General features: G+C 44.0%; 49 protein-coding genes and 2 tRNA genes (2 of these 51 running past the window's edge). 20 read left to right on the top strand and 31 right to left on the bottom strand.

The genetic code is table 11. From position 1 onward, the window contains the following. The 4 genes from CPIN_RS35395 to CPIN_RS35380 form a co-directional block, all read right to left on the bottom strand. Positions 1-349, bottom strand: partial view of a LytR/AlgR family response regulator transcription factor gene (locus CPIN_RS35395; RefSeq protein WP_012794715.1) — the 5' portion only. Its footprint begins 401 nt before the window's first position; 349 of the gene's 750 nt are visible here — the first part of the coding sequence; the start codon lies at positions 347-349; its stop codon lies beyond the left edge, outside the window. After that, positions 324-1,328 (bottom strand): sensor histidine kinase, encoded by a 1,005-nt coding sequence (locus CPIN_RS35390; RefSeq protein WP_245552065.1) that lies wholly within the window; start codon positions 1,326-1,328, stop codon positions 324-326. Before CPIN_RS35390 ends, CPIN_RS35395 begins: the two co-directional genes overlap by 26 nt. 45 nt (positions 1,329-1,373) lie before the next feature. After that, a complete protein-coding gene (locus tag CPIN_RS35385; protein ID WP_012794713.1) occupies positions 1,374-2,690 on the bottom strand; it encodes a cytochrome P460 family protein in 1,317 nt (438 codons plus the stop codon). A 127-nt stretch (positions 2,691-2,817) separates the two neighbouring features. After that, positions 2,818-3,771, bottom strand: coding sequence for a hypothetical protein (locus tag CPIN_RS35380; protein ID WP_012794712.1), 954 nt, complete (start codon positions 3,769-3,771; stop codon positions 2,818-2,820). Between the two features lie 163 nt (positions 3,772-3,934). On the opposite strand from CPIN_RS35380, the gene CPIN_RS35375 reads away from it, so the two are divergent. From CPIN_RS35375 to abc-f, 5 genes are all read left to right on the top strand, one after another. Beyond that, positions 3,935-4,474: a TetR/AcrR family transcriptional regulator gene (locus CPIN_RS35375; protein ID WP_012794711.1), complete on the top strand. Its 540-nt coding sequence runs from the start codon at positions 3,935-3,937 to the stop codon at positions 4,472-4,474. 10 nt (positions 4,475-4,484) lie between these two features. Further along, complete coding sequence (locus CPIN_RS35370) at positions 4,485-4,895, top strand: nuclear transport factor 2 family protein (protein WP_012794710.1); 411 nt, start codon at positions 4,485-4,487, stop codon at positions 4,893-4,895. A 195-nt stretch (positions 4,896-5,090) separates the two neighbouring features. After that, on the top strand, positions 5,091-5,507 hold the full coding sequence (locus CPIN_RS35365; RefSeq protein ID WP_012794709.1) for an OsmC family protein: 417 nt from the start codon (positions 5,091-5,093) through the stop codon (positions 5,505-5,507). Positions 5,508-5,644: 137 nt separating this feature from the next. Beyond that, a complete protein-coding gene (locus CPIN_RS35360; RefSeq protein WP_148230700.1) occupies positions 5,645-6,085 on the top strand; it encodes a hypothetical protein in 441 nt (146 codons plus the stop codon). Between the two features lie 240 nt (positions 6,086-6,325). Continuing rightward, positions 6,326-7,912 (top strand): ribosomal protection-like ABC-F family protein, encoded by a 1,587-nt coding sequence (abc-f, locus tag CPIN_RS35355; RefSeq protein ID WP_012794706.1) that lies wholly within the window; start codon positions 6,326-6,328, stop codon positions 7,910-7,912. Positions 7,913-7,931: 19 nt separating this feature from the next. Here abc-f and CPIN_RS37350 read toward each other — a convergent pair whose 3' ends face one another. Then, entirely contained in the window at positions 7,932-9,122 is a 1,191-nt protein-coding gene (locus CPIN_RS37350; protein WP_052306941.1) for a WG repeat-containing protein, read from the bottom strand. 360 nt (positions 9,123-9,482) lie between these two features. On the opposite strand from CPIN_RS37350, the gene CPIN_RS35345 reads away from it, so the two are divergent. Next, entirely contained in the window at positions 9,483-10,763 is a 1,281-nt protein-coding gene (locus CPIN_RS35345; protein ID WP_083781189.1) for an alpha/beta fold hydrolase, read from the top strand. Positions 10,764-10,770: 7 nt separating this feature from the next. Here the strand turns inward: CPIN_RS35345 and CPIN_RS35340 are convergent, their stop codons facing one another. The 3 genes from CPIN_RS35340 to CPIN_RS35330 form a co-directional block, all read right to left on the bottom strand. Continuing rightward, positions 10,771-11,097, bottom strand: a complete 327-nt coding sequence (locus tag CPIN_RS35340) for a DUF7677 family protein (RefSeq protein ID WP_012794703.1) — start codon at positions 11,095-11,097, stop codon at positions 10,771-10,773. Positions 11,098-11,206: 109 nt separating this feature from the next. Continuing rightward, positions 11,207-11,923: an outer membrane beta-barrel protein gene (locus CPIN_RS35335; protein ID WP_012794702.1), complete on the bottom strand. Its 717-nt coding sequence runs from the start codon at positions 11,921-11,923 to the stop codon at positions 11,207-11,209. Positions 11,924-12,043: 120 nt separating this feature from the next. Next, on the bottom strand, positions 12,044-12,775 hold the full coding sequence (locus CPIN_RS35330) for a porin family protein (protein WP_012794701.1): 732 nt from the start codon (positions 12,773-12,775) through the stop codon (positions 12,044-12,046). Positions 12,776-13,360: 585 nt separating this feature from the next. Here CPIN_RS35330 and CPIN_RS35325 point away from each other — a divergent pair. Further along, entirely contained in the window at positions 13,361-13,849 is a 489-nt protein-coding gene (locus tag CPIN_RS35325; RefSeq protein WP_012794700.1) for an RNA polymerase sigma factor, read from the top strand. A 5-nt stretch (positions 13,850-13,854) separates the two neighbouring features. After that, the gene (locus CPIN_RS35320) at positions 13,855-14,451 is read left to right on the top strand and encodes a hypothetical protein (RefSeq protein WP_012794699.1); all 597 of its coding nucleotides are present in this window, start codon (positions 13,855-13,857) and stop codon (positions 14,449-14,451) included. Between the two features lie 63 nt (positions 14,452-14,514). On the opposite strand, the gene CPIN_RS35315 is transcribed toward CPIN_RS35320, so the two are convergent. The 9 genes from CPIN_RS35315 to CPIN_RS35270 form a co-directional block, all read right to left on the bottom strand. Then, complete coding sequence (locus CPIN_RS35315) at positions 14,515-15,039, bottom strand: GNAT family N-acetyltransferase (RefSeq protein WP_012794698.1); 525 nt, start codon at positions 15,037-15,039, stop codon at positions 14,515-14,517. Between the two features lie 303 nt (positions 15,040-15,342). Further along, positions 15,343-15,416: transfer RNA gene (locus tag CPIN_RS35310), tRNA-Ala, on the bottom strand. 410 nt (positions 15,417-15,826) lie between these two features. After that, on the bottom strand, positions 15,827-16,678 hold the full coding sequence (locus tag CPIN_RS35300; RefSeq protein WP_012794695.1) for a helix-turn-helix domain-containing protein: 852 nt from the start codon (positions 16,676-16,678) through the stop codon (positions 15,827-15,829). A gap of 155 nt (positions 16,679-16,833) precedes the next feature. After that, positions 16,834-18,171 carry an amidohydrolase family protein gene (locus tag CPIN_RS35295; RefSeq protein ID WP_012794694.1) on the bottom strand — a complete coding sequence of 446 codons (1,338 nt, stop codon included), beginning with the start codon at positions 18,169-18,171 and terminating at the stop codon, positions 16,834-16,836. Positions 18,172-18,316: 145 nt separating this feature from the next. After that, on the bottom strand, positions 18,317-18,946 hold the full coding sequence (locus CPIN_RS35290) for a hypothetical protein (RefSeq protein WP_148230699.1): 630 nt from the start codon (positions 18,944-18,946) through the stop codon (positions 18,317-18,319). Between the two features lie 74 nt (positions 18,947-19,020). After that, the gene (locus CPIN_RS37345) at positions 19,021-20,130 is read right to left on the bottom strand and encodes a TlpA disulfide reductase family protein (RefSeq protein WP_012794692.1); all 1,110 of its coding nucleotides are present in this window, start codon (positions 20,128-20,130) and stop codon (positions 19,021-19,023) included. Between the two features lie 63 nt (positions 20,131-20,193). Further along, positions 20,194-21,405, bottom strand: coding sequence for a M57 family metalloprotease (locus tag CPIN_RS37340; RefSeq protein WP_012794691.1), 1,212 nt, complete (start codon positions 21,403-21,405; stop codon positions 20,194-20,196). Positions 21,406-21,625: 220 nt separating this feature from the next. After that, positions 21,626-22,492, bottom strand: a complete 867-nt coding sequence (locus CPIN_RS35275; protein WP_012794690.1) for a DMT family transporter — start codon at positions 22,490-22,492, stop codon at positions 21,626-21,628. A 63-nt stretch (positions 22,493-22,555) separates the two neighbouring features. Continuing rightward, a complete protein-coding gene (locus CPIN_RS35270) occupies positions 22,556-23,575 on the bottom strand; it encodes a threonine aldolase family protein (protein ID WP_012794689.1) in 1,020 nt (339 codons plus the stop codon). 182 nt (positions 23,576-23,757) lie between these two features. Here CPIN_RS35270 and lpdA point away from each other — a divergent pair, with 182 nt between their 5' ends. Continuing rightward, positions 23,758-25,161, top strand: coding sequence for a dihydrolipoyl dehydrogenase (gene lpdA / locus CPIN_RS35265; RefSeq protein WP_012794688.1), 1,404 nt, complete (start codon positions 23,758-23,760; stop codon positions 25,159-25,161). A gap of 47 nt (positions 25,162-25,208) precedes the next feature. Here lpdA and CPIN_RS35260 read toward each other — a convergent pair whose 3' ends face one another. Further along, positions 25,209-25,787 carry a redoxin domain-containing protein gene (locus CPIN_RS35260; RefSeq protein WP_012794687.1) on the bottom strand — a complete coding sequence of 193 codons (579 nt, stop codon included), beginning with the start codon at positions 25,785-25,787 and terminating at the stop codon, positions 25,209-25,211. 162 nt (positions 25,788-25,949) lie between these two features. Here CPIN_RS35260 and CPIN_RS35255 point away from each other — a divergent pair, with 162 nt between their 5' ends. Both CPIN_RS35255 and trxB read left to right on the top strand, forming a co-directional pair. Then, entirely contained in the window at positions 25,950-26,423 is a 474-nt protein-coding gene (locus CPIN_RS35255; RefSeq protein ID WP_044220460.1) for an OsmC family peroxiredoxin, read from the top strand. Next, the gene (trxB, locus tag CPIN_RS35250; RefSeq protein ID WP_012794685.1) at positions 26,413-27,396 is read left to right on the top strand and encodes a thioredoxin-disulfide reductase; all 984 of its coding nucleotides are present in this window, start codon (positions 26,413-26,415) and stop codon (positions 27,394-27,396) included. Before CPIN_RS35255 ends, trxB begins: the two co-directional genes overlap by 11 nt. 237 nt (positions 27,397-27,633) lie before the next feature. Here trxB and CPIN_RS35245 read toward each other — a convergent pair whose 3' ends face one another. The 6 genes from CPIN_RS35245 to CPIN_RS35220 all read right to left on the bottom strand — a co-directional run bounded on the left by CPIN_RS35245 (position 27,634) and on the right by CPIN_RS35220 (position 33,174). Next, positions 27,634-28,632 carry a hypothetical protein gene (locus tag CPIN_RS35245; RefSeq protein ID WP_012794684.1) on the bottom strand — a complete coding sequence of 333 codons (999 nt, stop codon included), beginning with the start codon at positions 28,630-28,632 and terminating at the stop codon, positions 27,634-27,636. A 245-nt stretch (positions 28,633-28,877) separates the two neighbouring features. After that, on the bottom strand, positions 28,878-29,468 hold the full coding sequence (locus CPIN_RS35240) for a DUF308 domain-containing protein (protein ID WP_012794683.1): 591 nt from the start codon (positions 29,466-29,468) through the stop codon (positions 28,878-28,880). A 104-nt stretch (positions 29,469-29,572) separates the two neighbouring features. Further along, the gene (msrB, locus tag CPIN_RS35235) at positions 29,573-30,088 is read right to left on the bottom strand and encodes a peptide-methionine (R)-S-oxide reductase MsrB (protein ID WP_012794682.1); all 516 of its coding nucleotides are present in this window, start codon (positions 30,086-30,088) and stop codon (positions 29,573-29,575) included. Further along, on the bottom strand, positions 30,085-30,699 hold the full coding sequence (msrA, locus tag CPIN_RS35230) for a peptide-methionine (S)-S-oxide reductase MsrA (RefSeq protein ID WP_012794681.1): 615 nt from the start codon (positions 30,697-30,699) through the stop codon (positions 30,085-30,087). Before msrA ends, msrB begins: the two co-directional genes overlap by 4 nt. Before the next feature lie 4 nt (positions 30,700-30,703). Beyond that, positions 30,704-31,189, bottom strand: coding sequence for a thioredoxin family protein (locus tag CPIN_RS35225; RefSeq protein ID WP_012794680.1), 486 nt, complete (start codon positions 31,187-31,189; stop codon positions 30,704-30,706). An 8-nt stretch (positions 31,190-31,197) separates the two neighbouring features. Beyond that, positions 31,198-33,174: a protein-disulfide reductase DsbD family protein gene (locus CPIN_RS35220; RefSeq protein WP_012794679.1), complete on the bottom strand. Its 1,977-nt coding sequence runs from the start codon at positions 33,172-33,174 to the stop codon at positions 31,198-31,200. A gap of 251 nt (positions 33,175-33,425) precedes the next feature. On the opposite strand from CPIN_RS35220, the gene CPIN_RS35215 reads away from it, so the two are divergent. Then, complete coding sequence (locus tag CPIN_RS35215) at positions 33,426-33,995, top strand: peroxiredoxin (RefSeq protein WP_012794677.1); 570 nt, start codon at positions 33,426-33,428, stop codon at positions 33,993-33,995. Between the two features lie 160 nt (positions 33,996-34,155). On the opposite strand, the gene CPIN_RS35210 is transcribed toward CPIN_RS35215, so the two are convergent. From CPIN_RS35210 to CPIN_RS35200, 3 genes are all read right to left on the bottom strand, one after another. Continuing rightward, on the bottom strand, positions 34,156-35,730 hold the full coding sequence (locus tag CPIN_RS35210) for a DUF6770 family protein (protein ID WP_012794676.1): 1,575 nt from the start codon (positions 35,728-35,730) through the stop codon (positions 34,156-34,158). A gap of 246 nt (positions 35,731-35,976) precedes the next feature. After that, complete coding sequence (locus CPIN_RS35205) at positions 35,977-37,128, bottom strand: acyltransferase family protein (RefSeq protein ID WP_012794675.1); 1,152 nt, start codon at positions 37,126-37,128, stop codon at positions 35,977-35,979. 162 nt (positions 37,129-37,290) lie between these two features. Further along, positions 37,291-37,364, bottom strand: a tRNA-Lys gene (locus CPIN_RS35200). A 115-nt stretch (positions 37,365-37,479) separates the two neighbouring features. Between CPIN_RS35200 and CPIN_RS35195 the strand changes: the two genes are divergently transcribed. The 5 genes from CPIN_RS35195 (at position 37,480) to CPIN_RS35175 (ending at position 45,183) form a co-directional block, all read left to right on the top strand. Continuing rightward, positions 37,480-38,655: a thiolase family protein gene (locus tag CPIN_RS35195; RefSeq protein ID WP_012794674.1), complete on the top strand. Its 1,176-nt coding sequence runs from the start codon at positions 37,480-37,482 to the stop codon at positions 38,653-38,655. Between the two features lie 205 nt (positions 38,656-38,860). Continuing rightward, on the top strand, positions 38,861-40,507 hold the full coding sequence (locus tag CPIN_RS35190; protein ID WP_012794673.1) for a DUF1800 domain-containing protein: 1,647 nt from the start codon (positions 38,861-38,863) through the stop codon (positions 40,505-40,507). A 21-nt stretch (positions 40,508-40,528) separates the two neighbouring features. Then, positions 40,529-42,103, top strand: a complete 1,575-nt coding sequence (locus tag CPIN_RS35185) for a DUF1501 domain-containing protein (RefSeq protein WP_012794672.1) — start codon at positions 40,529-40,531, stop codon at positions 42,101-42,103. Between the two features lie 15 nt (positions 42,104-42,118). Beyond that, on the top strand, positions 42,119-42,622 hold the full coding sequence (locus tag CPIN_RS35180; RefSeq protein ID WP_012794671.1) for a hypothetical protein: 504 nt from the start codon (positions 42,119-42,121) through the stop codon (positions 42,620-42,622). Between the two features lie 104 nt (positions 42,623-42,726). After that, on the top strand, positions 42,727-45,183 hold the full coding sequence (locus CPIN_RS35175) for a TonB-dependent receptor (RefSeq protein WP_012794670.1): 2,457 nt from the start codon (positions 42,727-42,729) through the stop codon (positions 45,181-45,183). A 184-nt stretch (positions 45,184-45,367) separates the two neighbouring features. On the opposite strand, the gene CPIN_RS35170 is transcribed toward CPIN_RS35175, so the two are convergent. The 3 genes from CPIN_RS35170 to CPIN_RS35160 all read right to left on the bottom strand — a co-directional run bounded on the left by CPIN_RS35170 (position 45,368) and on the right by CPIN_RS35160 (position 48,133). Then, positions 45,368-45,853, bottom strand: coding sequence for a hypothetical protein (locus CPIN_RS35170; RefSeq protein WP_012794669.1), 486 nt, complete (start codon positions 45,851-45,853; stop codon positions 45,368-45,370). 94 nt (positions 45,854-45,947) lie between these two features. Then, on the bottom strand, positions 45,948-46,328 hold the full coding sequence (locus tag CPIN_RS35165) for a DUF983 domain-containing protein (RefSeq protein ID WP_245552064.1): 381 nt from the start codon (positions 46,326-46,328) through the stop codon (positions 45,948-45,950). 47 nt (positions 46,329-46,375) lie between these two features. Beyond that, positions 46,376-48,133 (bottom strand): ABC transporter ATP-binding protein, encoded by a 1,758-nt coding sequence (locus CPIN_RS35160; RefSeq protein WP_012794667.1) that lies wholly within the window; start codon positions 48,131-48,133, stop codon positions 46,376-46,378. A gap of 218 nt (positions 48,134-48,351) precedes the next feature. Between CPIN_RS35160 and CPIN_RS35155 the strand changes: the two genes are divergently transcribed. Next, positions 48,352-50,484, top strand: a complete 2,133-nt coding sequence (locus tag CPIN_RS35155) for an elongation factor G (RefSeq protein WP_012794666.1) — start codon at positions 48,352-48,354, stop codon at positions 50,482-50,484. A gap of 65 nt (positions 50,485-50,549) precedes the next feature. Here CPIN_RS35155 and CPIN_RS35150 read toward each other — a convergent pair whose 3' ends face one another. Beyond that, positions 50,550-52,094, bottom strand: coding sequence for a YifB family Mg chelatase-like AAA ATPase (locus CPIN_RS35150; protein WP_012794665.1), 1,545 nt, complete (start codon positions 52,092-52,094; stop codon positions 50,550-50,552). A gap of 471 nt (positions 52,095-52,565) precedes the next feature. Here CPIN_RS35150 and CPIN_RS35145 point away from each other — a divergent pair, with 471 nt between their 5' ends. Continuing rightward, positions 52,566-55,712, top strand: a complete 3,147-nt coding sequence (locus CPIN_RS35145; protein WP_044220451.1) for an RHS repeat domain-containing protein — start codon at positions 52,566-52,568, stop codon at positions 55,710-55,712. 8 nt (positions 55,713-55,720) lie between these two features. Beyond that, positions 55,721-57,671: the 5' end (the start) of a DUF6443 domain-containing protein gene (locus CPIN_RS35140; RefSeq protein ID WP_012794663.1), read on the top strand. It continues 2,492 nt past the right edge of the window; only the first 1,951 of its 4,443 coding nucleotides appear in the window; its start codon is at positions 55,721-55,723; its stop codon lies beyond the right edge, outside the window.

The following is a 57,671-nucleotide window of genomic DNA, read 5'->3' as shown; positions in this document are numbered from 1 at the left end:
AGCCAGCCACTTTTTTAAAGGCGGCAGTAAGTGTTTCTTCTGTAAAAGGTTTGAGTATATAATCGATGCCATTGGCTTTAAAAGCTTCTATTGCATATTCATCATATGCTGTGCAGAAGATGACCGGCGCGGTGACTGTTGCTTCTTTGAAGATCTCAAAACAGGAACCATCGGCCAGCTGGATATCCATGAATATCAGGTCGGGAGAAGGAGGGGCAGACAGGTTTTCAATAGCGGCACTAACGGTTTGCAGCGGACCTGTAATCTCTGCATCCGGATCAATGGTGCTGATCAGTTTTATCAGTGCCTTTGCTGTTTTGATCTCATCTTCTATCACGAGTATCTTCATTGAGCACTGGTAGTTTAACTTTAAAGGAAGTACTGTCTTTTATGATTTCCATCTGTTGCTGTTGCAGGGACTGATAACGCTGTGCGATGTTTGTAAGACCTAAACCCGTAGACGGTTCAGGTGTACGTTTCATCTGCAGGTTGTTTGATACAACGATGAATGCATCATCTGAAAAGATGTGGATATGTAGTGGTTGTCCAAGCGAAACGATATTATGTTTGATACAGTTTTCAATTAACAACTGTAATGTAAAAGGCGGTATAAAAGATACGCGGTGTGCGTCGCTGATATTTACTGTCAATGAGATCCCGTCTTCAAAACGGGCCTTTAACAGGAAGAGGTAAGCCTCCAGTGTGGATAACTCTTCTTCCATCCTGACAAGGTGTTGTTTGCGTGTCTCCAGGGAAGATCGGTAAAAGTCAGACAACATCACTATAAACCTGGATGCTTGTTGGTCCTGCATTTCCACCATTGATTTCAGTGTATTCAGGCTGTTAAACAGGAAATGTGGATTTACCTGTTGTTTCAGCAGTTCAAACTGAGCTGACAGGTTATCTGCTTTTGTTTTTTCCAGTTCAACGCTGATCAGTTGTGTGATATGATGTTGATAAATGAGGTGCAGGAACAGGTAAATGGTCAGGTTGATGACCAGTCCTCTGAACTCGTACATCAGCATCATGGACTGAAAATGATATTGCGGCAGGATCAGCTGGTATATCAGTACTAATGCAGCCATGACCACTATGCCTAAAGCCAGGCTACCTGCAAGTCGTTTGCTGGCGAACCTGGCTGGTGCTGCCCCGGCCCGGAAGGTGGGTAGCATGTATATATTAAAGTACCAGATCAAAATGGAAAAGCTGGTGGCTACTGAGATATCCGCCAGCAATTCCCATTTCGTGATATGTATGCGTAATATTTTGGGTATTGAGGCCAGGATGCCGATGAACAGGGCGCTTGTCCATATGACGGCGTTCGACACCCGGAATGTGCGTATGTTTCTGGATATATACAACTGTCTGCTTGTTTAGTTAAAGATCACAGCGGCTTTCAGTTGCGTAATATAGCTGATTCTGTCCGGACGGAGTGTTGCAGCTGCTTTCTTCCAACCGGGCGCCAGGTATTGCTCATATGCTGCATTGGCATCTACTTTCACGACTTCCACTGACTGCAGGTGTTGAGGTACTTTCGCGCCAAACCAATGTGCGTCGTCCTGCTGTGCCCAGGTGGCCAGTGTCAGTACTGCGCCGGCAGGATAAGGACCAGGTGCGCCGCTTCTGGCATGTTGTACGGCGATCTCATTGCCATACAGGACGCTATGCGTATGCTGGTTTTTATCGATAGTAGATGTGATCAGTTGGCCTTGTGGTAGTCCGGTGATTTTTTCTGGTCTGTCGTCCTCAGTTAATGGCTCAGTGAAAACGTAGTCGTTATTTTTCATCGGCTGATGACAGTTCACACATTCCTGGGAGAAGGTGAGCGTTTTACCGTAAGGTTTCAGGTCATTGCCCTTCCATCTTGCCCAACCCCAACCGGCGGAGCTGGCAAATTTCTGGTCGTCCCGTATCATGAATTCCACCTGTTTCAGTTCTCCGGAGGTAGCTATTCTGTTGCTGTCTGTCAGTTGTTCCCAGGCTACTTTGGCGAAGATGGTACCATTGGGCCACGGATTCGTTTTGTGCGCATGGATGGCTTTCATGGCGATATCATTACCCAGGATGACCCGCATGGTACCGTTATCATATCTGTCAGATATATTCACGATCTGCCAGTTGCGGTAGCCCTGGATGTAGGCGATGCCGTTCAGTACCGGACTAACCTGCTGTACGGTAGGCAAGGCGCCTGCTGTCCACTGGGCAAACTGTTTTTCAGCTACGGCGCGTCGGCTGGTATCAGATATCTTCACCGGCGCCAGGCTATTTACATAAGTTTTGAGCGTATTGAGTGCCGCAGGCGTCAATTTTGCTTCCGGATGGAAGGTGGCATAGGAAGCCAGCGGCATTTCGCCGAACATCGCCTGATTAACGGAAAGAAACAGGTTCCCTTTCTGATCGCCCGGAGCGAGACTGTTCCAGTTAGAGAAGTTCAGGACTTTACGGCCATCGGTGATATGCTGTGCAACCAGCCAGGAGGCAGGGGCGATCTGGTCAAACCATTTTAGCTGTGTTTGATTGGAATGGCAGTCATAACAGGAGGCACGCAGGATCTGCGCCACATCATCCGGTACTTTGATCTCACCGGTTACGGGCGGATTGGAGATGCCCGGTCTGATAAACTGGATGGCTATCATTACGACTGCAAGGAAGAGTCCGATTACTGTCCATTTCTTTCTGGATACACGCATATTCCGTCAATTTGTTTGTTCGGAGCAAAGATGCCTGTACTAAAGACCAACAACAAGCGGAATTTGTTGTATGCGGCGAATAAATAGCTGAAAGTGGCAAATCGGGGGTTGGAGGATAGCCTCTTTATTAGTAATAGGCAATCTTTCGGATGATAACGCCTGTAATCGCGTCTCCTGCGCCGTGTACTGTTGCTTTGGTCCAGTTACCTGAGGCATCGTATTCATAGCTGGTCCAGGTGGCATTGGAGATGGCTCCATTGGCCGGATTGACAGTTGCCTGTCTGATAAGCGAACCTGCTGAATCGTAGGCTATCTGTTGTATATTGTCTGCTTTACCTTGCTGTTTTATGGATAAAAGAACGGGTAGGCCCTGTTGATTGAAATCGGTTTTCTTCTGGTACAACAGCTCTCCATTTACGGCATATCGTGTTTGTTCAATCATATGTCCGATGCTGTCAAACTTCCACGTGATCTTTCCGGCGGGTACTTTATTCATTAAGCCATCCTGTTCTACCAGGATACTATCATTATCATACGTGTTCAGGTATTCGACGATATTGTCGCCTGATGACTGACTAACCAAACCTCCATACAGGTCAAATATGCTGAGCACCTGTTTTGGCGTGCTACTGTCTTTATTGCGTTGTCCTTCTTCAATCAGATTCCCCTGTGCATCATATTCGTTGTATGTTCTGAAGCTGAACTTACCATCGCTACCATAATACAGTATATCTGTCAGTTTGCCGGCAGCATTGTATTTGTGCAATGCTTTTGTCGAGAATATTCCTTTATCATATACGATGCGTTCTGCCAGTTTGCCGGTACTGTCAAACGAGAGATATTCTTTTGTTTCATAACCAGGCGCGGAAGTATCCGCAGCAGCGGTGCTGTAGGTGAACTGCGCAATGCTTTTCACCTGACCTTGTAATCTGTAGGTTCTCCAGTTCCGGCGGTAAGCATTGTCTATTTCATTCCTGATAAAGGCCCGCTTTTTTGGATTCGGGGTGAATTCGGGCGCGGGGGACTGACAAGCCAAAAAGCCTGTAGCACAGGTAAGCAATAGGAGGAAGTGTTTAAACATAGTCTGGTGTTTATGCATTCAGATGTTCGCCTGATTGATGCACAAGATAATAAAAATCTATAGCCGCCTGAAAAGAAGGAATCTGTACAAATCAATATATCCATCAAAAATAAATATATACAGACTTGTCTGTTTTTAAAATAAATCCCTTTACCTTTGTATCATGAGCAAAGAAACATTACAACCCAGGGAACGGATACTGGATACTGCTTATCGCCTGTTTTTAGGACAGGGCTATAACTCTACCGGTATCAACCAGATCATTGAAGAAGCTGATGTGGCGAAGGCCAGTTTTTATCAGCATTTCAAATCAAAAGAGGATCTGTGTGTGGGAGTATTGGAGAAACGGCATCAATATATAGAAGAGCAGGCGCAGGCATTGAGTGCCCAGAAGAGGAGCGCTAAAATGAAAGTGCTGGCATCTTTTGATCTGATTGCATTGCTGAATGAGAAAGAGAGCTTCAGGGGATGTGCGTTTCTTAATATACTGTCAGAGATTCCTGCTGATAATGTGAAGGTGAGAGACGTCATTCATGACCATAAAAGCAATATCCGTCAGAACTTCAGGAATCTGCTGGATAACGCGGAACTGGCGGATCATGTCTATCTTTTGTATGAGGGCGCTTTTGTGGAAAGCCAGTTGTACAGGGACCAGTGGCCGGTGAACCGTGCAAAGAAAATAGTCAACTCATTAATCAATTAAACAATATACTATGGAAAAGAGATATCCATTGCCGCCGTTTACATTGGAGACGGCGAAGGAGAAAGTACAGCTTGCTGAAGACGCCTGGAACTCACAGGATCCGGAAAGGGTTTCACTGGCCTATAGTGTGGATACAGAATGGAGGAACAGGTCAACTTTTCTGAATGGACGTGAGGCGGCTAAAGCATTTCTTGCGGATAAATGGAAGAAAGAGCTGGATTATAAACTGAAGAAAGAACTGTGGGCATTCACAGATAACAGGATCGCTGTACGTTTTGAGTATGAGTATCATGATAAGAATGGACAGTGGTTCAGGGCATATGGTAATGAGAACTGGGAGTTTGACGAAAATGGACTGATGCAGCGCAGGTTTGCCAGTATCAATGATCTGCCGATTGAGGAGTCAGAAAGGAGACTATAATATACGATGTGGCACATGATTCTATGGTTGGATTGTGTGCCACTCCCTGGTGTTTTGCCCGGAAAAAGGGGAGGGGGGTAAAAAGTACAATAAGAGTCGCCAAATGTGCATTGCTCACCCTGTATGACCGCCGTACTTTTGTATCATCAGTTCAATGATAAACAAACAAGCAAAACACTTAAAACATTTAATAGTATGAAACGTACAGCATCTGCCATCTGGAATGGCACCATCAAAGAAGGAAGTGGTAACATATCTACCCAGAGCACTGTTTTAAACAAAACACAGTATTCTTTCAACAGCCGTTTCGCAGAAGGCGTAGGTACTAATCCGGAAGAATTGATGGCAGCAGCACACGCAGGTTGCTTTAACATGAAGCTTACCCTGGATCTGGAAGCTGCAGGTTTTAAAGCAGATACCCTGGAAACAACAGCGGCGGTTACACTGGATAACGGGACGATTACACGCTCTGATCTGGCGCTGAAAGCAAAGATACCAGGTATCTCGAATGAGCAGTTTCAGGAGATCGCTGCCGGCGCTAAAGCTGGTTGTCCTGTGAGTCGTGCTTACGCAGCTATTGAAATTTCCCTCCAGGCAGAACTGGTAGGGTAATCTAAGGGTTCAACAATCAATATATATTCCTTTTTCTGACTCCTCACTGGTCGACCAGTGAGGAATTTTTTATTACTATTTATTTGAATATCTTAGCGTTACTTTCAAATATTTTTATGGGGGATAATCCGGGAGAAATGTCAAGTATATTTGACGAAAGTTTTAATGCCGGTCTGCCGGTACGCAGACGTGATCTGTTACACACTGTATTAAGGGTATTCATTTGGATCGGTATGGTCCTCAGCGGATTGATCACACTGCTAGTGTTTCTGAATCTGTTTAATATCCCGGAAGTAATAAGCCGTGCACCAGGTTACGGTACCGGCTACGTTGTGGGTATGATGCTGGCGTGTACGATACCAGGCGCTATTTTATTCCTGATGACTTTTCCAGTGTGGATGGAAGCGAAATGGGCAATCAACCTGAATATCGTTTTCGCTGTTATGTGGGGATTCCTGCTATTGACAATGGTATTAGTTATAGGATTTGCCTCTATTTTGGTCATGCTGCCCGGTGCGATATACCTCGTACCTTACTGGATATTCCTGTTTAGTATCAGGAAGAAGTGGAATCAGTAAACTATTCTGTATAAACACCTGTTACCTATGAATGGCTATTGCACCAGTATATACTGACTTATATGACCGCATTACTCCTTCAGCTGAAATAATTTGTAATTCCGATTTTTTTGTATTTTTGCACCCATCATCAAACCCGATAGTACACTAATGTGAGATTTAATTTCTTTCAGAACAGATAAATAGGCATACCGGCTCTGCCCGGTATTTGTCATTATTCATTCTTTAGAGAAGGAAATTATGCTCATTCTTCAAGGTGTAACTTATACTCATCCCAACAGAGATATACTTTTTTCTGATATCCATCTGACTGTTAATAAACAGGATAAAATCGCTTTGATCGGCAATAACGGCGCCGGTAAGTCTACTCTTTTAAAAATCTTAGCCGGGGAATTACTCCCTTCTGCCGGGATCATCAAAAAAGAGGTAATACCCTATTACATTCCTCAGTTATTCGGCCAGTATAATGATTATACTGTGGCGCAGGCGCTTCGCGTAGAAATGAAGATCAGCGCATTGCGCGAGATACTGGCAGGTAATGTAACGGAAGCGCATATGACTTCACTGGATGATGACTGGACGATTGAAGAACGTTGTCAGGAGGCTTTTGCACACTGGCAGCTGGAAGACGTCGATCTGATGCAATCAATGCGGACATTAAGCGGCGGACAGAAAACAAAAGTCTTTCTCGCAGGCATTGCCATACATCAGCCTGCACTGGTATTGCTGGATGAACCCAGTAATCACCTGGATGTGCAGGCGAGAAGTATTTTATACGATTACATCTCTTCTACGACAGATACACTTGTTGTGGTGAGCCACGACAGGACACTGCTCAATTTTCTGGAGACTGTTTTTGAATTGACCAAACGAGGTATTACTGTTTATGGTGGTAATTATGAGTTTTATACAGAACAGAAGATGATTGCCAGTGAAGCACTGAACCAGGATGTGAAGAGCAAGGAAAAGGAATTGCGGAAAGCAAGAGAAACGGAACGGGAGTCTATGGAGCGTCAGCAAAAGCTGGATGCACGTGGTAAAAAGAAACAGGAGAAGGCAGGGCTACCAACAATCTCCATGAATACTTTCCGGAATAATGCAGAGAAGAGTAGTGCACGTATGAAAGGTGTTCATACAGAAAAGGTGGGTAACATTTCTGACGAGCTAAATCAGTTGCGTAAGGAGTTGCCCGATATGGACAAAATGAAAATGGATTTCGACAATTCATCTCTGCACAAAGGAAAGATCCTGGTAACGGCAAAGGAGGTGAACTTCAGTTACGGGGAACGTTTACTCTGGTCCATGCCGCTTAGTTTTCAGATCACCAGTGGCGAACGGATTGTGATCCGTGGACATAACGGATCCGGTAAGACGACCCTGATCAGGATGTTGCTGGGAGAGCTGACACCACAAACGGGCACTATTGACAGGGCTACGGTAAAGACCATTTATATTGACCAGGATTATTCCCTGATAGATAATAGTCTGACTGTCTATGAACAGGCATCACGGTACAACAAAACCGGTTTGCAGGAGCATGAAATAAAGACAAGACTGAACCGCTTCCTGTTTACGAAGGAGTATTGGGATAAGCCTTGTCAGGCTTTAAGTGGCGGAGAGAAAATGCGCTTAATGCTTTGCTCACTGACCATTGGTAACCAGGCGCCTGATATAATCGTGCTGGATGAACCGACTAATAACCTGGATATTCAGAATATTGAGATACTAACTGCGGCGGTCAATGAATATCAGGGTACGCTGATCGTTATCAGTCATGATGAATACTTTCTGGGTGAGATTGATATAGGGCGGGAGATATTATTGTAAAGCAATTACAGGGAAGTTATCATGGAAGGAGATAGTCAGTGGAATGAAAGTTCCGTTCAGATCGCCATAGCTGTCCCGGATTGATGCTGCCATTGAATTCATTGCTATAAATCGTGTGCGGTTCACCATAGCTGACGTAGGCAAACTGCAATCTTAGTTTTGTTTTAACCGGACCGCTGTAAGCGGGAGATACCATGTGGAGATAATGACCGGATCGTAAAGTCATGTTATCTAAGCCATTGGCGCAATCGCTGCTTATCTCTTCAATGTCCCGCCATTCACCAGTATTTGTTTTCGCCTGCATTCTCATAAGGAGTGCTGACCCATATTTCTCAAATGTAATGGCTTGTCCTGAACGATTAGCAAGAATGGTACAGTAGCCGTTGCCATTGAAAAATCCATGCTCAGTTTCGCGGATATCGGGTATCACTGTCAGACTGAATTCGCCTGGTGGTAATGGTTGTTTACAATGATAGACCGGCTTGGGATCTTCTTTTATGAGATAGTATCCGGTGGCTTTATAATCGATGTCATAGTCATGTGGAAAGTCTACTGATTTAGCGAACTGCCATAACACATATTTTCTTTCATCCATATAGAAAACGTCACCATGTTGTACGTTTAGCGTGATACCATTGCCCATATCCACAAGATAATTACCATCAATCCGCTGACCTTTGGTAGTTTCCGTGACAGGAAGTTTTTCGTAATATTCTTTTAAGGCATTGGCGTTATGGATACCTGTCGGAGGGGTAATACGTTTGCCGGCAGTGTCCAGTAGTACCATTTTGTTTCCATCCTGATCACCGGCGATGGTCAGATTATTTCTAAAGGGATAAATGCTGTGGTAGATCGTATCTATGACTAGTACTCCTTTTTTATTGATTACACCGGGTTTGTGGGAGGCGGTGGTGATTAAAGCGAGTCCCTTTGTAAAAGGACCTGCCTGCAGGAAGGGATGTTCAAAAAGTTTGTTTCCTTTCCTGTCGATAAAGATGGGGAGTCCATCTTTATATACCAATCCGGTATTGTCAGAGAACTCCGTTGCGAAATCGTATCTGGGAGGAATAACAAATTGCCCGGTCTTGTCAATGTATCCATAGTATCCACCTGCACGGGCGGCTGCGAGTCCTTCTGAGAAGTCGCCAGCAGCAACGAAAGCAGGAGGTATGACTGGATTACCCTCTCTGTCGATGTAACCTGTGCGCATTTTTTCCCTTATTCTGAAAAGCGGATAAGGATCGGGACGAGATGGCGCATCTGCGACAATTGCATGAAGAAGTGCCGGCTCAAATAGAAGTGTATATTTTCTGACATACTCCGGCTTAGTATTTTTACAGCCTGTGATGAGTAAGATAAGGGCTAATAGTTGTGGATGCCATTGAATATGCATAAACTGATACATTGCGGGTGATAGCGGAAATCAGTGCCTGAAACGTCTATACTAATATACTTTAATTTTGAAGAGACCGGATTGGGAAGATGCTATATATTTTGTTAATAAATGCAGCTATACCAGTTTGGGAATACCGCTTTTTATTTTAATTTTTACCCCTGTAAATGCTAACCCATGATGAAAATAATCCCTGCTTTTATTGTTTGTTGTATTGCGCTGGTCACTTCACTGATGGCAAATGCCCAGGATGGGCAACCCCCTGTTTTTTTCCAGAGCATAGATGTTAGTACCTATAAAGGCGCCTCCTTTACCATTGAATGCTGGATGTATGCGGAGCGTACAGAAAATAATTCGGGTACTGCATTGATGGCACTTGGTTACAATCAGCAGACGCAGGTTAGTACCGCTATCGGAAAACTGAGTATGGAGGACTTTAAGGCAGGGGAATGGAACCGGCTGACGGTATCCGGTAAAATAGACAAGCGTACACAATCGCTTTTTATTGGTGCTCTGTATTCGGGGAAGGCCCGGTTTTTTTTCGATGACATGAAATTGTTCATCAACAAAAAGGAAGTACCGGTAAAAAATGCCGGTTTTGAAGATACTGATCTGAGTGCATGGAAGTTTATTAATCAACCATCATCAGTAAAGGTGTCAGTGACGGCTCAGCTGGTACATGGTGATAAACAGGCTTTATCTATCGATGCCAGCGAAATTGTTTCCCTTGATTATGGTAACAATGAACGGACAGGAAAATATGCCACGATCAATGGTAACAGGATATACTATGAGGAGTATGGAGAAGGACAGCCGCTGTTATTGCTACATGGCGCATTGGAGTCTATCCGTCATTACGAAAAACAGATACCTGCATTAGCTCAATCATTCAGGGTAATTGCTGTTGATACACGTGGACATGGAAAGTCTACTGCCGATACAACCCGGTTGACATATGAGTTATATGCAGATGATATGTACAAGCTCCTGAATGAGTTGAAACTGGATAGCGTAGATGTATTGGGTTGGAGTGATGGCGGTATTACAGGACTGATACTCGCCATGTGTCATCCGGAGAAAGTGAAAAAACTTGCTGCAATGGGCGCTAATCTGTATCCGGATACCACTGCTTTATATGGCTGGCTGGTAGATACTATTCAACATCAGATCAAGGTAATTGAGGCAGAACATACACCTTCCAATGCCTTTGCATTACGGGTCAATCGTTGTATGCTGGAAGAACCTCATATTGATCCTTCCACATTAAGAACAATTCAATGTCCGGTGCTGGTAATGGCAGGAGAGCATGATGTCATTAAGGAAGCACATACCCGGCTCATTGCAGCAAGTATTCCTGGTGCTGAATTAGTGATCATAAAAAATGCTTCTCACTATGCACCCATTGAAGTGCCCGATGAATTTAATAAACAGGTGGAAACATTTTTGAAAAAGCCCTGATACTGTTTTATATCTGATCCTTCAACGAAGGAGGTGCATGTAAGGTAGTCTCCCATTCTTCAAATGCCGGATAGGCTTTGTAGCCGGGTATGCAATATTCTTTCAGATATTCAGCTGCACGACGTTCTGCGTATTTTGCATTCAGTACATTACCATTTTCATCCAGTTTAATTACGTTGACGTAGATGGCAAAGGTCATTTCAATGGCGCTGGGTTCATTGCCATATAAGGGAAGATAGTCTACGCCTTCCAGCGCATAGTGTGTACCGCTGGCCATGAAATAGGCAAAGGTGCGTAGTGCCCCGCTAAAGGATGTACTCAGTTGTCTGGTCATTGTTGCGTTATTTTAGGCGACAAGTATAGGTATAGGGATAAACGAAAAATAATAACAGGTATAGGGATACCAGCGATATTGCAGCAGGTAATATCGCTGGAAAAAAACATTAAGCTTTTCGGTTAATCAGATAGCTGACAGTCGCTGCAAAATATCTATCTTTTGATTTAGTGGAGACTTCCCTGGTATATGTCGGCGTTTTGTCTTTTAAACCAAGGCTATAATTCAGCTTGAAGGCGAGACCATTTTTTAGTTCATATCCGGTAACGAAATTCAGGCCCAGGTCGATCGGCCTGCTATAACCATTGTATTGGGCTTCATCTTCCTGAGATACGTCACTTTTGAACTTTAAGCCATACTTATACACCATTTCATGTCCATCACGAAAATAATATGTCACTCTCGATCGCCCTCCAAGTCCGCGGGCAATATATCCACCACCACCACCAATCAGTTTCCCTTTTCCTAATGGGTATTTGTACACCAGGTTCACAGGTAATTCCAGGGATGTGTTACGGAACCTGGTGTCCACTCTTCTTACACTAGGATCGATGTCCGTGTTTATGTATTTGGATTTTCCTTTTATAGTGACCTGCAGTTGCGGTTGCAGATATAGCCGACTTGTTAGCTGTATGTCCGCTATTATGCCAGCTTGCCATTCAGGGTAAAAGTTTTTTTTCATCGATTCTGAGGGCGCTGTACTGCCATCTTTGTAAGATACGTGTGTTGATGAATGTAAGAATCCTGCGGTAATGCCATATCGCGTTTGCGCATGAGCAGCAGAAATACCCATAGCCAATAAGGCTAACAATGTGATTTTTTTCATGATGAAGAACAATTGGATTAATAAAAAATGATAGGATGAACTGTGTCAGGCAATAATGATCCTGCCACAGTGTTGTTGTGGTAAAAGCAAGGCTTCCGTTTATAATAAGTATATAGTTGCTTAAGCTTTTGAAGTGTGTTTTTTCAGCATGTATGTTACTGATAGTCCGGCGTAAGTGTTCATCCGTCTATTATATATGATGGTAGACGGACCTATTACAATCGGTGGCGGCGCCATGTTTTTAAGTCCGGGGCTGTAAGTGAAGTTTAGTCCGAGACCATTCTTGAATTCATACCCAGCCAGAAAATTAAGTTCCAGATCTATTGGTCTGTAATAAGTGGTTTTACCGAAATCAGCTTCCGCCAGATGTGGCTCCTTTTCGAATTTTACATCGATTTTGCGTTCATAATCTGCTCCTGTAGCACGTTCTGTTCCAGTTATTTTATCTTTCCCCCCAAGTCCGTATGCAATATAGCCACCTGCGCCTGTGATGAATTTGCCGCTTCCCAGTGGAAATTTAAGTACCAGATTCACAGGCAGTTCCAGGTATGTTAAATGCGTTTTTTCATGAACATCGAATATAAAAGCAGCAGGTTGGTCTGCATTGCCAATGTAAGTATGATTGCCTTTCCTGCTGATCAGTAATTGTGGTTGCAGGTAGAATTTTCCTATCAATTTCACATCTGCCATGATACCAGCCCGCCAGGACGGATTGATCTTGTAATTTAAGCCATCATCATCCGGAAAACGCATTTTAGCATTCCCCAAACCGGCAGTAATCCCGAATGATGTTTGGGCATGGGAGTATAGGAAGCCAAGGTTAAACAAAGCCAGTAGTAGAATTTTGCGCATTGGCGGTGTGGATTTATAGCAGCAATTTATGAAGAAAATAAAGTCAACAAATACACGATAAGTTATTTAGGTTTTATTTAACGATAGCTGCTTAGGGTGTAAGCTGACATCTTGAACAAAGCAAAAATGGTACGCTGAACAAAACCGCCCAGTACTGGACGAAGGTAATATTATACATCAATTTGACGAACCTGCTACTTTAACCGGCGTGCGTATTTATTCCCTGGACCAGTTAACCGCACAGTGTTTATAGCAGCTCTGCGAGCATATGCTGCAAATTAATTTCCCTGCTGATTGAAGCTGTTTTAGTAATTTACTTTGCGCGGCGTATCGGTTATAATGTATGTAGTTAAACCCATCTGATTAGTGTTATCGGCTAAAAAGGAATCTTCAATAGAAAGTTTTTTTACAAATCCTGTAAGGTTTGGACAGGCAGGTATACTAATGAATAAAATGATTCAAAATGAAAAAATGTCTGACAACTATTGTACTGTCCCCGCTCTTGCTATCCGCAAAGCAACAGTCCGGGAGAATACGCTGCGGAATAGCTGATGTCCCGTTTGTTATCAAAATGGTGTATAAGTAATGACTAAAGCAGCATTTCTTGAACATACGATGCCGCATCAGGGGATTATCTATAAGGTAGTGAATATCTATGCTGATAATAAAGAAGATAAAGAAGATTTGTTGCAGGAGATCTGGTTACAGCTATGGTTATCTTTTCCCCGCTTCAGTTTTAAGAGTAAGACGTCTACCTGGATGTACCGGGTGGCATTAAATACCGCATTGACCTATTTAAGAAAATCTGCTGTACGCAATAAACATGTCTTTAGTACGGATATTGTACCATCTGCGCAGGGAGAAGATCATGTGCCGCGTGAACAGGAACAGCTGTTATGGGAAATGATCCGCTCTTTGCCTAAAGCAGAAAAAGCCTTGATTCTTTTATACATCGAAGGGATCAGTTATCGTGAAATTGCAGATATCACGGGTGATTCCGAAAACAATGTAGGTGTTAAGCTGAGCCGTATCAGGCAGAAACTGAAAGATGCAATCATGCGTAAAAAAACGTAATAATTATGGAACCAATGGATGATTTCGAATCCCTGCTCAAGGGAGTAGCCGGAAAAGGTAATGTAGATCCGCTGAGTGAACAGTCCGTGAGCAGGATCATCGATGAACGTTTATCAGAGAGCAAAAAGCTGCTGACATCAGAATTTATCAGGGAAGTGTTGTTAGTACTGGGGGCTTTATTTTTCAATGTGCTCTTTTTAGCATTCAATATTTTTCAAAAGGATAGTCATAAACCTGATGTAACAATGGCGCTCAATATGATCTACCTGGGAGGGATAGTATACCTGCTGACCTGCCTGTTCATGTTTGTAAGATTGATACGGTTATCACTTTTACAGAAGGATACAGATATCAGGTACTATGTCACGGCATTATATCAGCAAACACAAAAGACCTTACGACTTTATCTGTGGATATCTGCCATCACCAGCTTTGTCGCATTAGGTGGCGCCCTGATGTATACAGGAATGAACACATATTGGATAGTAGTGCTGGCTGTATTGTTGGGTGTGGGTGGTTATTATCTTAACCGGTGGTATATCAGAAAGCGTTTTGGAAAACGCGTAGATAATATGAAAGTGCTGATGATGGAATTCTGCTAAGTTGTTTTTTCTGCTTGTTTAATAAATGCAAAGACCCGGGTTACCGGGTCTTTGTTGATATTATCAGACGCGTTGTTTGTTATAGATTAACAGGTCTGCTTCCTGTCCGGCAGGCAGGAAGCCAACACGTTCCAGGAGTGTTCTGCTGGGAAGATTGTCTGTTGTTGTCTTTGCAATAATGGTGCTTACTTCCACATGGCTAAAAGCCCAGTTAGTAATGCCGGTTAGTGCTTCTTTTGCATAGCCTTTGCTATGAAAGTTCTTATCCAGCATAAATCCGGTTTCCGTTTGTCCATTTTCATCAGGATAGCCAATAAAGCCAATACCGCCGATCGCCAGCCGTTCTTCTTTTAGCACAATTTCCCAGTTGGTATACCATAGGTACCTGTCAGGATGGGCTGCGGTCATGGGTATCCAGAAATGGGTCAGTGCATCTTCCAGTTCAGTCATGTAAAGCGGATCGATGCGCATATCAGATTTATTGAGGCCGAGTTTCGCCTCCATAGCGGCGCGATCCTGTTGACAAAGCGTAAGCAAATCGTGGGTCAGGGGAATCAGCTGTAGCCGTTCCGTTTCTAAGAAAAACATGTCTGTGTTTATTTTGATTTATATACATAATGATAACAGCATCGCAGGTACTGCGATGTAAAGACGGGTCATAAGTCGCCCGTTAGTATACAAATCCAGGCAATGTGGGATGCCTGTATGGGAAGAAGAATTGCAGAGGCAATGATTTATTGCTGCTAAGGTAGTTGATTTTTCAGATACCGGTATTTTACCAGTTTACTTCAATATAGTCCTTGAAAAGTTTGCCAGCCAGCTTTTCACCCTGTATGCCCCTGTAAATGGGATCATAGATCCTGGCTGCGGCGTCATCCAGCATCAGCGGCGGTCAGGGGACAAGGAATCGAAACTGTAACCCGCTGCCTGCAGAGCAGATGCTCTTCCACTTGAGCTACCCCCAATCTCGGCGAAGGTGTGACGCATTAGTTTATTTTTTCACATAAAGTTTTGAGGGTACTGTTTGTTAGTCATTGGGGTAGCAGCTCAAGGGAAGCAATGCGGCCCTTTTGCTTTTTTAACATTCCTGTTATGGAAAAAGGCTTTCCGGGGGCAGACGGGAACTGTCACCGTTGCAGGCCATTATGACATCAATGATAATGGTAAATATGATAAAACGGACAAAAACCAGATCCTGATTTATGACATGAAAACCTTTCAGCTGGTGGCCTGGATATAAATGAAGGTCTTGCATTATTTATAAATCCCCTTTAGATATTTGTTATCCTTCGTTCATCTTTCGTTCGTGCAACGAAGGATGAATGAAGGATGATACTTATCAAATAAAACATAGAACGGATATCTGCCTATAGCTTTATTTCAGTTCTTTAAAGGCTGATGGCGTCATGCCTGTATGGGACTTGAAGAATTTGGAGAAGTTGGCATGATCGTAAAAGCCCAGGTCAAAGATAATCTCTTTTACTGTCATGGAAGACGTTTTCAGCAGTCGTTTTGCTTCCAGCAGCACCCTGTCCTGTATAAGGGAGGAAGCAGCGACATTCAGCTGTTTTCTGCACACCATATTGAGATAATTGGGGGAGATGTTGATCTCATGTGCATAGAAGGCAACAGAGCGTTGTTCTTTAAAGTATCTGTCGATAAGACTAATGAAGCGCGACAGAATAGCATTGGAATTGTAGATGTCGAAATCACTGAAACGTTTTTCAGCTGTTTTGCTGATCAGTAATCCAATAACACCGCAGCGGGCTTTGATCAGCGCTTCAAAGGGCTCGTTTTTATCAAGTTCTTTCTGTACACAGCGGAATTCGTAAAGAAGGGACTCATACGCGCCCTTTTTTAGCGTCATCACAGGATGACGTTGGTATAATGCCGATGAAAAGCGCAGGTTAGGCAGGACGGATTCAAATGCTTCCCGTTCTATCATCAGCTGATAGCCTACCGTCTCCTTTTTTATTTTCCATTGATGTACCTGGCCGGGAAAGACCATGTGCAGCTGTAAATCCGTAATAGGATGTTCGACAAAATCGATGGTATGTGTGCCGCGTCCGGCTTCGAAGAGGATGGCGATGAAGAAGTCATGTTTATGGGCTTCATCAATAGATCGTTCTCCATGCAGTTCATGAAACAGTACTTTGCAGTCTTCGGATTTACCCTGACTGAACTCCTGAATGCTCAATACCGGAAAATGATCTTTCTGATAATTCATCTGGCTGGTATGTATCGTTTGCGACAGCGACCAGGCTAAATTAGTAAAAATAACCCAGCCCTGTCAACGATAACTGCCACACTATCAGGACTCCAGGATCTTTACGATCTTTCTGTGCCCTGCCTTTTGTGTTTGTAAAGGAGATGCTCCTACCATCAGAAGACAATCTTGCCCTGATGGATCAATGACCTGACAGGAGATATCCTGGATACTGCTTCTGCCGAGCAACTGGCATCAATCAGTACCACATCGGCAGCATCGCCTTTCTTTGGCCACTGTTGCTGCCCTTTGTCATCGAGTGGCAGGATGTTGTAGGTAGCCAGTCTGAGACTACGTGACAGGAGGAATTCTGTGGAATTGCCATATAGCTGAGCCATCAGATTGGCTTTCTGTAGCACGCTACCCAGGCCCCAGGTATTCCAGTGATCAATAATACTGTCATTCCCCGTACCGACCGTTACACCGTATTTGTACAACGTAGGAATCGGCATGATCAATCCGCCGAAAGGGATCGTAGACATAATCCCGATTTCTGCCTGCGCCAGTTTATCTGCAATTTCTTCCTGTTTCTGTTTTTCCAGTTTACCCAATACGAAGCAATGACTCAGGAAGGTTTTTCCTTTCAGAACGGGATTTTCATTGACCCTGTCTATCAGGTATTCGACCGTTTTCAATCCGGAATCTCCTGATTCATGCAGGTGGATGTCAATCCCTTTGTTATTATCCAGTGCCAGTTTAACAATGAAGTCCATCGGTTTGGCAATCTCACCGTCCAGCGAATAAGGGTCTACTCCTCCGATAAAATCAATATCCATCTTAGCCGCTTCTTTCATCAGGGAAGTAGAATCTGCATAATACAGTCCGTGTTGTGGAAAAGCGACCAGTTCTGCACCAAAGGAGTCTTTTTTATTTTCCAGCGCTTTCTGTAGGTTTTTAAGAGAGTCCAGTTTGGAGGTAGGTTCGATATTGACGTGGCTCCGGGCAAAGCTGGAGCCACAGGACTGCAATAATGCGATTAATTTTTCTGCATGATCGGTGGAGGTTTTCAGCATTTCCGGAAGGATCTGCTGCTCCAGTGCGATCATTCCTTTTACACCGCCCTGTTTTCTTCTGGCAGCTTTCCATGGACCACCATAGAAGGTTTTATCCAGGTGGATGTGCATGTCTTTGAAAGCAGGCAGCATCAGGAGACCTTTGGCATCTGTTGCATTGGCCTTTGGGGCATTAGGCAGAATAGCGGTGATTTTTCCATTGGCTATTTCAACGCAGAATAGTCCGGTTTTGGTAGCGATCACTTCATCGCCTTCATATTCAAATCCTGTTTCCAGGCGTACATTCTTCAGTTTCAGATTCTTACTACCAGCGATCGTGTTTGTTTCGTGTGGGTTTGCAGCTTTTACATCCGACAGCAGGGAAGGTGTGATACCCAGTCCTAATGTGGCGAGTGCAGAATTTCTGATAAAATCTTTCCTGGAAATATGAGTAGAACGCATGGTTGTGAATCTTTGGATCAAAGATAAATTGCCATACGTTTTGATACGGGTAGGTTTTATAACATTACCTGTACGATTTATAAATCGGAAGAAAACAGTACCATGTCATAAAGCTACCCCGATTTCCGCTTATGACCTTATCCCGTCAGGAATTAATATCCAGTACCAGGGAAATCTGTCCTTTATCATCTCTGTATACTTCAATAGTGCTTAAAGACAGGTCAGACAGATCATGCCCCCAAACGCCATATTTTCCATCGGTCGTATTTCTGTTAATAAGCTCTTTTCTTTCATTCAGGGGAACTGTTTTGGTAGTGGCTGATTGCTCTTCTTCTTCATATATCATATGATATTTGTCGCCGATGTATTTTATGAGTTCTTTCCTTGTGAAACCTTTACCTGAAGCGGATAATTCAAATATGGCAGGATTATTCAGTGGATAGTCAATGATCAGTCTGGCCCTTGTGAAGGGCAGGACGATCTCATCCGGATTAATCAGTCTTTTAATTTCGGTGTCTGTTTCCGCGATACTCACCCATGGAAGGGTACTATCAGGGGACTTGTCTGCCGGGGTAGCCTTTACGCTGTTGTCAATAGAGAGAATCAGTGTACCAAGCGTATCAGCTTGTGCTGCCTGTGCCTGAGCGAGTGCCATGATGGAGTCAAGTTGTTCTTTTGGAATGGAGGATAACGGATCCTGAGATGTGTGTTGCCGGTTGTGCAGGCAGCCACAGATCAGCATGATCCCAATCGGGATAAATAATTTATAGTGCATGCTACGGCTGATAGGTTGATTTAATCGTTTAATATACAATTAAAAATAGAATTTCCGTGTCGGGTGGCCGGAAATTACAGGGAAGTATCAATCAGGTGGATATACTGTTCGGTATTGCTGGCATTCGCCCCGGTATATTTTTTTATTATTTCTCCTTTATTGTTAAAGAAAATGATGGTAGGAATACTATTATCAAACTGGAATATCTCCTGTTGATATTCTTTCAGTGCTTGTTGCAACCAAAGCTGCGTCCATGGCATAGGATGTTTCTCCAATGCATTTTTCCATTTGTCTTCTTCTGCGTCCAGGCTGACAGACAGCATACGAAACTTGCTATTGGCTTGATACTTTGTATATATTTTCTGCAATTCAGGAATTTCTGCGATGCAGGGCGCGCACCAGCTGGCCCAGAGAATGACCATATTAACGGAGGCTGTTGCGTCTATAACCGGTTGTAATGTTTTATCGATGGCCTGGAGTCTGGTGTTATTAGCTGTCTTAGTATTGCTTTGTTTAATAGCGATAGCATTACTGATTGTCTTTGCTTCCAAGCATTGGCGGATATTTTCATCAAAAGAGGCCAGTAGTTCCTTGAGTTGATTGCCTGAATAATTATTCCGGTACTTATTTATTTCATGTATTAAATAATAGGAGGACGGGTATTTACGGACAAGCGTTTTCAATATATCCCAAGCGCTATCATTCACCGGTTGATTGAAATCGTAATCGATGTTATTCATCACAGTATTCTGTGCGCCTGTTATAAATTCAGACAGATGTACCAGACGGATGTTGTCAGGCAGGCGCATGTCTTTAGGTGTGAAGTCTTCTATTGCACCATTGATCTGTAGGCCATCTTCGGCGATGAAGTATTGAAGGAACAACTCATTGCCTTTATACTTTTTGTTCGTTTTAAAATGGAACAGCCTTTTAACCTTTGTATCGTCCAGGTGTTCTAACGTGACATAGTAGTATTGGTCGTTATTGGTGATTGGCAGATCGAATGAGAATTGTCCCTTATCCGAATGGGTGGAATCTATCTGTTGTTGTTTATCATTCAAAATATACAACATGCCATCAGGCAGGTCTTTTAAATGCCCGTTTATTTTTACCGTGTTGGCGGTATTGTTTGTCTGTTTACAAGAGAAGAAAAGTACAATGATAAAAAACAGGTATAGTCGCATATTGAGGTGTTATCAACAAGCCTGGCATGTCCTGGATGCCAGGCTTGTTGTAAAAAGAGTATATTAATAAGCATACCAGGCTATGCCTTCGAGTACATATCCTGCACGGAGAGTGCCTTCGTCCAGGTTTTTAGTATAAAAATGGTCGCCGAATGAACTGTTAAAGTATCTGTACACCGGTACCGCATTATTGATAGGAGATCCGTATACATAAAAAGCAGTGCCTTCCAATGTGCTGGCGGTAGGAATTTCAGTCGGACTGATTGTCCAGAAGTGATCCCATGTCGGACGTAACCAGCGGTAAACAGGAACGGTATTAGCCGGCTGATTAGGGAATGCATAGAAGCCTACACCTTCAAAGATATAATCGCCGTTGGTACCATTACCCAATTCCTCCAGACTGGTCGTATAGAAATAATCCTGAGAGGTAGCTCTGGAGTAGTAGCGGAATACCGGAACGGTGCCCGCTACCGGTACCTGTGTTGGATAGAGGAACTGCACTGTCAGTATATCGTAGCTGGACAGTGTAGTAGCGCCGATGCCGCATTGGCCTGCATTCATCAGGGAATTCGCATCTCCGCCTGTCGGCGTACCCAGGATATGATAAGCGTCGAAATAAGCGCCGTTATCACTCAATACACCTGACTGTGGTTCACCAGACTGCCAGTTGGTATGTCTGAAGCCGATACAATGTCCCAGTTCGTGTGCAATGGTACGGGTTCTTTGTGCGAATGAGTTACCGGCGATCTGGTTGATGTTAATCCTTACCAGTGCACCCGGAAGACCATTCATCGGGAAATAAGCCGCACCACAAACACCTGCTCCCAGGTTGTTGTTGATAATGCGGATATGTGCAGATGCTGCAGTTGTTGTGATAGTAAACTTCACCCTGCAGTTAGCGACACTGTTCCATATGCCGATAGCACTGTTGATTTCGCTCAGATAACTGTTCATAGAAGGATCAACATACACCAGGATATTGGGTTGTATGTTGTAGCCTACATAGTTGGCCGTGCCGTATTGTTCGGTCTTTGGCTTGTCCAGTATGGACTGATCAGGTTTGCTTGTTTTGCTGAATAAGATATCTTCATCAACGAGATATTCTTCTCCAATGTCTTTGATCTGGCTGTCTTTATAGCCAAGTTCTTTGATGTAACGCAGGACGGGATCACTTTCTGTAGGCTTAGTCTCGACGTTGTTTTTGCTACAGGAAAATAAAATACCTGATAATACCGACAGAATAAGGGCATAACGGTAGACAATAGTTGTTTTCATTTGAGGGGATTATTTAATTGGTTAACTATGAACATTGGGTAAACTGGAATGGCGCTCGCTCGAAACGTAATAGGTATAATCGCTGGATGTACATATAATGATGGGTTAGGGTTAAGCCAGGGATTCTGTTGTGTCGTTCCGAAAAGCACGTAGTGAATATAGCTGTATTTTTTCGCATATCAATAGATGTTGGGAAAAAGTACAGCTATTTCTTTCGTGATTAAGACGCGTAAATCTGCGATAAGGTAATACAGATCACTGCGATGATAGCAAGGATAATACCTGCGTAATTATAGCGGTTGAGCTTTTCTTTAAAAATGATAATACCCGTCAGACTACCAACGACGATCACTCCCAGGTTCATCGCTGCGAAAACAGTAGAAGGATTGTTATGCAGTAATTTATGCGCCTTCATATAAAACAGGATGTTCCCGAAATTGAAGATCCCGAGGATGACTCCGCAGAGAATATTCTTTACACGTACCTGCTCTTTTTTTACAATAATCCGTACCGCTGAGATGACAACAGCAACGATGAATGATAATATAAAAATAAGGGACAGGGAGGTGGTGTAAGGCACTTCTTTTGCCAAAGCTACCTGCTTGAATAAGATATCGATGATACCAAAGCCAAGGAATACGAATAGCGGGGCTAATGACTGATTACGTTCACTGGCTTGCTGCTGTGGTTTGCGAAGCACAAAGAAGATAGCTACAAAACCCAGTATCAGACCAATTATTTTATAGTTGTTAAAGGTCTCTTTAAACAGCAACCAGGCGGCAACAATTGATATGAACAAAGACAGGCGTTGTGCAATATCGGTTTTAACGATACCAGCCTGCTTAACAGAAGCGCCTAAGATCAGAAATACGGATGGCAGCAATAGTGCTAAGCTGATGAATGCCCACCAGGGAGAGCTGGCAGTGACTTGTGCCAGGTCAGGCTGATAGAGCAGAAAACTGAAGCCGGCAGCAACAATATAATTGGTGGTGATGGCCTGGAGGATATTGATCTCGTAGCGTTTAGCCAGTTTCAGCAACACGGATACCGTTACGCTGCAAATGACGCTTAGTAGTATGTATAACATTTATGGTCGGGACATTTTTAGGCAGGTAAAGGTAATAAATTACTATCTGAAAGAGATTGATTTTTAATGTATAGCTGCTATGAAAGCGTCTACCATACTTTCGGCTGTCGTCCAGGAGGTGATCAACCTCAGTGCCGTATGCTGGTCGTTTATTTTCTTCCAGGGATAGAACTGGAATTGTCTGCCTAAATCTTCAATCAGCGTATTCGGGAAGATCGGGAATATCTGGTTGGTAGGAGATGCGATCAGGAGTTTATATCCTTTGCTACGCACATGATCAGATATCCTGGCAGCGGCAGCATTGGCATGTCTGGCAAGGTTTAAATAAAGATCGTTCCGAAAGAGTTCGTAGAACTGGATGCCTAACAGACGTCCTTTTGCCAGCAAAGCACCGTTCTGTTTCAGGATATAGGGGAAATCAACATCCAGCTGTGGATTATTGATAACAATGGCTTCTCCCAGTAATCCGCCGTTTTTGGTAGCGCCTATATAAAAGGCGTCTGTCAGCCTGGCCACGTCGGCGAGCGTGAGGTCACCTGTTGGTGCTGCCAGTGCACTGCCTAAGCGTGCGCCGTCCATGAATAAGTATAACTGGTTCTTCCGGCAGCATTCGGATAATGCCGTCAGGTCCTGTTTGGTATAAATCGTGCCTATTTCAGTAGAGTTGGAGATATACACCAGTTTCGGTTTTACCATGTGAGGCGCGAGCGAATGCTGTTGTAATATGTCTTCTACTGCTTCCGGTGTCAGTTTGCCGTCAGGACTGTCAATCGTGATCACTTTATGTCCGCTTGCTTCAATAGCGCCCGCTTCATGTACGAAGATGTGCCCTGTTCTGGCACTGATGACCGCTTCATGTGGCCGGAGAAAGGCCGTCATCACTAAACGATTGGCCTGTGTACCGCCGGTGACGAAATAGATGCCGGTGTTTTCCTTTGCTAGCTGCTGTCGGATCAGCTGTTTTGCCTTTACACTATATGCATCTTCGCCATATCCCGGATGTTGTTCAAGATTACTTTCTATGAGTCTTTGCAGGATATTGGGATGTGCTCCCTCGGCATAGTCGTTTTTAAAGCTGTACATCGGTTCTTCTTTTTTGCAAAGATGTGGAAGCTTTCTGATATATGAATATACCAATTGGTATATTTTAACTACCTTTACAGTGGTAAGTTCGATGAACAAGCCTTTTTTTATCACTATAAATATACCGATAGGTATTTTTCTGATCAGCTACGATTAATAATAACAATCATATTAATAACACTATGGAACAGTTTGATATAGTAGTGATAGGTTCAGGACCGGGCGGATATGTGGCAGCGATACGTGCTGCGCAGCTAGGGTATAAAACAGCGATTATTGAGAAATACAGTACGCTGGGAGGTACCTGTACCAATGTCGGATGTATCCCTACGAAAGCATTGCTGGACAGCACCCATCATTATCATGATGCCTTGCATAAGTTTGCTGTACAGGGGATTAATCTTCAGGGTATTCAGCTGGATTTTAAGCAGTTGTACAAAAGGAAAAGTGAGGTCGTAACGAAGAATACACAGGGGCTGAATTACCTGATGAAGAAGAATAAGATAAGTGTGATTCAGGGACTGGCTTCTTTCAAGGATAACTCGACATTACAGGTAAGGGGTCAGGATGGGGTAAGCCGTACCATTCAGGCAGGTAAGTACATCATCGCTACGGGATCTAAACCGGCGACTATACCAGGAGTGGTATTGGATAAGAAGAGGATTATTACCTCAACAGAGGCATTAGCATTGGAAGAACGGCCTAAAACAATGGTGATTATCGGTGGTGGTGTGATAGGCGTAGAAATGGCTTCTATATTCAGCAGAATTGGTACAAAGGTGACCATCCTGGAATATGCAGACCGCCTGATTCCGACTATGGATAGTGAATCGGGTATTACACTGCAGAAATTGCTGACAAAAGAAGGAATTGAGATCCTGCTGCAACAGTCTGTATTTAAAACAGAAAATACGGTCGATGCTGCGAAGGTCTGGTATAAAGACGTAGCGGGTCAGGAACAATCACTGACGGCGGATTATGTCCTGGTAGCAGTAGGAAGAAAAGCTTATACGGATAACTTAGGTCTTGAAAATACACAGGTGCAGCTGAACCCAAGGGGAATGATCGTTGTGAATGAGGTATTACAGACGGCAGTTCCCAATATCTATGCTATCGGGGATGTGATCGGCGGCGCCATGTTAGCACATAAAGCAGAGGAAGAAGCCACTTTTGTAGTTGAGCGTATCCATGGTGGAAACCCGCATATTCATTACGACCGTATTCCATCCGTCGTTTATTCCTGGCCGGAAGTTGCTTCAGTAGGCGCCTCTGAAGAGGAACTGAAAAAGAAACAGGTAGCGTATAACGTCGGTAAGTTCCCCTTCTCTGCTAATGCAAGAGCCAGGGCGGGAATGGATACAGAAGGTTTTGTGAAAGTGCTGGCAGATCCGAAATATGGTGAAATACTGGGTGTGCATATTGTGGGTGCAAGGGCTGCTGATCTGATTGCGCAGGCTGTTACCGCCATGGAGTTTGAGATAACAGTCAATGAAATGGGAAAAATATCATACGCGCATCCGACATATGCGGAAGTATTGAAAGAAGCGTATATCCTTGCTTCGGGACAAGCTTCTGTGAATATTTAGCAAGTAAAAACCGATAGTAAAGAACTGTGAAACGATAAGGCAGTGTATTAATCGCAACAAGTGGATGAACCGATGACTTTATAATCAGGATCATTAATGAATGCCAGTATTTCTTTCGTTGGCAGATGGTCTCCCAGGAACTGGTTGTAATACACCTGTTTCAGGAGGCCGTCTTCGCCAATGAGAAAGTCCCCTCCCATCAGATTGTTATGTCCCTCTGCCTTGAAACGATGTTTCATCAGTTTTAACCCTTCTGCGGCTTTTGCCGGACCTCCATTGTACATAGAGAATAATAGCTTGAGCGTGTTCAGCTCTATATCATACTTTTCGTAGAGATCAAACTCCGGGTTAGCTATTAACCTGGCGTAATAATTTTCATCTTCACTATAACGCAGCAGGTTGTCTTTGCTGCTCTCATACACTGCCAGTACGGCCAGCTTCTTTTTACAGAACTCCTTTTCATACGTTCTCAGTTCCTGAAAGCGCAAGTGATTAACCGGGCAGGCAACATGCCGGTAGAATGTCAGTAGTACCTTTTGTTCCCGCAGCTGGCTGAGCTGCACCGTATTCCCCCAAATGTCCCGGGTAATGAAATCTGGCGCGGGCTGGTTGATTTTTAAATTCATAGCAGGCAATAATAATAGTACAAAAGTCCTCCTTTTACAGCTGCTTATTTTTCACTAAAGTTAAAAACAGCCGAGTAGTAAAACTTTTCTGTCTGATTTAACTAAAGTGAAAAAACAAGAATGTGTTTCAGTGCAACTTTGCATCAACAAAATATTACGACAATGAGAAGATCATCAAAAGCTCACTGGAATGGTGACCTGAGCACAGGTCATGGTGAATTAACTACAGATAGCCTTGTATTAAACAAAACCCGTTACTCTTTCAATACCCGCTTTGCCGATGGTATCGGTACTAATCCTGAAGAGTTACTGGCGGCTGCACATGCCGGTTGTTTTACAATGGCATTGACCTATGCTTTATCACAGGCAGGGCTGAAAGTAGCAGATCTTGATACGACTGCTGTTGTTACCATCGCTCCGTCAAAAGGCAGCATCAGTGATATTGAACTGACGTTAGATGCTTCGCCGATTGAGGGCTTATCTGAAGAAGCATTTCTGGAATATGCCATCGGCGCTAAACAGAACTGTCTGTTGTCTAAAGCATTAACCGGTGTTGTGATCAGCCTGAATGTTAATTATAAGGGTTTACACCAACACATTGACGGAAACGCTAAACCCGTTGACCATGTTAGCTGAAACTGAACATATAAAGTGTCTGATCATCGGATCCGGTCCTGCAGGATATACCGCCGCTATTTACGCTGCACGTGCTGGTCTGCAGCCGGTAATGTATACCGGCATTGAACCAGGCGGACAACTGACAAAGACTACAGAAGTAGAAAACTTTCCGGGTTATCCCACTGGTATTACCGGTCCTGTTATGATGGAAGATTTTCGTATGCAGGCACTTCGCTTTGGTACAGATATCCGTTATGATTATGTCAGTGGTGTAGATTTCAGTACTTATCCATATGAGGTAACGGTAGACGAGCGAAAGAAGATCATGGCCGACAGCATCATTATTTCCACTGGTGCTTCTGCGAAGTGGTTAGGGCTGGAATCAGAAGCGAAATACAATGGTTCCGGTGTTTCTGCCTGTGCGGTATGTGACGGTTATTTTTTCCGTGGAAAAGATGTGGCGCTTGTTGGCGCAGGAGATACTGCTGCAGAGGAAGCTGTTTATCTGTCTAAGCTGGCCAATAAGGTATATATGCTGGTTCGCCGTGATGAGTTCCGTGCTTCTAAACTGATGGTACAGCGTGTACTTAATACTCCCAATATCGAGGTGTTGTACAATACCGAGACCCTTGAGGTGCTGGGAGATGGCCGGAGTGTGACAGGTATAAAAGTATACAACAATCAACTGAAGCAGGAATCGGCTATTCCGGTAACCGGATTTTTTGTCGCCATTGGTCATACACCCAACACCGCGATATTCAGTGGCGCAATAGACATGGATGAAGCGGGTTATATCAAAACTAATCCAAGATCAACAGCGACCAATATTCCTGGTGTGTTTTGCTGTGGCGATGCGCAGGATCCTGTGTATCGTCAGGCGATCACTGCCGCCGGAACGGGTTGTATGGCAGCTTTAGATGCAGAACGTTTTCTGAATGAGCGTGAAGCGGCGCTTTCATTTGTAATAGGAGATCTTCAGCAGGCAAGTTAAGTGGTTCATACAATAGCTATACTAAAGCGGAGTTTAGACGGACGACTAAGCTCCGCAATTTTTTCTTTCACACACTGTTTGTTTGCTCCTGTTATTATTTACTGTCTGTTAAAGCGACAGGAATACAACTTCTTAACTGTCTGCGAGGTTTTAGAGAGCTAATCAATCAGTTAAAAAAGGCCGTATCATTAGTAGGATACGGCCTTTCGGTTTTATGGATATATAGCTGCTCTATTATTAGAAGGGCAGTAAAGATATCCGGAACTCACCCGCAAAGGTGGATTTATTGGTGGTCATGATGAATGAATCATTATAGCTGTTGTTCTTCCCGAAGGCTCTCGCGGTGAGCACATTGTTAACACCGCCTTTTACACCGAGAATGACATGTTTTCCGAGCAGGTATTCAAAACCAGGGCCACTCTTGACTTCCACTGTGTTATAGCTGAAATGTTCAGGTAACGCAGGGTTATCTGATTTATAGAATGTTGCATAGGTATTGTAACTAGCGCCAACATACACCCAGGCATTACGGAATAATGATTGTTTGATCATGGCACCCTGAGGAAGATCTACAATCAGTTCTAAGCCATGATGATTGAGTTTATGGAAGTAATTGACTACAGGCAATACCGGCAGCGGTGCGGAAGGGTCAATCAGCAAGATAGCACCTACGGATAGGTAGGTGTTTTCATTCCGCTTTAATGGAAAGGCGATACTACCATTGAAGTTGAATCTTCTGATGGTTTTCAGGTTATCGGAGATACCTGTAACAACAGCAGAATAAACAACCGGCGTGTGGAAGAGTGCATCTATTCTTGAGTAGTTGATGGACAGACCAAGTGTGCTTTTGGACATATCGCCTACGTTGACTGTTGGACTCTCCAGTTTGTTTTCAACCTCCCGGACATTAAAAAATGTTTCTGTATGATAGACAGACGCGCCGATCGTATTTCCGTTCCAGCTGCTGATGGGAACAGTTACGTAAGAGCTGATCCTTGCATTGCGGCTTTTGCCATTGGCGAAATCTTTTTCGTTCAGTTTTGAATCGAAATGACCTGAGCCAAAGAAATCTGCCGTGATAGATGCCTGGCGAAGGGAGGAGAAGCGGATGGCTTGTTCCATGGCTTCGCTTTTAGTAGTATCGGCCGGGTGTTGGCTGGCCATACTGAACATGTTTTGGGCGTATGTGCCGGTGGTACATAAGAGCATACCGGTCACCAGGAAGTTGATTTTCATTAATTGTTGTAATTGATGCTTAACGGACGATACGCGGCGGCGATCGTCCGGATGTGATGAAATATAAACAGTATGTAATTCCCGTCCGGAAAGCAATCGCTTATCCGGTGAGGGGCATATGCGGCAGTGGAAGTATTATCAGGGAATAAATAGCCAGCCAATAGTGTCAAAACAAGATATAGCACGCTCTTGAATTGACGACACATGGCTGGCTATCTGGCAGCTAGTGACCAGCGTATAAAATATTACGCCGTAACAGCATTGTTTTTGATCGTTTTGCCTAAGCGGAAGGCAGAAAGCAGGAAGTAGAAGGCGCCAAAAGCAGCGTAGCCTGCTAATGTGGTGATCCCTTGATTGGGCGCATGCGCCATATAGATAAAGGAACCACCAGCCAGCATAGATTGGCCGCCGCTGAGGATCATCGGCCACTGACCCCCCATTTGTTTGCGGCGGCGAAGACCAAGAATAAGTTGGATCAGCCCTGTCAGCAATGCCCATACACCAAATGTGATCAGTGCTTCAGGAATACCTTTCTGAATGACAAAGATGACTACGATAGTCGTAATAATGCTGATGGCCATATTAACATATTGTGGCGTTTTGTTGGTAGCGCCAGGATTGGCCTTGATATCAAAAAAAGTGGCCAATGCATCCCAGGCCGGGTATATGATGAACAGGATGGTCGCTGCAATAGCATCGGTTTTAGCTACGGTAGCTACCAGCAGTACCCAGATGATAGAGAATGCAGCACGTGTGAAGTAAAGCGTGCGGAGTGATTTTGCTGTTTCAATCACCTCATGCGAAAGGGGGGTGTTGGATTGATTTGTTAATTTCATGATGTCGTATTTTTGTCGTCGTGTTACATCAAAGTTCACTCAAAATCCTCCGCGCGATTTTCACTTAAGTTAAATACAAAGGGAAATGAGCCACTTTTCCGATTTTATTTTTTATCCGGTTCAAAATCAAGAGATACCGAGTTCATGCAAAAGCGCTTGTAAGTAGGTGCAGGACCATCGTCGAAGATGTGTCCGAGATGGGAATCACAACGCCCGCACAATACTTCCGTCCGGTGCATACCGACAGAGTAATCTTCCTGGTAACGTACGGCACTTGCGCGCTTTGGTTCGTAGAAACTGGGCCATCCGCAGCTGCTGGCAAATTTTGCGTCCGAGCGGAACAGCAGGTTGCCGCAAACAGCACAATAATAGGTGCCACGGGTTGTGCTTTTCCAGTATTTACCGGTAAATGGTCTTTCTGTATCTTTTTCCCTTGCGACGGCATAAAGGGCGCCCGGAAGCACCTTTTTCCATTCTACGTTACTTACCGTCAGCCTGGATGTGTCTGTGTTGGAATACCAGGGATTGTTTTCGTGTCCCCGGGTAGATTTTTCATTCTGGGCGAAGCTGCTGATACTAATCAACATCAGCAGGGCGCTATAAATCAGGATCTTTTTCATTGCTTTAATTTGTCTTTGAAGATGAGTTTGAATTTTTCCAGTTCTGGCTGGATAACGTAGCGGCAATAATCTTGCGTCGGATGTTTTTTATAGTATTGCTGGTGATATGTTTCTGCCTCATAAAACACCGTGAAGCGTGTCAGTTCCGTAACGATGGGTTTGGGATAGATATGCTGTTCGGTGAATTTATTCAGATAGTAGGCAGCCCGTTCTTTTTGTGCGTCGTTATGATAAAATATGGCGGAACGATACTGTGTGCCGACGTCATTTCCCTGCCTGTTTAATTCTGTCGGGTCATGGGAAAGAAAGAAGGCTTCCAGCAGTTCATCGTAAGTGATGACGGTACTGTCATAAATCACATTGAAAGCTTCCGCGTGACCGGTCGTGCCGGTACTCACCAGTGAGTAGCGTGGATCTGCAATACGTCCGCCTGTATAACCGGAAGTTACTTTGATCACACCTTTCAATTGTGAAAACTTCGCTTCACCGCACCAGAAGCAACCTGTCGCGAAGGTGGCCGTATCATTGTTGGGTGCACTTTTCGCATGTACACCCAAAGCTGCAAAAAGCGCTACCGCCAGCAAGACGTTGAATAGTTGTTTTATTTTCATTCCTTTAGCGTTTAGAAGCGGGTTTGCTGCCTTTTGACTGTATATTTTCTGTTGCCTCTTTTGCAAACTGGATCAGACCATCTCCATCCACAAATCCAACGTGGTTTGCCAGTACCTGACCTTTTTCATCAACAATCAGTAAGGTGGGCAGTCCGTCTACCTGCCAGGTTTTTGCCAATGCTATACCTTCTCCTTTTTCAACATCAATCGTGAAATTGACAAAGTTTTTATTGAAATAGGCCGCGGCTTTAGGATCGTTAAAAGTATGTTTACGGAGTTCTTTACAGGGCGCACACCAGGTAGCGTAGGCGTCTATAAAGACTTTTTTGTGAGCGGCTTTAGCGGTTGCCAATACCTCTTTATAGGCTTTGGAACTGAATTTGATTTCCTGCGGGGCTTTTTGCTGTGCAAGGACCCTGGAAGAATAAGCGGATGCGATCAGTGCGAGGCAGCCTGCCAGCATAGCTGATCTGAATAATTTAATTCTCATGATGCTGATTAGTTAGATAGTTGAACAGTTAATTTTTTTCTTACTGAGGAAATACCCATGTCAAGAAAATCGACGTATGCTTTAATGTCTAAATTGAAGGCTCTCGGTTCAGCTGTTGGCTGACCGTCCGGGTCCAGGATCACATAAAACGGCTGAGCGTTTGTGTTGAAACGTTCCTGTTGCAGATCGCTCCATTTCTGTCCGATTGTATTGATGGATTTTGATGAAACTTTAGAAACATACTTTTCTGTGTTGCTAAGAGAGGTGCGGTCGTCCACATACAGGGAGATCAGCACATAGTCTTCTTTTAAACGTTTCAATACCTCCGGGTCAGACCAAACGGCCGCCTCCATTTTTCTGCAGTTGGTACAACTCCAGCCAGTGAAATCGAGGAGGACAGGTTTATGCATTTTCTTTGCGTATGCCATGCCTTCATCGTAATCGTAAAAAGCATCGATATTCTCGGGGGCGTGGAATAAACCTGCATATTTATGGGTGGAACTTCCAGCCGGTTTATCTGCATTAGCGGCACCCAGGGTGAATTGCTGCGTTTGTTGTGGTGGCAGCCATCCGCTGATCCCTTTCAGTGGAGCCCCAAAGAGGCCGGGAATGAGGTAAACGGTAAAGGCCAGTGCCAGCATAGAAAGTAATAGTCTGGGGATGGAGAGCGTCTTTACTTCGGAATCATGGCTTAATCTGATTTTCCCTAACAGATAGAAAGCCAGTACACCAAAAATGATGATCCAGATGACGAGGAACAGATCGCGGCTCAGCAGCCCCCAATGGTAAGCCAGATCCACATTGGTAAGATATTTAAAGGCGAGAGCCAGTTCAAGTAATCCGAGTGTAACTTTTACGGAATTTAACCAGCCACCTGATTTCGGTAAACTTTTCAGCCATGAAGGAAAGATGGCAAATAAAGTAAATGGTAAAGCGAGGGCCAGCGAGAAACCAAACATACCAGTGGCCGGCCCCAGATAGCTACCCTTGCTTACTGCTTCAACGAGTAGTGTACCTATCAGCGGACCAGTGCAGGAGAATGATACCAGTGCCAATGCAAAGGCCATAAAGAATAATCCGATCCAGCCACCTTTACCTGACTTCTGATCAATGCTGTTGACAAACACAGATGGAAGCGTGATCTCAAATGCACCAAGGAATGATAAGGCGAATACTACCAGGATGGTGAAGAACAACAGGTTGAATACTGCGCTGCTGGAGGCTTCATTCAATGCAGAGGCGCCAAAAACAGCCGTAATGAGTAAGCCCAATCCTACATAGATCACAATGATTGAACAACCATAGATGATGGCTGCGCGGATGCCCTGTCTGCGTGTTTTGGACTGTTTGGTGAAGAATGATACGGTTAAGGGTACCATCGGATAAATGCATGGCAGGAAGAATGCAGCAAGGCCACCTAAAAATCCTGCGAGGAAGATGGATAAAATGGAACTACCACTATCATTCACCGGACTTTGTTTATCAGCAGGAGCATTGTCTTTTTGTACCTGCGCTGTATTCGCTGCATGACTTACGGTCGCATCGACGGCTACTTCAAAGTCTACATCCGTAGGGGGGAGGCATTTCTGGCCACTGCACACCATATAATGCACCTGTCCTTTAATTTGTGCAGCAGGGTCTGTATAGGTGATCAGTTGTTTAAAGGTGACACTTTTCTCATGGTAAAGGATGGTCATTTCGAAAGTCGAATCGTACCCGCTTGTAGCCGCAGGACTTTCGGTAACACCGTCTACCAGATGGTAACTTTCTGCGTTGTCAAACTGAAAGGAGGTGGGAACGGGTCCGCCTTCTTTCAGGAACTGTGAGTATAAATGCCAGCCTTCATCGATCTGGGCGGTAGCGCTGATCTCTACCTTGTTATCACCCGCAGGGGCTGCTGTAAAGGTCCAGTGGACCGGGTTGTCAATCTGGGCGAACGCGGCAAAATGCATCAGACAACCAATAATTATTAATAGCTTTTTCATGTTTTATTTTATTGCGGTGTAGTCTGCACCTTAGTGATGTAACAAAAGTGACTAAAATCCTGTCCACCGATTTTCACTTTAGTTAAAATCAAGGAGATAAATGAACGCATGACAATTTTATGAAGGAGCTTGGGGGCAATTTTTGTGTATCAGAAAAAAATCAGCCGATTTTAACCAAAGTGAAAATTCATCCGCATAATTCACCGGAGATTTGAAAAAAATCAGATAGCATTTATTTAATAATTCAGGTCATGAGAATGAACATTAAGAAAGTATCGATCGTTGCCATGCTGGCTATCGGGTGCAGCCTTTTTATTGCTGCTCCGGCTGCAAAAGCACAGACAATGCAGGAACAACATACGCTGGCTAAGGGAGAGAATGTACCCGAATTTTCACTGAAGGATCAGGACGGGAAGACTTTTAACCTGGCAGATGTGCTGGGGAAGAAGAAACTTGTAATTTTCTTTTATCCAAAAGATGAAAGTCCTGTTTGTACCAAGGAAGCATGTGCTTTCAGAGATGCTTATGAGAAGTATAAGGATGCCGATGCTATGGTTATCGGTATCAACAATGGTACTGTGGAAAGTCACAAGGCGTTTGCAAAAAAGAATCGTCTGCCATTTACATTGCTGAGCGATCCGGACAATGTTGTGTTGAACAAGTTCGGTGTGAAGGAACAGGATTTTGGAAACAATGTAAAGGTGAGCGGTCGTGAAACCTTTGTGATTGGCCTGGATGGTACGATCGTTTACAGTTTCCGCGATTTCATGAAAGGCGATGAGCATGCTCAGCAGGTTTTAAATTACCTGTCGGGTAAGTAGTCGTTATTTGTTGTCATTGTGTAGCGCCGGTAAGTTTTCACTTGGCCGGCGTTTTGATTTAAACAGCTTTTAAAAGAGAACGCTTCAGGTCTTCAGACCTGAAGCGTTCTCTTTTTTCCGTATAAAGTGACGGTTTCTCTATTTATTATAACAATACAGTTTACAGGGACTCAATGGAGAACTTCCTGGTTTTCTCCTGTTTGTTGTATTCAGATACCATAATATGCCCTTCTTTCGCAGGGTAGATAGTGGTCGTTACCGATCCTTCTTTACGGGGAATGGTACGGATTACTTTTTTCTGATTAACGCTATAAATGTTGACATTTTTCTTGTCGCTCACAACAAGGTAGTTGGATTTTGTATCGCTATTCACCACCATGTCATATTCCGGGATGGCCATATTTTGCAGTAATGACACCTTACCTGTTATATAGCGGCTATGTGCAGAAGGAATTGCAGTCACGTATGAGAGATTTCCCTTCTTATCCTGCTTAAACAGCAAAGCGTCTCTTGTCTGTATTTTCTGCGTACCGGCAAACATGAGAATCCATAAAGGCGGTATGATCAGGGGAGAGGTAGCTACAGTAGCGCCGATTGCACCCCATTTTGGCTTTCTTTTAAAGGAAGTACCCGCAAAGTAAGCATTGCCATCGTAATCTTTAAATGCAGGTTGGAACAGCATAAATGATTTAGTGGGCTGATAACGGCCTTTAGAAGAAAATTCAGACTGTGAATGGCTTGACCAGTCGGAGATCACAGTTTCAATATCACTGGTGCCGGAATTTTTGATTTGTGCGGTGAACGCGCCGATATAAGGACCATGCGCCAGCTGTTTAACGGTCATGGTAGAATTTCCCTTGCGGTTGTGCAGTATCATACCGGCGAGATAAGGTCTTCCGGTGATAGGGTCATTGGCGAAAGCGCGCACGCTGAAGGAATGGCCGTTTTTATCACTGAGGTCATATTTTGCGAAGGCTGCATTATTGTCTACGTTATAGCCCATCAGCCAATAACCACCTTCCAGTAATTTCTCCTTCTTTTTGTAGAGCAGATAAATATCGTGCTGTGAGGTCAGCATGACGAAATTGTCAGCGCCTTGCATGAAGTCGTTATTCCATACACTCTTTCCTTCTGTATTGAATACAGATACATAACATTTGTTGTCGTCACCGTAAAAACATGCAAAACCTTTTCCTTTCATGTTTTTCAGCTGTACGCGATGTTTCAGCACGCCGTCATCAATCTTGTTACGATCGTAGCCTGTATTGTAGGCAGACATGATCTTCACATTTGCTTTAACGGTGTTGGAATTGATAATCTTACCATCCAGACTTACGAATTGCGTATATACAGATAAGGAAGCGTTACTCAATTGTTCTTTACGCTCTTTTCTTTTTTTGCCGCCATAACCAACAAAGTTGCTTTTAAGGTAGGCCAGGCACATTACATCCTGCTCAAAAGCGACTGCCTGCAGATCTAATTTGAGTTCTGTGAAATTCAACTCGCCGATATCATTGAGGTTTTCATCCATGATAGTCAACCTGTAATGGAAGGAATCGGCGTTTGCACGTTCTAATTCTGTGAAAGAAAGGTAGCCTACCAGGTTGTCGTCCTGTATGATGGCTTTAATGCTTGAAGAAATACTATTACCGACTTCTTTAAAAACTTTGGTTTGCGCATATTGCTTATTTATAAATAGTAGCACAAGCACACTAACCAGTACGAACTGTTTCATATGTATATGGGATATTTAATCAGGGTTTAGTATACAGCTGCTTTTATTGCACAAATAATGCCTCAGCAATGGCATAAATTCTGGATGAATTGTCCCAGTGTATTATCGCTACTTCTGCTTACAGATCACTAAAGGTATATTGCGCGGGCATAGGTATATTAAAAACGGACGCTAATATATGATTTTTTTGTATATTTTAGTATTATGTCGTTGGTTGCTATGTAGTTATTTTTATTGCCCCTTGTTTTATGCTACTGCTGCAGCCCGCTTTTTCTTAAATCTTTTGCCCAGCTCAATGCCTTTAAGCTCCACATATTTATAAGTAAAACCTGAAATAACAATGACAACAAGTAATAAGGCCAGCAGTATCAGCTGATCGTATATAACATGATGGGTTGTAATAAACCGGGTGGCAACAGCACCTGAATTATCCACGATCGTTAAGTCATGGCCAATCACTTTTGATAAGACTATAGCCGTTGCTAAAAAGAGGAAATAGATGATGTAATGAGTAATATAGATCGAATAAGATAATTTTCCGAGATAAGTAAACACCTTATTCCGTAACAGTGCTGAGATAGCTCCTCCTTCGACTGCAAAGGTGATAATCGTAACACAAAAAAGCAGTGTGGTAACAATGCCTTTATATACACCACTGAAATCTGCGACTATGGTATAAATGATCAGGAGTGCCAGTACAAGTTCCAGTATGGTAAAAAGGAGTTTATTGCTATTGATGAAAGCTATCTTTTTGTAAGCCATGTAAGAAAGACAACCCGCAAAAAAACAAAGTAAGCCGCGCATGGCCTGGTCAGTTAATGGCAGTTGATTGATCATTATCAGTGTACCTGCCACCAATACGATGGCCACAAAGAATATATTTTTCATTTTGCCGGCTTTCCACATAAGGACGCCAAATATGATGTACAGATAAAACTCAATGCTGATACTCCAGGAAGGTACATTAAAAGACAATGCGGCTGATTCTGACACCCAGGCTTGTATCAGTAAGATATTGGGGAGAATATATTTTGGATCGGCAGAAGCAGTAAATGCGGCATTATTGAAATAAAATCCTTTTTGCTGGCCCAGGAGTTTCATAAACTCAAGGCCTATTACCACTGTCAATACAAGGATATGCATCGGATATATGCGAAAAAAACGGCTGGTCAGGTAATCTTTAAAGCGGTTACTGTCCATCGTCTTCGCGCCATAGGTATGATACATAACAAAGCCACTCAGTACAAAGAAGAATTCAACAAAGTAATTTGCATGGCGGAAAAACGGAAGTTCTGCCACACTTAAAAGGATACGTGCGTGATAACATACTACCAGTAATGCACAAATGCCCCTGAAACTATCTAACGCTTCGAATCTTTTACCTTGTAATGCCTGCATATAGCTATTATAAAAATTGACAACGCAACTCCAGCGAACATGTTCTTATACTGACTACAGCTGAAGGACGCGTCAAACATAATACAAATCCTTTACGTGTAAAATGGTCAATCAACCTAATAAACATAAAAAAAAGCTTCAGGTATTACCTGAAGCTTCTTGTGACCCCTCAGGGACTCGAACCCTGGACCTACTGATTAAGAGTCAGTAGCTCTAACCAGCTGAGCTAAGGAGTCTTTCCATTCCCGACGAATCGGGCTGCAAATCTAACACCTTGTTTTCTATTTCACAAAACTTCTTTAACTTAAAAGAAAAAAATCGGGTGTTACACCCGGAAAAGGAGTTAAGGAAATGGAAACAGCATATATCGTAGCCGGATTCAGAACCGCTGTGGGTAAGTCCAAGCGGGGCGGCTTTCGCTTTTACCGGCCTGATGACCTGGCCGTGGATGTAATTACAGGTTTGTTAGCGAGTGTGCCACAACTCGACCCTAAAAGAGTAGATGACCTGATAGTAGGTAACGCTGTTCCCGAAGCAGAACAGGGTTTGCAGATCGGTCGTATGATCTCTGTACGTGCGCTTGGGATAGAAGTACCAGGTGTGACGGTGAACCGTTACTGTGCTTCCGGATTGGAAACAATTGCGATTGCAACCGCGAAGATCCAGTCAGGAATGGCGCACTGTATCATCGCAGGTGGTACAGAGAGTATGAGCCTTGTACCTGTAGCCGGTTGGAAAACAGTGCCGAATTATACAGTCGCTTCCACCACACCGGAATATTATCTGGGAATGGGATTGACAGCAGAAGCGGTTGCGCGTGAGTACAATATATCACGTGAGGACCAGGATACTTTTGCCTATAATTCGCACCAGAAGGCCCTGAAGGCGATCGAAAACGGATATTTTAAAGAAGGTATTTTACCGATCAGTGTAAACGAAGTATATGTGGATGAAAAAGGCCGCAAACAGAACCGGACTTACACTGTTGATACGGATGAAGGTCCGCGTGCAGATACTTCACCGGAAGCACTGGCTAAACTAAAACCCGTGTTTGCTGCCGGTGGTAGTGTAACCGCAGGTAATTCGTCTCAGACTTCTGATGGCGCTGCATTTGTGGTGGTCATGAGTGAAACGATGGTGAAGGAACTGGGACTGCAACCTATCGGCAGATTGGTAGCCTGTGCCTCCGCCGGCGTGCATCCGCGTATCATGGGTATCGGACCGGTAGCCGCTGTGCCTAAAGCATTGCAGCAGATCGGCAAGACGCTGAACGATATAGACCTGGTAGAACTGAATGAAGCGTTTGCATCCCAGTCAGTAGCGGTCATCCGTGAACTGGGTATCGATCCCGAACTGGTGAATATCAATGGTGGCGCCATCGCATTGGGTCACCCGCTGGGTTGTACCGGCGCTAAACTCACCGTACAGATTCTCAGCGATCTGAAACGCCTGAACAAGAAATATGGTATTGTGACGGCTTGTGTGGGCGGCGGACAAGGAATTGCCGGCGTAATTGAAAGAATGTAAGCAACGATAATATTAGTGTAAGGGTTGACTAACCAGATGGTAGTCAACCCTTTTCTTTTTTGAGTACAGTATTATAAATAAAATAATCGGCTTGAATTAAAGTTTTTATTAATTTGGATCCGCAAATGGGACCTGTGAATTAGCCTACTTTACTTTAGTATCCCTATAAGAAGAATACACACAACACAACCATATCATAATATCTATGGATCGCAGACAATTCCTTACGCTTCCTGCAAATCGCCAGCAAGCAGCAGTCAAAGCGGAGAAAACCGCCTTTCGTACTGAATCTGGTCTTACAGCATACACGGGAGAATTTGGTACTGCACAGGCAGTACACCTGCTGAAACGCGCGATGTTCGGTTCCACACCTGAAGATATCGCCTGGGCCAAAGGACTGGGCATGGACGCAGCAGTAGATGCCCTCATCGATACAGTGAACACTGTAACCACACAGCCGCTCAATACATATGGTGAAGATGAAACCGGCATCGCACCTGGCGCTACCTGGGTGAATTCCGCTCCTCCTCCTGAAGAAGGAGACCTGGACAGAATGCGCTGGTCATCTTATAAAGCCTGGTGGCTGAAAGTGATGATCGACCAATCACGCAGCATACAGGAGAAAATGGTACTCTTCTGGCATAACCATTTCGTAACCGAAATGGATATGGTGAATGACTCCCGTTATATCTATAAGTATAATACTATGCTGAGGGCGAATGCCACCGGCAATTTTAAAGTGCTGACCAAAGCTGTTACCCTCGATCCGGCAATGCTCAGATATCTGAACGGTTATCTGAACGGAAAGGAAAGTCCTGATGAAAACTATGGCCGCGAACTGCATGAGCTGTTCACCGTAGGTAAAGGACCTGACTCCGCTTATACGGAAGAGGACGTACGTGCAACCGCACAGGTGCTGACAGGGTACAGGATTAATCCTGTTACCATGGAGTCTTATTTTGAGTCTACCCAGCACGTTATTACCAATAAAGAGTTTTCAAGTTTCTATAATACCCGTAAGATCACTGGTAAGACAGGTGCAGCTGGTGCTACCGAACTGGATGACCTGCTGGATATCATTTTTGATCAGCAGGAAGTATCTAAATTCATCAGCCGTAAACTGTACCGTTTCTTTGTATACTACCTGATAGATGATGCGGTAGAGCAGAATGTGATCACGCCAATGGCGCAGATCCTGCGTGATAATAACTACGAACTCAAACCAGCGCTGAAAGCCCTGTTTAAAAGTGAGCACTTCTTTGATCCGCTGAATATGTCAGCATTGATCAAAAGTCCGGTGGAGTTTGCCGTAGGAATGGTGCGCGAATTCGATATTGAATTCCCGACCGAATACATGGCCGCACATGAATCCCTGGATACCATCCGTAACCACTGCGCAAATATGCTGCAGGACCTGGGAGATCCTCCACAGGTAGCCGGTTGGGAAGCCTATCATCAGGCGCCTCAGTATCATGAGATCTGGATCAATACAGATACGTTGCCGAAGCGTAATTTGATGAGTGATTCCATGATCAGTACCGGTGGTTTTGGTAATGTGAAAATCGATCCCCTGGCTTTCACTCAAAAGCTCTCTGATCCTTCCAACCCTGTTACGTTGATCCAGGACGCACTGGATATCTTATACCGTATCGAATTATCTGACACATCAAAGGCAAGACTGAAGAACTTCATTCTGCTGAGCGGCCAGAGTCCTGACAGTGATTACTACTGGACAGACGCCTGGAACGCCTGGATTTCCAGTCCTACACCCGCTAATCGCAGCATTGTGGAAAACCGCCTGCAAACACTGTACAAGTACCTGATGAATTTGTCAGAATATCAATTAGCCTGATCTTAGAAAGACCTATAAACTATGAAACGCAGAGACTTTCTTAAATATACCGCTCCGGCAACGATCCTGCCGACCTTTATAAATGGCTTTGCCGTAAAGGCGTTTGCCGGCTCTTCGCTGCTGAACGCTTTGCAGAAGTCCGCCGAAGATAATGACCACGTGTTAGTGATGATCCAGATGATCGGTGGTAATGATGGTCTGAATATGATCGTGCCGCTGGATGTTTATGCAGACTATCAGGCAGCACGTACCAACATCGCTATCAAAGAAGGTGAAGTATTGCCGCTGGCAAACAATATAAAAACCGGTTTTCACCCTGCAATGACCGGTCTGCAGGAACTGTATGAGAATGGTAAAGTGTGTGTGGTACAGAGCGTTGGTTATCCTTCTCCGGATTATTCCCACTTCCGCGCAATGGACATCTGGCTGAGTGGTTCAGATCAGAATCAGATCATCGAAACAGGATGGGCCGGCCGTTACCTGGAAACACAATACCCGGGCTTCCCTGATTCTTATGAAGGTTCAGATCCGCTTGCGATCCAGATCGGTTCGCTGACTTCCCCGGTATTCCAGGGCGCTGATGCGAACATGGCGGTTGCCATCTCCAGTTCTTCTGAATTCTATAGCCTGATTGAAGATGTTTATGACCCTGTTCCTGACACCCATGCGGGCGTGGAACTGGAATATGTACGGCTGATCGCTAAACAATCCAACAAATTTGCTGATTCTATCAAGAAGGCTGCTGCGAATGTCACTTCCCAGAGTCCTTACCCTGATAACAGGCTGGCAGAACAGCTTAAAATAGTTGCCCGACTGGTGGCAGGTGGTCTGAAAACCCGTGTGTATATGGTAACGCATGCCTTCTTCGATACGCATGCCAACCAGGTACAGGCTGGTGATACCGGCAAAGGTGAACACGCAAGACTGTTAGGTCAGCTGTCTGATTCCATTAAGGCATTTATGGATGACCTGACTAAACTGAAAGCTTCCCGTCGTGTAGTGGGGATGACTTTCTCTGAGTTTGGACGCCGTATCAAATCAAATGGTAGTATGGGTACTGACCACGGCGCCGCTGCTCCGATGATTATCTTTGGTGACTATGTATTACAGGGTGTACTGGGTTCTTCTCCTGATATTCCTACACAAACCAACGTAAGTGATAATATGCCTATGCAGTACGATTTCCGCTCTGTATATGCATCCCTGCTGGAACAATGGTTCTGTGTGGATAATATGACTCTGCAGACAGTCCTGTTCAAAGACTACCAGCGTCTGCCGATTGTAAGTGGTATCGCCTGTGGTACGCTGACGACGATCGACGATGTGAATAACGGTAGTAACAACCTGATTACCAACTATCCGAATCCGTTCGTTACCACTACTACCCTGAAGTATAAAACCAGGGGCGGACAAACAATCGTCCAGATCTTTGATACCATGGGTCGACTGGTATCCACACCGGTGAATAAGGTACAGGCAGCCGGTGAGTACAGCATCACTTTTGATAGCGGTAAACTGGCGGCAGGTATTTTCTACGCCCGTATACAAAACGGTGTGTATCAGAACGTAAGATCTATGCTGAAGGTGAAATATTAATAGTTATTGCACTATATGCGAAAGTCCCATGGCAATGACGCCATGGGACTTTGTTTTATATACACCCCGGCCAGCCATCAGCCATATGGATCATTTATGGATATTAATGTTGTTTTCCCATATTTGAGCAACGGTGTTGCATTTATTGTCTATCTTTGTTCCCGTCAAACTCATGATCTGAAGCAGAAAGTTCTATATAGGATATTGGCCATCATGCTGTTGGGGGTATTTGCATTTAATACCACCCCAAGGGCCTTTATTCACCAGTTCTTTGAGCATCACGATACTGATGATGATGCGCCAGGCATCGTAAAACATGGCACCACGCTATCGGTAAAACACGTACACTGTGGATTTTTACAGATAGATCCGGAGCCTTACGAGCACACCAGCATGTTCTACTATGTGCTGGTAAAAGAAGTGACCTGGCATTTCCCCGCACCGGTTATCCCGGTGATCAAACACATCCCCTACAGGACATTATCTCCCCGTGCACCTCCGGTAGCAAGTTTTGTTTAGTTTATTGTTTTGAACGCTCTTGATGGGCCTGATGGCCCGTATTATGTCTGTCACTGTGACTATTCAGTTGCCGTGCAGGTATTCCTCTATAAACAAATCTTTCTATGCACTATTTACGTGTTCTCTATACAGCTGTCTTTATCAGCTTACTTAGCTATTCATCCGGATTTGCTAATTTATACAACGGTGACGATGCCAATAATTCACTCAGCGGAACAGTGACTGATAAAGCTTCTAACGGCCCTTTACCAGGGGCTACCGTTTATCTGCCCGATCTGCATATAGGCGCTTCTGCCAACACACAGGGACAATACGAACTCAAAAACCTGCCAAAAGGTAAATACCTCGTGGAGGTGCACTATATCGGTTACGCCGCTTTTACTGAAGTGATTCAGATCGATGGCAGCACACACAAGGACTTCTCATTATCTGAAACACTGCTGGAAAAAAATGAAGTGGTGATCACAGGTGTTAACCTGGCGACAACCCTGAAAAAGACACCTACGCCTGTAAGTGTTGTCAGAAAGGAATACCTCGACGCTAATATCTCCACCAATATCGTGGACGCAATTGCTAAGCTGCCAGGTGTGAGTCAGCTGACTACCGGACCCGCCATTTCCAAACCATTCATCCGTGGTCTGGGTTACAACCGCGTAGTAGTTGTAGGTGATGGTGTACGCCAGGAAGGACAACAGTGGGGTGATGAACATGGTATTGAAATTGACGATTATAACGTAAGCAGGGTAGAAGTACTGAAAGGACCTTCTTCACTGGTATATGGTTCTGATGCGCTGGCGGGTGTAGTGAATATCGTACCTCCGGGCGCCGTTGCTGCCGGACAGGTAAAAGGCAATGTGGCTGCGAATTATCTGAGCAATAACGGTCAGATTTCCTATCACGCAGACATCGCAGGTACTTCAAAAGGAGGCTTCAGCTGGAGCGCTTTTGGTACCCAGAAATTTGCACATGACTACAAGAATAAATACGATGGCTACGTATTTAACTCCAAGTTTAAAAATATCAACTATGGTGGAAGTCTCGGTTTGAATAAACAATGGGGTTCTTCCATCCTGCGTTTCACTTCCTTTAACCAGGAACTTGGACTGGTAGAAGGTGACCGGAATGAAAATGGTCAATTCATCAAGCCGATTAATAACAATGGTCAGGAAGATGAAGCCGTTGCTACGAATGATGATTTCAAATCTTACAGCATCGGCGTACCTAAGCAGAAAATCACCCACAACAAACTGGTATGGGATAATAATCTCTATCTGCACAATGGGGGCCGTCTGGGACTGACACTGGGTTATCAGTGGAACCGTCGTAAGGAATTAGGGAATGTGCTGGAGCCGGATGAACCGGAATTGTTCCTGAAATTGAACACCTTTAACTACGGTCTGAAATACTATTTACCGGAAATGAATGGCTGGCAGACAACTATCGGCGTAAATGGTATGCAGCAGAAAAATAATATCGGAGGAGAAGAATACCTGATTCCTGCTTATGACCTGTTTGATGCAGGCGTATTCGCAGTAACCAGCAAAACCTTTGATAAACTGACACTGAGCGGTGGTCTCCGTTTTGACAACCGTCATATGAACATCAAAGGTCTGCAGTTGAATGATGAAGGCGTACCTGTTGACAATGGCGGTGAAACGAAGTTTTCTACTTTCGATCGTAATTTCTCTAATGTATCCGGAAGTGCTGGTATCAGCTATGCTGCCAGTGAGCAGGTAACGCTGAAGCTGAATGCCGCCCGTGGTTTCCGTGCGCCTAACGTATCAGAACTGGCGGCAAATGGCGTTCATGAAGGTACCATCAAATATGAATATGGCAACAGTGATCTGAAGCCGGAAGTGAGTACACAGGGCGACCTGGGTGTTGAGTTCAATTCACAACACATATCACTGACAGCAAGCGTATTCTACAACCATATCAATAACTTCATTTTTGCCCGTAAACTGGTGAGTGTTGCCGGTACGGATTCTATTCCGGTAGATGACAATGAAGATGGTTATGCTGCATTCAAATATCAGCAGCATACGGCTAATCTGTATGGTGGTGAATTCATGCTGGATATCCATCCCCATCCGATTGACTGGCTGCATTTTGAGAATACTGTTTCTTATGTACGCACTGCTATTTCAGGTGGTACAGATTCAACGAAATATCTGCCTAATATTCCTGCAGCCCGCTGGTTATCTGAGCTGAAGGGCAATTTCAAGAAAGTAGGTGGTGTGATGCAGAATGCATATGTAGGTGTACAGATGGATAGAACATTTGCACAGAATGATATTTTCTATGCTTACCAGACAGAAACAGCTACATCGGGTTATACTTTATTAAATGCAGGTATAGGTACTGACTTCATTAACAGGAAGAGTAATAAAGTGTTATTCTCTCTGCACCTGGCAGCTAACAACCTGACAGATGTAGCTTATCAGAATCACCTCAGCCGCCTGAAATATGCTGCTGTAAATGAAGTGACAGGCAGAAGCGGTGTGTATAATATGGGGAGGAACTTCAGTGTGAAGGTAGTGGTACCGATTGATTTTAAATAAAGCTGCTGACTATACTTACTCTACGTTAGTGCTATGTTCTGAACGTAGCGCTAACGTAGAGTAAGTATAGTCAGAACGAATATAAGATAGGATTTTACCAATAGACGACAAGTAAACTTTAGCGTAAAAATGAAAGGCATCTGCTATCTGGCGGATGCCTTTTGCTGTTGCAACATACCTATACTCAAGGGCAACTCTGCCTCAGTGCACTGATCAATGCGCGATCGTAATGCAGTTCTACAGGTTTATCCGGATCCACGGTTATATCTTCCAGTTTTTCATTGGCTTTATCCAGCCGTAACCAGGCGATGGTCGATTCATGATCTTTCTCGTTACCAAACAGCTGCAGGACCAATTTGCTGTTTTCCTGGCGGTCTATCCGTACCCTGATATTCTCTTTCTTTGTCAGCTCTGATTTGAAATCTGAGCTCTGGATGATGTCTGTGATGGCTTTATAACATTCGGGAGTGTAGGGGCCGGACTGCGGTTTCAGTACTTCAGAACGAGGGGCGCTACGAGTGGTATCCACAGATTGTGGTTTTGCCGGTGTGTCTGTCTGAGCTGCTATAACAGTTGAGGTATCAGCCTGTTGCTCTGTCTCCTGGGTAGCGGTAGCGCAGGAAGAAAGTAATACAATGCTACAGATGTACAGTATGTGATTGGTTTGCATGAGCTGTCTTTTGCCGGAGATATAACAAAAGTCGTGCAAATGGGAGGGGAATTAACAATAAAGGCTGTCGCCGTGATGGCAGACAGCCTTTATTTTATTTGTCCGGCAATTCTGCCGTGCTTTCATCATAGTAAACGAAGAAGTAGAGATAGATGACTCTGCTGATACGCATCAGCCAGGGTTGCAGTAATACCAGCAATACCCCGTTGATACCCAACCAGATGAAGACACTATTATCTTCCCAGGACATACCGAAGAAGACCCAGTAGGCAATCAGGGTAGCGACCGAGAATGCTACCGCCAAAGCATAACTTACATATCCTGTACCAAACCAGAACCCTGTTTCCAGTTCGTATTTTTGTCCGCAGACAGGACAATGTTCATGCATATCAAACGTCTTCCGGAGGTTAGTATATGCATTTTTCGTCTTAAACATATCTCCTCTGCGGCAGTGCGGGCATTTCATAGTAAGCATGCTCAGGAGATAACTAGGTCGCTTATTGCTCATGGGCGCAAAGATAACTATCTCTCTCCAATCTGTTGTCTCCACATCGCATAATACAAGCCTTTTTCTTCTACCAGTGCACTATGCGTACCCGTTTCTACGATACGGCCTTTTTCCAGTACGTAGATCCTGTCAGCGTGCATAATAGTGGATAACCTGTGAGCGATCATGACGGTGATATGTTCACGGGTAGAAGTGATATCACGCACGGTATTGGTGATGGATTCTTCTGTGAGGGAATCCAGGGCAGATGTGGCTTCGTCAAATACCAGCAGTCGCGGATGACGTAACAAAGCACGTGCGATGGATAAACGTTGCTTTTCACCACCTGAGATCTTCATACCGCCTTCACCGATCACTGAATTCAGACCATTGTCTGCACGTTCCAGTAAGGTTGTACAGCTGGCGTCTTTCATTACTTTGAGTAGCTCTTCATCAGTAGCCTGTGGATTGACAAATAACAGGTTTTCTTTAATAGTACCGGAGAATAACTGTGTATCCTGGGTTACGAAACCGATCTGGTAACGCAGTTCCTCGATATCTATTTCCCTGCTATCCACACCGTTGTAACCAATCGCGCCTTCCTGAGGTGAATACAGTCCGACCAGCAGTTTTACCAGTGTTGTTTTACCGGAACCTGACGGACCGACAAACGCGATCGTCTCACCTACATTTACGCTGAAATTGATATCATCCAGTGCTTTATTTTCAGCTGTCAGGTGTTTGAATCCTACATGGTTGAAGGTCAGCGTATCGATACGGTTGATCTTCACCGGATCTGAAGGGGTATCTTCCACAGGCGTCTGCATAATACTTTCGAAGTTCAGCAGGGATACCTGGGCTTCCCTGTAGGACATGATGATATTACCCAACTCCTGTAAAGGACCGAAAATAAAGAAGGAGTACAATTGCAGTGTGAACATCTGTCCTACGGTAACGGTGTCCTTATAGATGAGGAACAGCAGCATGAACAGAATGCTCTGACGCAGGAAGTTGACGAAGGTACCCTGTACGAAACTGATACTGCGGATGCTGCGCACTTTTTTCAGTTCCAGCATCAGGATACGGATAGTGGTAGAGTTGAGTCTGCGGATCTCCTGATGCGTCAGACCAAGGCTTTTTACCAGTTCGATATTGCGGAGGGATTCCGTAGTGGCGCCTGCCAGCATGGTAGTTTCCTTCACGATCGTTTTCTGGATGGTTTTGATCTTTCTGCTCAGTACATTGATTAACCAGCCGAGTATCAGACTACCACCAAAATATACGAATACCAGGCTCCAGTGAACGGTGAACGCATATATCATCACGAAAACAACGCCGATCAATGCGACGAACAATACGTTGACAAAGGAAGTAATGAACTTCTCACTATCAGTACGTACTTTTTGTAAAACAGCCAGTGTTTCACCGCTACGCTGATCTTCAAACTGCTGATAAGGAAGTCTTAAGGAGTGACGTAATCCGTCCGTGTAAATACGGGCGCCGAATTTCTGGATAATGACGTTCGTAAAATAGTCCTGGAATGCTTTGGCTATACGGGACACCATGGCAACTCCGACGGATGCCAGGAGCCAGAAAATAACGCCGGTCACATAGTCGGACTGCGTACGTGCTACCCCGCCTGCATTGGTATGCGGATTTTTCGCAAAAAGGTCCACGATCCGGCCAAAAATATACGGATCCAGCAGGGAGAATACCTGGTTAATGGTTGCTAATAACAAAGCCAGTGCTATCAACCATTTGTAACTTTTTAAATAATATAAGAACAGTTTCATGATACTAAAGACAATCTATGAGTGCAAAGGTACATTAATATTGATGTTGCAACACATTTGAGCGGTGCTGGTAGGAAAAAATAGAGTAACTTAATACTCAGAATCGGTTATAGCTTATCTAGCTACGGCTAAAATCACCAAAACGGCATTCCCACGTTTACTTATCTTATTGTTTACGATCAGCCCGCTCCGGCTGACAATACTTAATTCTTACGTTTATGAAGACCTATGATGAGAAGCACATCAGGAACATTGTATTATTGGGCGCCGCCAAGAGCGGAAAGACGACCCTTTGTGAAACCATGCTGTTTGAAGCTGGTATTATTTCCCGACGCGGTACAGTAGAAGAAGGAAACACTGTTTCCGACTATCATGATGTAGAGCATGAAAGGGGAAGTTCTGTCTATGCTACCTGCCTTCACACGGAATGGCGTGATTATAAGATTAATATTATCGACACACCCGGACTGGAAGATTTCATCGGTGAGATCATTTCTTCCATCAGGGTCTGTGACACGGCTTTACTGCTCCTGAATGCGCAGCATGGAGTGGAAGTGGGGACTGAGCAGATCTGGGATTATGTGGATAAATACCAGAAGCCGACTATTCTGGCGGTCAATCAGCTGGATACGGAGCAGGCCAACTTCTCCCGTACAGTAGAAGAAGCCCGTCGTGTATTCGGATCGGCAGTGACGGTGATGCAGTATCCTGTCGACCAGGGACCAGGGTTTAACAGTGTCATCGACCTCTTAAAAATGACGATGTACCGGTTCCCGGAAAACGGTGGTAAGCCGGAGAAACTGCCTATCCCTGACAGTGAGAAAGAACAGGCGGAGCGGCTGCACAATGAGCTGGTAGAGAAAGCAGCAGAAAATGATGATACGCTGATGGAGCAGTATTTTGAAAAGGGCAGTCTGGATGAAGATGAAATGCGGCAGGGATTGAAGATCGGTATGCTGAAACACCATGTGTTCCCGGTATTCTGTTTGTCCGCCTTACATAATATGGGCAGCGGACGCCTGATGGGATTCATCGATAATGTCGCTCCGGCTGCCATAGACATGCCTGCAGAGCAGGCGGAAGACGGTAGCCCTATTCCATGTGATCCTTCAGCATCCCCCGTATTGTTTGTGTTTAAAACCCTCCAGGAGCCCCATATAGGGCGCCTTTCGTTTTTTAAGGTACTGGCAGGCGAAATTAAAGCAGGTGTCGAATTATACAGCGAAAAGGGCAATACCGTCGAACGACTCAATCAGCTGTTTATTACAGATGGCCGTAACCGTCATCCGGCGGAGGTATTACGTGCCGGAGATATCGGCTGTACGCTGAAACTGAAAAATACCCTCACCAACCATACACTGTTAGCAGATAAACAATCCGGTAAACAAGTGAAACCGATCGGGTTCCCGACCCCTAAAGTCAGGGTAGCTATTGAAGCGACGAATAAAGCGGATGACGAGAAACTGAGTGAAGTCCTGGCGGAGTTGCATATGGAAGATCCCACACTGGAAATAGAATACAACCGTGAACTGAAACAGGTGATCCTGCATGGTCAGGGCGATCTGCATCTTGCATTGACCAAATGGCGTTTGCTGAATATCTACAAAATGCATGTGGAATTCCTGCCGGCGAAGATCCCTTACCGGGAAACGATCCGTAAACATGCTGCGGCTACTTACCGTCATAAGAAGCAGTCTGGCGGCGCCGGTCAGTTTGGAGAGGTATTTATCACCATTGAGCCCTATTACGACGGGATGCCTCCCTATAGGGAACATCCGGTGAGAGAGACCGAAGAAATTGCCTTGAACTGGGGCGGTAAACTGGTGTTCAACAATTGTATCGTAGGCGGTGCGATAGAAGCCCGTTTCCTGCCTTCCATCCTGAAAGGTGTGATGGAGAAAATGCAGGAAGGTCCGCTGACGGGTTCCTATGTACGCGATATCCGGGTAAGTGTATATGATGGTAAAATGCATCCTGTAGACAGTAATGATATTTCCTTCAAAATTGCTGGCATGATGGCTTTCCGCGATGCTTTCCATCAGGCAGCGCCGCAGTTACTGGAACCGGTATTTGATATTGATATTACTGCTGCGGATACGATGGCGGGCGATGTAATGAGTGAGTTACAAAGCCGCAGAAGTATCATTACGGGTATGGATTCCCAGAATGGTTACCAGGTGATCAAGGCACGTACGCCACAGGCAGAACTGGATAAACTGTATGCTGCATTGCGGAATGTGACACAAGGGAAAGCGAAGATCAAAGCGGTCTTTGCGGAATACGCACCAGTGCCACCGGAATTGCAGAAGAAGTTGTCCGAAGAGTATAAAGGCGCGGAGCTGGTTGCTTAGTGATGCCTTATTATTTCATTCATCGGCCTTTAATCAAATTTCTGCATCTGAGTACTACCGCTGCACTATTTATCCCACCAATCTTGTCTGTCAAGGCTCCTGCAATGGATCGCCTCTGCCAGGTGTTCAGTTTTAATATGCTCGCTGCCTTCCAGGTCTGCTGCTGTACGGCTTACTTTAAGAATGCGATCATATGCCCGTGCTGATAACTTGAGTTTCTGCATTGCATTTTTCAACAGGTCTTCTCCTTCGCTGTTTAAACGGCATACTTTTCTCAGCAGTTGACTATTCATCTGTGCATTGCAGTAAATACCCTTATAGCCGTTGAACCGGGCTGTCTGTATTTCTCTTGCCGTAATTACACGTTCCCTGATATCCTTACTGGACTCTCCATAGGTGTGGTCCAGCAGGGATTCAACCGGAACGGGTGTGACTTCTATGTGCAGATCTATTCTATCCATTAAAGGACCGGATACCCTGTTCAGATAGCGTTGTACGGATCCTGGCAGACAGGTACAGGCTTTTACCGGATGATTAAAGAATCCACAAGGGCAGGGATTCATAGATGCGAGCAAAGTAAAGCTGGCGGGAAAGTCCACGGATAATTTTGCGCGTGCAATAGAGACCCTTCTTTCTTCCAGTGGCTGACGCATGACTTCCAGTGCTTGTCTGCTGAACTCAGGCAATTCATCCAGGAATAAGATACCGTTATGTGCCAGTGATATTTCTCCCGGCTGCGGGATACTACCGCCGCCAATCAGCGCGGTATGGCTGATGGTATGATGTGGTGCGCGGAAAGGTCTTTGCGTAACAAGCGAAGTATCGGCTGGTAATTTTCCTGCAACGGAATGTATTTTAGTGGTTTCAAGTGCTTCATGCAGACTGAGTGGCGGCAGGATAGTCGAAAGACGTCTTGCCAGCATTGTTTTTCCCGCGCCGGGAGGTCCTATGAGCAATGCATTATGTCCACCGGCTGCTGCTACTTCCAGTGCACGTTTGATCGTATATTGTCCCTTTACGTCGTTGAAATCAACATCAAACTGATGATGTGCATTGGCGAATTCTGTCCTGGTATCCACATAAACAGGTTGCAGCGTAGACGGTGCCAGTAAGAAGTCGATCACTTCCCGCAGATGAGTGACACCATATACTTCCAGGTTATTCACCATAGCAGCTTCTCTGGCATTGGATGCCGGTACGATCAGTCCCCTGAAACCTTCCTTACGCGCCTGAATGGCAATAGGCAAAGCGCCGCGGATGGGTTGTACAGTGCCGTCCAGGGATAGTTCTCCCATGATGGTGAATTGTGATAAGGCGGTACTGTCTATCTGTTCAGAAGCAGCGAGTAGTCCTAACGCGATAGGCAGATCGTAGGCGGAACCTGCTTTACGGATATTGGCAGGTGCCATGTTGACGACGGTCCGGAAGCGTGGAAAACGGAAGCCAATATTTGTGATAGCGGATTCTATCCGTTGTTCGCTTTCTTTGACGGCGCTGTCGGGTAAGCCGACAATGTGGAATTGTGTGCCTTTGGGTGATACGTCCACTTCAATAACAATGGAAATGGCTTCTACGCCCTGTACGGCGCTGCCGATGGTTTTAACAATCATGGATGAAGAATGATATGGTGAATAACAAAGCGAATTTAAGGGGGGAGGATTGTTTTTTGTCTGTTCATTCTGTTCTTTTTGTTTACGTTTGTTCAGTATTTTTTGAATGCTATGAGCTATGAGTAGAGGAGGAAAACTTGTATGTAGAAAATGGTCAGGTGAAAAAATCAATCTTGCCATATACAATGCGTAGTAAATGTCGTACTTGCATAGTGGCTTTAATTTTCATTAAAAGGATGACTATCTATGGTAAATGGTGTTTGTTGACTGCCCCTTAATCGTGTTTGAGAAAGGAGTGTCTTTGAACCCTACGAGAAAAAGAATGTTTCAGACGTGAAAATGATCTGAGACTTTATCATGATAAAACAAAAAATATTAAAGGACCGATGGTTCTACAGTATAATTAAATGATTATAGTGAGTGTCAAGCTTACTGACGGTTAGTTTCCTTGTACCTTTTCTTATCAACCACATGAGAAGTTTATTTTTTACTGCAGCATTTATGCTGTTTGAAGTTTCTTGTGCTGATCTGTTTGCGCAGACTGTCACACCTCCAAGTACAACGTTGGGTAAAATTGTTTCTGCTTCCCCGGAGGCTGCCTCAATAGCGTTGTATCAGAATTATCCTGTTGACTATGTTTCAGGAGCTCCGGACATCACTATTCCATTATTTGATGTACCGACAAGGGCAGGAACACTGCCATTCCAATTGAGTTATCACATTGGGAAATTAAAACCTAACGAGCAACCTGGAGGACCGGGATGGGGCTGGACATTGACGCCCAATCTCGGAATTACCCGGTCAGTCAAAGGTATTATGGATGGCGTCAATGCAGGATACCCTGCTAATTCGCAATTCGGGCAGAATACTGAGGCTTATTTACTAGGAGCATCGCTGTACTCATATGATGAGCAGCCAGATGATTTTTACTATTCTTTGTTGTCAAAAAGTGGGCAGTTTGTTTATAATCGTTCCGGCGCATTTAGACCTGTTTCTTTTGATGCAGTGAAGATATCACACCCGGATGATAATACTTTTCAGATTACGGATGATGACGGGACCATTTATAAGTTTGGAAAATATTCATCCGGTACAAGTGTTGTAACAGAGTTTTCAGGCGGTGGGTCACCAACTACTTTGTCTGCGTGGAAGATTACTGAGATCATTCCATATGACAAATCGGATACCATCCGATTTAACTACAATCCCCGTACTACTTACACAATGCCCTACTATAATATACAGTGGCAGTTTATAGAGTATGTTGGAGCAAATAGTATTCCTGGTGGTGTTGGTAAGCCTGTGAATATTTATCAGAACGTATATAACGTTGCCGATGGAATTCCTACCGGTGCATCAGTATTAAGACCTTCCGGAGTAACGACTGGTAATTATTATGTTAATGAACCGCTCGATCTTCTTCCACAATTTGCAATTGGTGAGTCAGAATATAAGATTCGCCTTAGTGGCTCTCATGTTGGTACTCAAAGGGAGCAGGCTGCGTGGGCTGGACTGGATTATGGATCAGATCACGTTGCGAATGTAATGTCGGATGTTCAAACACAGGAATTACCACTCAGTGAGATCCGGTTTAAAGGCGGAAGGGTTTCCTTTTACTATACAGAGAACAATCAGTTGACAAACATTTTTTTATATGCAGGTTCCCAACTTGTAAAAAGAGCAAGCCTGTTTCAACACGCGCTACAACATGCCAGTTATGAACAGCCCTTTTCTTATTATGATAACCTGAATACGAGATATGGACTGGATTCCGTGAAAGTGTATGGATCCGATATGACTAGTCCTGTTGTTTATAGAATGGAATATAGTAAACAGAATGATGAAGAGTGTGTTGGCGTATATGGTAATTATAATACTGATTTTTGGGGGTTTGTAAACAATAAACGCGCATATGTTATACCGCATTTGATGTACTATGTAGCCAACTTTGTTTGGAACACATTGCTTGAGAACCCCGATCCTGCCAACTTATATGGTTCCCCGAAGAATGCAGGTGGATGGGTGGAAGTTGGAAGTCAGCAGGAACAAACTTCTCCGACGCGTATGGTGCCGGGTATCATAAAACGCCTCTACTATCCAACAGGTGGCTATGCTGAGTTTGATTTTGAAAGTAATCAGTATGCTTCTTCTATAGATTATACGAAAACTATTTATGGGGGCGGATATCGTGTGAAACAAATAAAGTATACGACAGGTGATAGAAGAGATTCTATTACTAAGGTATATAGATATGGCCTTGATGAAAATGGTATTGGAAAGACAAAGTATAAAAATTATACAGCGAATTTTATATCTGTTCAATATGTGAATTCCACGATGTCAGGACAATCTGATAATTATCTGCAGAGAATAGCAACTGTTAATTCAAAACCATTCCTGGATATGTCTTTCTCTTCCGGAGCAGCAGTATTATATCCTTATGTAACGGAATACACAGTGAATCCTGTCAATAACCAAACACTGGGAAAAACCGTGTATGAGTATGTCATAGACTCAAAAAATGATATGTGGGTAAATATGACCCCTTTGCATTCAGATCCGAAAGACGATTGGAAGATTATATCGTTAGTATCGGTTACGAATTATCGTTATAGGAATGGTCGTTATAATATACTTAGCAGAACGCAGAATAAGTATATGGACTATTATACAGATACTATACCTGCTGCGCAGACATTCTTAAATTATTATAATAATGCAGCTAGTGGCGGACTTGATGTGATTGCCGGTAATCCTCCACAGGTAGGAGCTAAGTTCTCCCATATTAGCTATAATATATACTGTGGTTCACATAAGTTGACAGAGATTAACGATACTACGTTTGATGCTGAGGATTCAACCAGATATATGGCGAGTCAGACTGCAATTTCATATGATCCTATCTATTTATATAGGAATAGAGAAGTGAAAAATGATAGCAGAAATATACAAAAGCGAACAGAGTATTTTTATCCTCATCAAGCGGGTCAGATTTCTGATCTGATCGTTGGTCAGCTGCCTATCCTGAATGCACTGACCTCATCGAATGTACTGAGAAAACCTATAGCTACTAAGGAATATAGTGATACTATATTGCTGCGAACTATTCAGCAGAGCTATGTGCAATATCCAAATTCAAAAATATTTCCATCAGCTGTGTATACGTCGACAAGAAGAAATCCCCTGGAAAAGAGGGTTGAATTTAGTTTATATGACAATGATGGCAATATACTTGAGCAGCGTAAAGCCGATGACGTAAAGGATGTGTATCTCTGGGGATATAAATCACAATATCCTGTAGCTAAAGTGACTGGTAGCACCTATGATATTGTAAAGACATTTGTAAGTCTGTCTTTATTGGATAGCGCTCAGAGCTATACGGATGTTCGTGTTAGAGAGGAGCTTAATAAAATCAGAACGGGATTAGCTGGTACTGTAGCTAAGGTATGTACTTATACCTATAAGCCAATGGTAGGTATGACTAGTGAAACGGATGCCAATGGCAAAACGATATATTACGAATATGATGTCTTAGGACGTTTGATTGTAGTCCGCGATCAGGATGGAAATATACTTAAGCAAATGGAATATCAATATCAGGTTCCTATTACAAAATAAATTAACCTATGAAGTCGTCAGCATATTTTTTTATAGCCAGTCTGACTGTGCTGTCCATATTGGGGAGTAGCACAGTGTCTGCGCAAAATAAACCGCAGGGGACACTTGGAACAGCTACACCAGTCATCCAACCAGCTGCATATACTAATCCGAAATTGAATTATGTCCGTACCTGGGAGCCATCTGCTCCTTTAAAAGATACCGTAGCGGTAGCATCCTCTACTAGAATATTAAGAGAAGTCAAACAAACGACGCAATATTCAGATGGACTTGGCCGGCCGGTGCAGATTGTATCTAAGGCTAGCACTCCAAATGGTCGGGATATGGTTTCAATGAATGTGTTCGATCCCTACGGTCGAGAGGAATATACTTATCTTCCCTATGTGCATCAGGCATCATCAGATGGTAAGTTTAAGGTTGATCCATTTAGTGCACAAAGTACTTTCTACCAGAATGCCATATTTAATCCTGGTATGGTAGGGGAGAGTATATTTTATAGTAAAACGGAATTTGAATCCTCTCCACTGAACAGGACAATTAAGAAGTATGCGCCCGGAAATAGTTGGAGTACGCATCCAGTTGAAAATCTATATCAGGTAAACGATGCGAAAGATTCTGTAAGGATCTGGACTATCGGAGGCGGGTTGCCTGTCAGTACGGCGATTTATGGCGCAGGACAATTGGCTAAGCATATAGTTATTGATGAAAATGCCAATCAGTCCATTGTATATACTGACAAGGACGATAAAGTTATATTGAAGAAAGTACAAATCGGAAATGCTCCAGCTACAGGATATTATGGGTGGCTTTGTACGTATAATGTCTACGATGATCTGGGAAATCTTCGTTATGTGATACCACCTTTGGGTGTAGAAGCAATCAAAAGCAACTGGATATTAACAGCTGCAGTCGATACTGGTTTATGTTTCCAGTATCAATATGATACTCGTCAGCGCGTAATCATGAAAAGAACTCCTGGATCGGGCCGTACACTTATGGTATACGATAAACGTGACCGGTTGGTATTTACGCAAGATTCGATACAACGCGCTAAATCTCCGGCTGAATGGATGGTGACTTTCTACGATGAATTGAATCGTCCGGTGATGACAGGTCTTTATAGAAAGACGATCTCTGCTGATTCTTTGCAGAAAAGTATGAATGCGGCATCTGTTTCCCAATCCATATCTTATATAGCTCCAGCCAACGCAGACCTTGCAGTATATGAATATGATAGCAGCCCATTGTATACGGCAACCAATAGTGTGTCTTTGCTGGATGGGTTTGACTCTGGTACCGGTGGTGAATTTGTCGCTGAGATTAGTACTGCGCTTGCGGGAGATACAATAACTGTAGTGGCTAATAACCCTCTGCCTAATATTCCTGCGTCGGCACTGACACCTTTGACATATAATTTTTATGATAATTATAATTATAAAGATAAATTAGCTTTTGTTGGTCCTGATACAAATAAATTACAGGCTGCGGATACACTTTATCCGGAAAGAAGGCCAATAGCTGATAATGTGAACGGCCTGCTTACGGGAACTAAGATAAGGGTGTTGGGTACAGAGAAATGGCTGACCACAACTACTTATTACAATGATAAAGGCCGGATAATACAGGTTGTCAGTGAGAATAATTTGGGAGGAAAAGATGTTACATCCAGTTTGTATAGTTTTAAAGGATCTGTATTAGCTACTTATATAAGACATCAGAACCCCAAAAGTCCCACCGCTCAGACGACCGTATTAACGACTTTGACATATGATCCAATGGGCCGTCTATTGACAATAAGAAAACGTTTGAATGATGACGTAAGTCAGGAGAGAATAATTCTGTCAAATAGTTATGATGAAATTGGACAACTTAGGTTGAAACGGCTTGCTGTTACTTCATCCGGAAGCATGCTTGATTCTCTAAACTATACATATAATAGTCGGGGATGGTTGCAAGGAA

Origin of the sequence: Chitinophaga pinensis DSM 2588, assembly GCF_000024005.1 — a bacterium.
Taxonomy (GTDB): domain Bacteria; phylum Bacteroidota; class Bacteroidia; order Chitinophagales; family Chitinophagaceae; genus Chitinophaga; species Chitinophaga pinensis.
This window is presented reverse-complemented; position numbering and strand designations above follow the sequence as displayed.

What these genes read in the sequence shown, in the direction of transcription:
- CPIN_RS35240 (WP_012794683.1), bottom strand. Translation starts at nt 29,468, where the DNA reads ATGAAATTAACAAATCAATCCAACACCCCCCTTTCGCATGAGGTGATT.
- lpdA (WP_012794688.1), top strand. Translation starts at nt 23,758, where the DNA reads ATGGAACAGTTTGATATAGTAGTGATAGGTTCAGGACCGGGCGGATAT.
- CPIN_RS37345 (WP_012794692.1), bottom strand. Translation starts at nt 20,130, where the DNA reads ATGCGACTATACCTGTTTTTTATCATTGTACTTTTCTTCTCTTGTAAA.
- CPIN_RS35190 (WP_012794673.1), top strand. Translation starts at nt 38,861, where the DNA reads ATGGATCGCAGACAATTCCTTACGCTTCCTGCAAATCGCCAGCAAGCA.
- CPIN_RS35210 (WP_012794676.1), bottom strand. Translation starts at nt 35,730, where the DNA reads ATGAAACAGTTCGTACTGGTTAGTGTGCTTGTGCTACTATTTATAAAT.
- CPIN_RS35170 (WP_012794669.1), bottom strand. Translation starts at nt 45,853, where the DNA reads ATGCAAACCAATCACATACTGTACATCTGTAGCATTGTATTACTTTCT.
- CPIN_RS35215 (WP_012794677.1), top strand. Translation starts at nt 33,426, where the DNA reads ATGAGAATGAACATTAAGAAAGTATCGATCGTTGCCATGCTGGCTATC.
- msrA (WP_012794681.1), bottom strand. Translation starts at nt 30,699, where the DNA reads ATGAAAATAAAACAACTATTCAACGTCTTGCTGGCGGTAGCGCTTTTT.
- abc-f (WP_012794706.1), top strand. Translation starts at nt 6,326, where the DNA reads ATGCTCATTCTTCAAGGTGTAACTTATACTCATCCCAACAGAGATATA.
- CPIN_RS35295 (WP_012794694.1), bottom strand. Translation starts at nt 18,171, where the DNA reads ATGCGTTCTACTCATATTTCCAGGAAAGATTTTATCAGAAATTCTGCA.
- CPIN_RS35165 (WP_245552064.1), bottom strand. Translation starts at nt 46,328, where the DNA reads ATGCTTACTATGAAATGCCCGCACTGCCGCAGAGGAGATATGTTTAAG.
- CPIN_RS35275 (WP_012794690.1), bottom strand. Translation starts at nt 22,492, where the DNA reads ATGTTATACATACTACTAAGCGTCATTTGCAGCGTAACGGTATCCGTG.
- CPIN_RS35225 (WP_012794680.1), bottom strand. Translation starts at nt 31,189, where the DNA reads ATGAGAATTAAATTATTCAGATCAGCTATGCTGGCAGGCTGCCTCGCA.
- CPIN_RS35270 (WP_012794689.1), bottom strand. Translation starts at nt 23,575, where the DNA reads ATGTACAGCTTTAAAAACGACTATGCCGAGGGAGCACATCCCAATATC.
- CPIN_RS35150 (WP_012794665.1), bottom strand. Translation starts at nt 52,094, where the DNA reads ATGATTGTTAAAACCATCGGCAGCGCCGTACAGGGCGTAGAAGCCATT.
- CPIN_RS35195 (WP_012794674.1), top strand. Translation starts at nt 37,480, where the DNA reads ATGGAAACAGCATATATCGTAGCCGGATTCAGAACCGCTGTGGGTAAG.
- CPIN_RS35380 (WP_012794712.1), bottom strand. Translation starts at nt 3,771, where the DNA reads ATGTTTAAACACTTCCTCCTATTGCTTACCTGTGCTACAGGCTTTTTG.
- CPIN_RS35205 (WP_012794675.1), bottom strand. Translation starts at nt 37,128, where the DNA reads ATGCAGGCATTACAAGGTAAAAGATTCGAAGCGTTAGATAGTTTCAGG.
- CPIN_RS35335 (WP_012794702.1), bottom strand. Translation starts at nt 11,923, where the DNA reads ATGAAAAAAATCACATTGTTAGCCTTATTGGCTATGGGTATTTCTGCT.
- CPIN_RS35340 (WP_012794703.1), bottom strand. Translation starts at nt 11,097, where the DNA reads ATGACCAGACAACTGAGTACATCCTTTAGCGGGGCACTACGCACCTTT.
- CPIN_RS35385 (WP_012794713.1), bottom strand. Translation starts at nt 2,690, where the DNA reads ATGCGTGTATCCAGAAAGAAATGGACAGTAATCGGACTCTTCCTTGCA.
- CPIN_RS35300 (WP_012794695.1), bottom strand. Translation starts at nt 16,678, where the DNA reads ATGAATTATCAGAAAGATCATTTTCCGGTATTGAGCATTCAGGAGTTC.
- CPIN_RS35365 (WP_012794709.1), top strand. Translation starts at nt 5,091, where the DNA reads ATGAAACGTACAGCATCTGCCATCTGGAATGGCACCATCAAAGAAGGA.
- CPIN_RS37340 (WP_012794691.1), bottom strand. Translation starts at nt 21,405, where the DNA reads ATGAAAACAACTATTGTCTACCGTTATGCCCTTATTCTGTCGGTATTA.
- CPIN_RS35220 (WP_012794679.1), bottom strand. Translation starts at nt 33,174, where the DNA reads ATGAAAAAGCTATTAATAATTATTGGTTGTCTGATGCATTTTGCCGCG.
- CPIN_RS35315 (WP_012794698.1), bottom strand. Translation starts at nt 15,039, where the DNA reads ATGTTTTTCTTAGAAACGGAACGGCTACAGCTGATTCCCCTGACCCAC.
- CPIN_RS35260 (WP_012794687.1), bottom strand. Translation starts at nt 25,787, where the DNA reads ATGAATTTAAAAATCAACCAGCCCGCGCCAGATTTCATTACCCGGGAC.
- msrB (WP_012794682.1), bottom strand. Translation starts at nt 30,088, where the DNA reads ATGAAAAAGATCCTGATTTATAGCGCCCTGCTGATGTTGATTAGTATC.
- CPIN_RS35155 (WP_012794666.1), top strand. Translation starts at nt 48,352, where the DNA reads ATGAAGACCTATGATGAGAAGCACATCAGGAACATTGTATTATTGGGC.
- CPIN_RS35375 (WP_012794711.1), top strand. Translation starts at nt 3,935, where the DNA reads ATGAGCAAAGAAACATTACAACCCAGGGAACGGATACTGGATACTGCT.
- CPIN_RS35360 (WP_148230700.1), top strand. Translation starts at nt 5,645, where the DNA reads ATGTCAAGTATATTTGACGAAAGTTTTAATGCCGGTCTGCCGGTACGC.
- trxB (WP_012794685.1), top strand. Translation starts at nt 26,413, where the DNA reads ATGTTAGCTGAAACTGAACATATAAAGTGTCTGATCATCGGATCCGGT.
- CPIN_RS35345 (WP_083781189.1), top strand. Translation starts at nt 9,483, where the DNA reads ATGATGAAAATAATCCCTGCTTTTATTGTTTGTTGTATTGCGCTGGTC.
- CPIN_RS35185 (WP_012794672.1), top strand. Translation starts at nt 40,529, where the DNA reads ATGAAACGCAGAGACTTTCTTAAATATACCGCTCCGGCAACGATCCTG.
- CPIN_RS37350 (WP_052306941.1), bottom strand. Translation starts at nt 9,122, where the DNA reads ATGCGCACAGGTTACATCGACAGAGAGGGTAATCCAGTCATACCTCCT.
- CPIN_RS35370 (WP_012794710.1), top strand. Translation starts at nt 4,485, where the DNA reads ATGGAAAAGAGATATCCATTGCCGCCGTTTACATTGGAGACGGCGAAG.
- CPIN_RS35255 (WP_044220460.1), top strand. Translation starts at nt 25,950, where the DNA reads ATGAGAAGATCATCAAAAGCTCACTGGAATGGTGACCTGAGCACAGGT.
- CPIN_RS35245 (WP_012794684.1), bottom strand. Translation starts at nt 28,632, where the DNA reads ATGAAAATCAACTTCCTGGTGACCGGTATGCTCTTATGTACCACCGGC.
- CPIN_RS35180 (WP_012794671.1), top strand. Translation starts at nt 42,119, where the DNA reads ATGCGAAAGTCCCATGGCAATGACGCCATGGGACTTTGTTTTATATAC.
- CPIN_RS35145 (WP_044220451.1), top strand. Translation starts at nt 52,566, where the DNA reads ATGAGAAGTTTATTTTTTACTGCAGCATTTATGCTGTTTGAAGTTTCT.
- CPIN_RS35290 (WP_148230699.1), bottom strand. Translation starts at nt 18,946, where the DNA reads ATGCACTATAAATTATTTATCCCGATTGGGATCATGCTGATCTGTGGC.
- CPIN_RS35175 (WP_012794670.1), top strand. Translation starts at nt 42,727, where the DNA reads ATGCACTATTTACGTGTTCTCTATACAGCTGTCTTTATCAGCTTACTT.
- CPIN_RS35320 (WP_012794699.1), top strand. Translation starts at nt 13,855, where the DNA reads ATGGAACCAATGGATGATTTCGAATCCCTGCTCAAGGGAGTAGCCGGA.
- CPIN_RS35325 (WP_012794700.1), top strand. Translation starts at nt 13,361, where the DNA reads ATGACTAAAGCAGCATTTCTTGAACATACGATGCCGCATCAGGGGATT.
- CPIN_RS35160 (WP_012794667.1), bottom strand. Translation starts at nt 48,133, where the DNA reads ATGAAACTGTTCTTATATTATTTAAAAAGTTACAAATGGTTGATAGCA.
- CPIN_RS35330 (WP_012794701.1), bottom strand. Translation starts at nt 12,775, where the DNA reads ATGCGCAAAATTCTACTACTGGCTTTGTTTAACCTTGGCTTCCTATAC.